At 29.5% G+C, this 57,671-nt stretch carries 60 protein-coding genes (1 of these 60 running past the window's edge); 24 read left to right on the forward strand and 36 right to left on the reverse strand.

Annotated features, from left to right (window positions below):
* The coding region (locus ELQ05_RS05450; RefSeq protein WP_134239985.1) for a DUF2972 domain-containing protein at positions 1 to 1,189 on the forward strand (1,189 nt) is incomplete at its 5' end.
* Here ELQ05_RS05450 and ELQ05_RS05455 read toward each other — a convergent pair.
* The 8 genes from ELQ05_RS05455 to ELQ05_RS05490 all read right to left on the reverse strand — a co-directional run bounded on the left by ELQ05_RS05455 (position 1,178) and on the right by ELQ05_RS05490 (position 10,982).
* The gene (locus tag ELQ05_RS05455; protein ID WP_134239986.1) at positions 1,178 to 3,694 is read right to left on the reverse strand and encodes a CDP-glycerol glycerophosphotransferase family protein; all 2,517 of its coding nucleotides are present in this window, start codon (positions 3,692 to 3,694) and stop codon (positions 1,178 to 1,180) included. The two genes, ELQ05_RS05450 and ELQ05_RS05455, sit on opposite strands and share 12 nt — an antisense overlap.
* Before the next feature lies 1 nt (position 3,695).
* Positions 3,696 to 5,327, reverse strand: coding sequence for a glycosyltransferase (locus ELQ05_RS05460; RefSeq protein WP_134239987.1), 1,632 nt, complete (start codon positions 5,325 to 5,327; stop codon positions 3,696 to 3,698).
* Complete coding sequence (locus ELQ05_RS05465; protein ID WP_134239988.1) at positions 5,327 to 6,274, reverse strand: SIS domain-containing protein; 948 nt, start codon at positions 6,272 to 6,274, stop codon at positions 5,327 to 5,329. The genes ELQ05_RS05460 and ELQ05_RS05465 overlap by 1 nt, the downstream gene beginning before the upstream one ends.
* A 9-nt stretch (positions 6,275 to 6,283) precedes the next feature.
* On the reverse strand, positions 6,284 to 7,942 hold the full coding sequence (locus ELQ05_RS05470; protein WP_134239989.1) for a polysaccharide biosynthesis/export family protein: 1,659 nt from the start codon (positions 7,940 to 7,942) through the stop codon (positions 6,284 to 6,286).
* Position 7,943: 1 nt separating this feature from the next.
* Entirely contained in the window at positions 7,944 to 9,062 is a 1,119-nt protein-coding gene (locus ELQ05_RS05475; protein WP_134239990.1) for a capsule biosynthesis protein, read from the reverse strand.
* The gene (locus tag ELQ05_RS05480) at positions 9,062 to 9,724 is read right to left on the reverse strand and encodes an ABC transporter ATP-binding protein (protein ID WP_134239991.1); all 663 of its coding nucleotides are present in this window, start codon (positions 9,722 to 9,724) and stop codon (positions 9,062 to 9,064) included. Before ELQ05_RS05480 ends, ELQ05_RS05475 begins: the two co-directional genes overlap by 1 nt.
* On the reverse strand, positions 9,721 to 10,503 hold the full coding sequence (gene kpsM / locus ELQ05_RS05485) for a capsule polysaccharide transporter KpsM (RefSeq protein WP_134239992.1): 783 nt from the start codon (positions 10,501 to 10,503) through the stop codon (positions 9,721 to 9,723). The genes ELQ05_RS05480 and kpsM overlap by 4 nt, the downstream gene beginning before the upstream one ends.
* Positions 10,504 to 10,574: 71 nt before the next feature.
* On the reverse strand, positions 10,575 to 10,982 hold the full coding sequence (locus ELQ05_RS05490; protein WP_088303586.1) for a hypothetical protein: 408 nt from the start codon (positions 10,980 to 10,982) through the stop codon (positions 10,575 to 10,577).
* Positions 10,983 to 11,057: 75 nt separating this feature from the next.
* On the opposite strand from ELQ05_RS05490, the gene ciaI reads away from it, so the two are divergent.
* The 3 genes from ciaI to ELQ05_RS05505 are packed head-to-tail and all read left to right on the forward strand — an operon-like array spanning position 11,058 to position 13,061.
* Positions 11,058 to 11,621 carry an intracellular survival protein CiaI gene (gene ciaI / locus ELQ05_RS05495; RefSeq protein ID WP_002923685.1) on the forward strand — a complete coding sequence of 188 codons (564 nt, stop codon included), beginning with the start codon at positions 11,058 to 11,060 and terminating at the stop codon, positions 11,619 to 11,621.
* Between the two features lie 35 nt (positions 11,622 to 11,656).
* Positions 11,657 to 12,346, forward strand: a complete 690-nt coding sequence (gene dut, locus ELQ05_RS05500; RefSeq protein WP_088303587.1) for a dUTPase — start codon at positions 11,657 to 11,659, stop codon at positions 12,344 to 12,346.
* Position 12,347: 1 nt separating this feature from the next.
* A complete protein-coding gene (locus tag ELQ05_RS05505; RefSeq protein ID WP_074471027.1) occupies positions 12,348 to 13,061 on the forward strand; it encodes an EI24 domain-containing protein in 714 nt (237 codons plus the stop codon).
* Here the strand turns inward: ELQ05_RS05505 and tilS are convergent.
* Together tilS and rimO are read right to left on the reverse strand one after the other, a co-directional pair.
* The gene (tilS, locus tag ELQ05_RS05510; protein WP_088303589.1) at positions 13,038 to 14,009 is read right to left on the reverse strand and encodes a tRNA lysidine(34) synthetase TilS; all 972 of its coding nucleotides are present in this window, start codon (positions 14,007 to 14,009) and stop codon (positions 13,038 to 13,040) included. The two genes, ELQ05_RS05505 and tilS, sit on opposite strands and share 24 nt — an antisense overlap.
* Entirely contained in the window at positions 13,999 to 15,318 is a 1,320-nt protein-coding gene (rimO, locus tag ELQ05_RS05515; protein ID WP_134239993.1) for a 30S ribosomal protein S12 methylthiotransferase RimO, read from the reverse strand. Before rimO ends, tilS begins: the two co-directional genes overlap by 11 nt.
* A gap of 73 nt (positions 15,319 to 15,391) precedes the next feature.
* Here rimO and prfB point away from each other — a divergent pair, with 73 nt between their 5' ends.
* From prfB to ELQ05_RS05550, 9 genes are all read left to right on the forward strand, one after another.
* A complete protein-coding gene (gene prfB / locus ELQ05_RS05520) occupies positions 15,392 to 16,489 on the forward strand; it encodes a peptide chain release factor 2 (RefSeq protein WP_134239994.1) in 1,098 nt (365 codons plus the stop codon).
* Positions 16,490 to 16,502: 13 nt separating this feature from the next.
* Entirely contained in the window at positions 16,503 to 17,408 is a 906-nt protein-coding gene (gene cysD, locus ELQ05_RS05525) for a sulfate adenylyltransferase subunit CysD (RefSeq protein WP_134239995.1), read from the forward strand.
* Entirely contained in the window at positions 17,408 to 18,823 is a 1,416-nt protein-coding gene (gene cysN / locus ELQ05_RS05530) for a sulfate adenylyltransferase subunit CysN (protein WP_134239996.1), read from the forward strand. Before cysD ends, cysN begins: the two co-directional genes overlap by 1 nt.
* Positions 18,820 to 20,532: an SLC13 family permease gene (locus ELQ05_RS05535; protein WP_134239997.1), complete on the forward strand. Its 1,713-nt coding sequence runs from the start codon at positions 18,820 to 18,822 to the stop codon at positions 20,530 to 20,532. The genes cysN and ELQ05_RS05535 overlap by 4 nt, the downstream gene beginning before the upstream one ends.
* A 7-nt stretch (positions 20,533 to 20,539) precedes the next feature.
* Positions 20,540 to 21,139, forward strand: coding sequence for an adenylyl-sulfate kinase (gene cysC, locus ELQ05_RS05540; protein ID WP_052804804.1), 600 nt, complete (start codon positions 20,540 to 20,542; stop codon positions 21,137 to 21,139).
* A gap of 92 nt (positions 21,140 to 21,231) precedes the next feature.
* Complete coding sequence (locus tag ELQ05_RS08400) at positions 21,232 to 21,615, forward strand: sulfotransferase family 2 domain-containing protein (protein ID WP_243832734.1); 384 nt, start codon at positions 21,232 to 21,234, stop codon at positions 21,613 to 21,615.
* A 409-nt stretch (positions 21,616 to 22,024) separates the two neighbouring features.
* Positions 22,025 to 22,438, forward strand: coding sequence for a hypothetical protein (locus tag ELQ05_RS08405; RefSeq protein ID WP_243832735.1), 414 nt, complete (start codon positions 22,025 to 22,027; stop codon positions 22,436 to 22,438).
* On the forward strand, positions 22,438 to 22,602 hold the full coding sequence (locus ELQ05_RS08270; RefSeq protein ID WP_166738668.1) for a hypothetical protein: 165 nt from the start codon (positions 22,438 to 22,440) through the stop codon (positions 22,600 to 22,602). The genes ELQ05_RS08405 and ELQ05_RS08270 overlap by 1 nt, the downstream gene beginning before the upstream one ends.
* 94 nt (positions 22,603 to 22,696) lie before the next feature.
* Positions 22,697 to 23,398 (forward strand): radical SAM protein, encoded by a 702-nt coding sequence (locus ELQ05_RS05550; protein WP_243832737.1) that lies wholly within the window; start codon positions 22,697 to 22,699, stop codon positions 23,396 to 23,398.
* Here ELQ05_RS05550 and truD read toward each other — a convergent pair.
* Positions 23,391 to 24,509 (reverse strand): tRNA pseudouridine(13) synthase TruD, encoded by a 1,119-nt coding sequence (gene truD / locus ELQ05_RS05555; protein WP_134239999.1) that lies wholly within the window; start codon positions 24,507 to 24,509, stop codon positions 23,391 to 23,393. The two genes, ELQ05_RS05550 and truD, sit on opposite strands and share 8 nt — an antisense overlap.
* Positions 24,478 to 25,299: a thiamine-phosphate kinase gene (locus ELQ05_RS05560; RefSeq protein WP_134240000.1), complete on the reverse strand. Its 822-nt coding sequence runs from the start codon at positions 25,297 to 25,299 to the stop codon at positions 24,478 to 24,480. Before ELQ05_RS05560 ends, truD begins: the two co-directional genes overlap by 32 nt.
* Before the next feature lie 86 nt (positions 25,300 to 25,385).
* On the opposite strand from ELQ05_RS05560, the gene ELQ05_RS05565 reads away from it, so the two are divergent.
* The 10 genes from ELQ05_RS05565 to ELQ05_RS05610 all read left to right on the forward strand — a co-directional run bounded on the left by ELQ05_RS05565 (position 25,386) and on the right by ELQ05_RS05610 (position 33,082).
* Entirely contained in the window at positions 25,386 to 26,459 is a 1,074-nt protein-coding gene (locus tag ELQ05_RS05565; RefSeq protein ID WP_134240001.1) for a DUF5644 domain-containing protein, read from the forward strand.
* Positions 26,456 to 26,839 carry a hypothetical protein gene (locus tag ELQ05_RS05570; RefSeq protein ID WP_002870895.1) on the forward strand — a complete coding sequence of 128 codons (384 nt, stop codon included), beginning with the start codon at positions 26,456 to 26,458 and terminating at the stop codon, positions 26,837 to 26,839. Before ELQ05_RS05565 ends, ELQ05_RS05570 begins: the two co-directional genes overlap by 4 nt.
* Complete coding sequence (gene rsmD, locus ELQ05_RS05575; RefSeq protein WP_134240017.1) at positions 26,832 to 27,515, forward strand: 16S rRNA (guanine(966)-N(2))-methyltransferase RsmD; 684 nt, start codon at positions 26,832 to 26,834, stop codon at positions 27,513 to 27,515. The genes ELQ05_RS05570 and rsmD overlap by 8 nt, the downstream gene beginning before the upstream one ends.
* Before the next feature lie 58 nt (positions 27,516 to 27,573).
* The gene (locus ELQ05_RS05580) at positions 27,574 to 28,620 is read left to right on the forward strand and encodes a flagellar basal body P-ring protein FlgI (protein ID WP_070316804.1); all 1,047 of its coding nucleotides are present in this window, start codon (positions 27,574 to 27,576) and stop codon (positions 28,618 to 28,620) included.
* Positions 28,620 to 28,961: a hypothetical protein gene (locus ELQ05_RS05585; RefSeq protein WP_002869194.1), complete on the forward strand. Its 342-nt coding sequence runs from the start codon at positions 28,620 to 28,622 to the stop codon at positions 28,959 to 28,961. Before ELQ05_RS05580 ends, ELQ05_RS05585 begins: the two co-directional genes overlap by 1 nt.
* Positions 28,962 to 29,023: 62 nt before the next feature.
* Entirely contained in the window at positions 29,024 to 29,221 is a 198-nt protein-coding gene (gene flgM / locus ELQ05_RS05590) for a flagellar biosynthesis anti-sigma factor FlgM (RefSeq protein WP_002792053.1), read from the forward strand.
* 41 nt (positions 29,222 to 29,262) lie between these two features.
* Positions 29,263 to 29,697, forward strand: a complete 435-nt coding sequence (locus ELQ05_RS05595; protein WP_070300822.1) for a flagellar protein FlgN — start codon at positions 29,263 to 29,265, stop codon at positions 29,695 to 29,697.
* A gap of 9 nt (positions 29,698 to 29,706) precedes the next feature.
* Complete coding sequence (flgK, locus tag ELQ05_RS05600) at positions 29,707 to 31,533, forward strand: flagellar hook-associated protein FlgK (RefSeq protein WP_134240002.1); 1,827 nt, start codon at positions 29,707 to 29,709, stop codon at positions 31,531 to 31,533.
* Positions 31,534 to 31,549: 16 nt separating this feature from the next.
* Entirely contained in the window at positions 31,550 to 32,314 is a 765-nt protein-coding gene (locus ELQ05_RS05605) for a TIGR02757 family protein (protein WP_134240003.1), read from the forward strand.
* A gap of 3 nt (positions 32,315 to 32,317) precedes the next feature.
* Complete coding sequence (locus ELQ05_RS05610; protein ID WP_070297962.1) at positions 32,318 to 33,082, forward strand: TSUP family transporter; 765 nt, start codon at positions 32,318 to 32,320, stop codon at positions 33,080 to 33,082.
* Positions 33,083 to 33,229: 147 nt separating this feature from the next.
* Here the strand turns inward: ELQ05_RS05610 and ELQ05_RS05615 are convergent, their stop codons facing one another.
* Positions 33,230 to 34,234: a hypothetical protein gene (locus tag ELQ05_RS05615; protein ID WP_134240004.1), complete on the reverse strand. Its 1,005-nt coding sequence runs from the start codon at positions 34,232 to 34,234 to the stop codon at positions 33,230 to 33,232.
* A gap of 132 nt (positions 34,235 to 34,366) precedes the next feature.
* On the opposite strand from ELQ05_RS05615, the gene ELQ05_RS08490 reads away from it, so the two are divergent.
* Positions 34,367 to 34,501 (forward strand): hypothetical protein, encoded by a 135-nt coding sequence (locus ELQ05_RS08490; protein ID WP_257841183.1) that lies wholly within the window; start codon positions 34,367 to 34,369, stop codon positions 34,499 to 34,501.
* 37 nt (positions 34,502 to 34,538) lie between these two features.
* Here ELQ05_RS08490 and ELQ05_RS05620 read toward each other — a convergent pair whose 3' ends face one another.
* The 23 genes from ELQ05_RS05620 to bumS all read right to left on the reverse strand — a co-directional run.
* Positions 34,539 to 35,720: a type II secretion system F family protein gene (locus tag ELQ05_RS05620; protein WP_070316801.1), complete on the reverse strand. Its 1,182-nt coding sequence runs from the start codon at positions 35,718 to 35,720 to the stop codon at positions 34,539 to 34,541.
* A complete protein-coding gene (locus tag ELQ05_RS05625) occupies positions 35,717 to 37,276 on the reverse strand; it encodes a GspE/PulE family protein (protein WP_134240005.1) in 1,560 nt (519 codons plus the stop codon). The genes ELQ05_RS05620 and ELQ05_RS05625 overlap by 4 nt, the downstream gene beginning before the upstream one ends.
* Positions 37,266 to 37,853, reverse strand: a complete 588-nt coding sequence (locus ELQ05_RS05630; protein WP_002936491.1) for a hypothetical protein — start codon at positions 37,851 to 37,853, stop codon at positions 37,266 to 37,268. The genes ELQ05_RS05625 and ELQ05_RS05630 overlap by 11 nt, the downstream gene beginning before the upstream one ends.
* A gap of 3 nt (positions 37,854 to 37,856) precedes the next feature.
* Positions 37,857 to 38,465, reverse strand: coding sequence for an ATP-binding protein (locus tag ELQ05_RS05635; RefSeq protein WP_134240006.1), 609 nt, complete (start codon positions 38,463 to 38,465; stop codon positions 37,857 to 37,859).
* The gene (mshL, locus tag ELQ05_RS05640) at positions 38,458 to 39,870 is read right to left on the reverse strand and encodes a pilus (MSHA type) biogenesis protein MshL (RefSeq protein WP_002862130.1); all 1,413 of its coding nucleotides are present in this window, start codon (positions 39,868 to 39,870) and stop codon (positions 38,458 to 38,460) included. Before mshL ends, ELQ05_RS05635 begins: the two co-directional genes overlap by 8 nt.
* Entirely contained in the window at positions 39,848 to 40,159 is a 312-nt protein-coding gene (locus tag ELQ05_RS05645) for a hypothetical protein (RefSeq protein WP_002862131.1), read from the reverse strand. The genes mshL and ELQ05_RS05645 overlap by 23 nt, the downstream gene beginning before the upstream one ends.
* Before the next feature lie 23 nt (positions 40,160 to 40,182).
* Complete coding sequence (gene nifJ, locus ELQ05_RS05650) at positions 40,183 to 43,743, reverse strand: pyruvate:ferredoxin (flavodoxin) oxidoreductase (protein WP_134240007.1); 3,561 nt, start codon at positions 43,741 to 43,743, stop codon at positions 40,183 to 40,185.
* A gap of 92 nt (positions 43,744 to 43,835) precedes the next feature.
* A complete protein-coding gene (locus ELQ05_RS05655; protein ID WP_088303596.1) occupies positions 43,836 to 44,477 on the reverse strand; it encodes an HAD family hydrolase in 642 nt (213 codons plus the stop codon).
* Complete coding sequence (gene cadF / locus ELQ05_RS05660) at positions 44,477 to 45,436, reverse strand: fibronectin-binding outer membrane protein CadF (protein WP_088303597.1); 960 nt, start codon at positions 45,434 to 45,436, stop codon at positions 44,477 to 44,479. Before cadF ends, ELQ05_RS05655 begins: the two co-directional genes overlap by 1 nt.
* A gap of 125 nt (positions 45,437 to 45,561) precedes the next feature.
* Positions 45,562 to 45,951 (reverse strand): 30S ribosomal protein S9, encoded by a 390-nt coding sequence (gene rpsI / locus ELQ05_RS05665; protein ID WP_002851459.1) that lies wholly within the window; start codon positions 45,949 to 45,951, stop codon positions 45,562 to 45,564.
* A gap of 2 nt (positions 45,952 to 45,953) precedes the next feature.
* Positions 45,954 to 46,379: a 50S ribosomal protein L13 gene (rplM, locus tag ELQ05_RS05670; RefSeq protein WP_002779321.1), complete on the reverse strand. Its 426-nt coding sequence runs from the start codon at positions 46,377 to 46,379 to the stop codon at positions 45,954 to 45,956.
* Between the two features lie 83 nt (positions 46,380 to 46,462).
* Positions 46,463 to 49,228 carry a RecB-like helicase gene (locus tag ELQ05_RS05675; RefSeq protein WP_070300834.1) on the reverse strand — a complete coding sequence of 922 codons (2,766 nt, stop codon included), beginning with the start codon at positions 49,226 to 49,228 and terminating at the stop codon, positions 46,463 to 46,465.
* The gene (locus tag ELQ05_RS05680; RefSeq protein ID WP_070316797.1) at positions 49,225 to 51,591 is read right to left on the reverse strand and encodes a PD-(D/E)XK nuclease family protein; all 2,367 of its coding nucleotides are present in this window, start codon (positions 51,589 to 51,591) and stop codon (positions 49,225 to 49,227) included. Before ELQ05_RS05680 ends, ELQ05_RS05675 begins: the two co-directional genes overlap by 4 nt.
* On the reverse strand, positions 51,588 to 52,109 hold the full coding sequence (locus ELQ05_RS05685; RefSeq protein WP_002877447.1) for a FixH family protein: 522 nt from the start codon (positions 52,107 to 52,109) through the stop codon (positions 51,588 to 51,590). Before ELQ05_RS05685 ends, ELQ05_RS05680 begins: the two co-directional genes overlap by 4 nt.
* The gene (locus tag ELQ05_RS05690) at positions 52,096 to 52,698 is read right to left on the reverse strand and encodes a hypothetical protein (RefSeq protein WP_070300839.1); all 603 of its coding nucleotides are present in this window, start codon (positions 52,696 to 52,698) and stop codon (positions 52,096 to 52,098) included. The genes ELQ05_RS05685 and ELQ05_RS05690 overlap by 14 nt, the downstream gene beginning before the upstream one ends.
* Positions 52,695 to 52,796, reverse strand: a complete 102-nt coding sequence (locus tag ELQ05_RS05695; RefSeq protein WP_002868225.1) for a hypothetical protein — start codon at positions 52,794 to 52,796, stop codon at positions 52,695 to 52,697. The genes ELQ05_RS05690 and ELQ05_RS05695 overlap by 4 nt, the downstream gene beginning before the upstream one ends.
* Positions 52,793 to 53,014: a DUF4006 family protein gene (locus ELQ05_RS05700; protein WP_079861516.1), complete on the reverse strand. Its 222-nt coding sequence runs from the start codon at positions 53,012 to 53,014 to the stop codon at positions 52,793 to 52,795. The genes ELQ05_RS05695 and ELQ05_RS05700 overlap by 4 nt, the downstream gene beginning before the upstream one ends.
* The gene (locus tag ELQ05_RS05705) at positions 53,011 to 53,874 is read right to left on the reverse strand and encodes a cbb3-type cytochrome c oxidase N-terminal domain-containing protein (protein WP_002851306.1); all 864 of its coding nucleotides are present in this window, start codon (positions 53,872 to 53,874) and stop codon (positions 53,011 to 53,013) included. Before ELQ05_RS05705 ends, ELQ05_RS05700 begins: the two co-directional genes overlap by 4 nt.
* Positions 53,874 to 54,137 (reverse strand): cytochrome c oxidase, cbb3-type, CcoQ subunit, encoded by a 264-nt coding sequence (locus tag ELQ05_RS05710; protein ID WP_002851307.1) that lies wholly within the window; start codon positions 54,135 to 54,137, stop codon positions 53,874 to 53,876. The genes ELQ05_RS05705 and ELQ05_RS05710 overlap by 1 nt, the downstream gene beginning before the upstream one ends.
* Positions 54,138 to 54,141: 4 nt before the next feature.
* Positions 54,142 to 54,807, reverse strand: a complete 666-nt coding sequence (ccoO, locus tag ELQ05_RS05715; RefSeq protein WP_002855439.1) for a cytochrome-c oxidase, cbb3-type subunit II — start codon at positions 54,805 to 54,807, stop codon at positions 54,142 to 54,144.
* Between the two features lie 12 nt (positions 54,808 to 54,819).
* Positions 54,820 to 56,286: a cytochrome-c oxidase, cbb3-type subunit I gene (gene ccoN, locus ELQ05_RS05720; RefSeq protein ID WP_002851405.1), complete on the reverse strand. Its 1,467-nt coding sequence runs from the start codon at positions 56,284 to 56,286 to the stop codon at positions 54,820 to 54,822.
* Between the two features lie 125 nt (positions 56,287 to 56,411).
* On the reverse strand, positions 56,412 to 57,092 hold the full coding sequence (gene bumR / locus ELQ05_RS05725; protein ID WP_070300843.1) for a butyrate response regulator transcription factor BumR: 681 nt from the start codon (positions 57,090 to 57,092) through the stop codon (positions 56,412 to 56,414).
* Positions 57,068 to 57,671: the 3' end of a butyrate sensor histidiine kinase-like phosphatase BumS gene (bumS, locus tag ELQ05_RS05730; RefSeq protein ID WP_070300845.1), read on the reverse strand. Its footprint extends 635 nt past the window's final position; the window shows 604 of its 1,239 coding nt (coding positions 636–1,239); its start codon lies beyond the right edge, outside the window; the stop codon is at positions 57,068 to 57,070. Before bumS ends, bumR begins: the two co-directional genes overlap by 25 nt.

Raw genomic sequence — 57,671 nt, forward strand, 5'->3', positions numbered from 1 at the left:
AATCAATTATCATAATATACCAGCTGAACTTGCTTGGGAGATGAATTTACCTTTACCTGATGGGTATAAGTTTGTGTATTGGTGTTCGCATGGTACAGGCGGTACCGCATTTGCTAATTTTTTAAGATTTTTAAATGGTGGTGGTGTTGGGACTCCTATTGATGATTCAAATATTGTTCAAATTTTTAAAAATATGTATGATTTTTCATTTGTTACGAATTTCGATTTTAAATATATTTCTTTAAGAAATTATCACCATCATAAGAAATTTTATTTTTTATTGCCAAAAATACCAGGTGTTCATATAACAAGAGATCCCATAAGTATATTGAAATCTTGTTTAAATTTATTACGTCCTTATCATAAAGCAGTAAGATATTTTGATGTAAATGCTAATTTTAAATATATATGTTCAAAACTTGTCACAATGGGTGATTGGAATTTTACCGTCGATTTAAATTCAATAGAATATTTTTTAAATCATAGATTAACTTTATTTCATGATTCTCAGCTCAAAAAGGCCTTGGTAAATACTCAAAAACATTTTATTGTCAATATGGATGATATAGTCGGACCAAAAACATTTATAACAATTGAAAAAATGTGTAATTTTTTATCTATTAACATACCAAATATGATAGATAAAACAAAATTTGAGAAAAAAGCAGTTAACGATAATGTAAGTTTGTTGCCACTTACTTTGAATATATATAAAAATATTGATTTGTTTGTTATAGATGAAAGTTGGATTTCTATAGTTGATTCTGGAGTGATACTATGGAATAATTGGTTAACTCCTTGGGAAAAAGCTCCAGAAGGTCATTGTATCAATGTAACTCATTATTTTTTTTCAGAATGTGAGAAAAAAATATTAAAAGGTATTGCATTTTATATAAAAAAAGACTTTTATGACATTTTTGTTAATGAATTAACATTCAAAAAAGAAATTAAAAGTAGGGTTATAGCATTAGTTGATAGTATTAATCAACAAAAACAAATTTTAGAAAATAAAAAAATAAAAGAAATAAACATAATTAATTTTATGAAAGGAGATAAAAAAATAAAACTAAAATGTAAAAAAGTATTTGATGAGCATCTTTTATTTATCAAACAACATCGCCCAGATATAGTAGCATCATGGAAATACTATCAAGAATTTGAAAAGATGTGCAAGGAGTTAGATGGATAAAATTGCTTGTGTAACTTTTTCTAAAGAATTTGCCTTAGGGGTTAAAAAATTATTTTTAAAACTATGGTTTTGTAGCTTCATTTTTAATTCATATAAGAGATTATCTATATCTAAAACTACAATTCCAAATCCATCTTTGTTATAGTCAAAATAACCTTGAGTATAAGTATGTTTTGCAAATAACTCATCTTTATCAAATTGATAATAAATCACGGGCTTTTTTAAAACAGCCATCTCAAAAGCCACACTTGAATAATCTGTTATCATTAAAGATGATTCACAAAAAAGCTTTTGCATACTCATTTTAGCAGAAGGTATTATAATATAATTTGGTAAATTAAAACCTTCCAAATAAGGTCTAATTTGTGGATGAGGACTAAAAACTATTTTGTAATTATATTTTTCATGTAGTTCTTGTAATTTTTTACTGTGTAAAAAAGAACCCCATCTATAAAAATACTCACTTTCATAAAATTTTGGATTAAATCTTCTTTTCATTAATTTTTTACTATAAGAACCTACTATATATTCTCTCCAAGTAGGCATAATAATAATTTGTTTAGTGTTTATTTGATTATTTTTAAGCAAAGCATCCCATCTAGGAAATCCTGTTAATTTTACCTCTTTGGGGGTAAATTTATAACGATTAAAATCTCCTGCTATAGAGTCATACTCATCTTGCATTCCAGTAATAAATAAATCAATTTTTCTTTGATTCAACCAAGAAGATAAATCATCTTTTGTGATCCCATGTTGTAAAAATATGAAATCTTTAGTCTTTAAAGTATTTTCCCCCAAAGCTTCAAAAAAATACCTATCAATATGTGATGAAATGAGTTTATCAGCCTTAAAAACCAAATATTTAAATTTAAAACTTTTCGGATCAATCAGTTTAAAACCTTCTTTTTTTAGCCTTTTGTAATCATGAGAATTTTTTCTAAGGACAAAGGTGATATTTTTCTCAGGATGATTTTTCATAACATAACGATATAAATGTTCAGCATTATCATCAGCCCTAAAAGGCATATCAGCAAAAAGCCACAATGATTTATTTTTAGCTCTTCTTTTTTTTAATTTTTTAATCTCATAAAAAATATCATAAAAAGTACACTTTTTTTCTTGATAGATTATGTCAATCTTTTTATCATTAATAAAACAAATCATATTTTTAGCATTTATAAAAAATTTAAGCCAAATTCTTCTTTCATAAATAAAAACTCGGTTTAAAAAATCATATTGTCTAATTTTTGAACAAATAATTTTAGCTGACTTATCATCAAAAAGCATTTTAACTTCATCATTAATATCTGCAGTATAAAATTTAATCAAAATTTCATCATTTTTATTATCTATTTGTTCAATAAAAACTTTATCTATAGGTACTTTTTCTTTTTTAAAACAATGTAAAAATCCCATTTTGTATAAAAACAAAAAAGGATTAAAATTAAATTTTATTAAACTCTGCTTATCAATAAAATAAAAAATTTGATCAAGTAAATCAAGATATTTATGAATTTTAGCTTGATTCATAAAAGATAATTTTTCAGGATGATTAACCAGTTCTTGCACCTGCCAAAATAGTTCATACAAAATAACATTTTGTATGAAAATAGGAATTTTATCTTGCTTTGCTACGAAATTTAAAAGCTCCAAATATCCTTTTTCTAAAATTTCCAAATAGTAAAATTTATTTTCATTTTTTTTATCTAAAGTGGAACTTTTATCAAATCTTTTTCTATAAAAATATCTTGCATTTTTTAAAAATACAGATTTTAGATTTAAATTTTTAAATAAATAAATATTAATAAATTTTCCATCTTCAAAATTTAAGATCAAATTTTCATCAAAAAAAGTATCTTTAAGATAATCACATCTTAGAAAACATGATGCAACCGAAAGTTGAATATTTTCATTTAATTTTATATTATCATAAACACTTTTTTGTCTTTTGAATTTAAAATTTAAAGCATGAGTATCTTTATATAAAATCTTTCTTTTTTCTCTATAAAAAATAATATTTGTAGCCACCATAGCTATATCATTTTGTTTTTTTAAAAAACTATCTGCCTCATAAAAATAATCCCTATCTAAAAAATCATCAGGATCAGTAAAGGTTACCCAAAGAATATTTAAATCATTTTCTTTTAAATATTTTAAACCTAAATTCCTCGCACTTGCCTGACCGCCATTTTCTTTGTATAGATAGATAATATTTTTTGGGTATTTTTTTTGATATTTTTTAATGATATTAGCTGAATTATCAGTAGAACCATCATCAATGCAAATTAGATAAATATTATTTTTAAAATCTAATCTTTGATTGATTATAGACTTAAAAAAATCATCTAAATATTTTTCTACATTATAAACTGCTGAAACTATGACATATTTATTATAAGCTTTGTATTTTTTAGGTTTAAATTGTTTTAGAAAATTTTGCAGGGAAATTAACAAACTTTTAAAGAAGAAAGATATATTTTTTTTATACTTTACTTTTAACAACATATCAATTTCTAGCCTTTTTAACTCTTAAATCCTCAAAAAATCCCTTAGGATTAAAAAACAATTTTCTTGCCAAGCGATAAAATTTAGTATGTGAAATCATAGCACCAAGATACTCTAAACCTAAAATTTTCATCAAAAATAAAAAAGGTCTTATACTCTTAAGCTCATGCAAATAAGGTTTATAAACAAAAGATCTTAAAGGATAAAAGCTTTTATCATGTTTTTGTGCCATCAGCATTTTTTCTTTATCAATGATGATTTGATAAAAAATCCCATCATGCTCAAAACTATAAAGCTCGTTAATCAAATAATAAAGCATTTCATACAAATCATACTTATCATCATTATTTTGACTTAAAAAATCCAAGATAACTTTTTTTTCATCCTCCTTTAAAGTTAAGAAATATTCTTTCACTTGATAAAGTTTTTGCTCGCTTAAATTCAAATCTTGTTTATAATCTAAATCTAAATTTTTTGCAAAAAACCAAGAATGAGGCAAAATCCCTTTTTGAAAATAAAAAATATCACAATAATCTATACCATTAAATTGTAGTTTTATACTTACATCCAAAAATATTTTAGTGATTTTTTCTTGTTGTAAAAAATCCAAAAAAAGTTCATATTTTAACTCTTTATCTATGAAAAAATCACTTATATTTTTATAAATGATTTCTCCCACATAAACACTAATATCCTTAAAATCATAATTTTGATCTTTAAAAAGCATTAAAACTTTTTCACCTTTGGCTTTAAAAACTTGCAAAGGTTTTAAATCGTGTTTTTTGATATTTTTTAAATGTTTATAAAAAAGCCGATGATTCTTATCTTTATTTTGCATATAAGCATTTTGATTGGGCTCTATATGATAAAAGTGATACATATAAATTCCATAAAAACAAGCTTCATAACCAAGCAATGAAAACCAAGATCTAAAACCTTTAAAGTTAAAAAAATTCCAATTTCTAGCATCATAGCTTAAATTAGTAGGCATTTTTTCAAAACTCACACAAGCTTTTAAAATTCTAACAAAAAGATCAAAATCTTCATAACCGTGTCCGATAAAATTTTCATCATTTCCGCCCAATCTTAAAAACTGATATTTATTTATCACAATACTTGAAGTAGAACTTGGGGCAAAAAATTTTACCCAAGTATTTTTTGCTGTAAATAAATCCTCTTGTATTAAAATATCCCAAAATTTATCATCGTATTGCTTTAATTTTTCATTAGCTTGTTTATTAAGATACACTACAGGTAAAACTATCAAAGCATTGATATTTTGAGAAATATTTTTAATTTGAATTAGTTTTAAAATTTTTTCAAAACTATCCAAAGAAATATAACAATCCGCATCCAAAAACATTATAACTTTAGAATTTGCATAAACAGCGCCCAAATTTCTACATTTTCCCTGGGAAAAATAATCTTTTTGGTCTTTATCTTTTAAATAAATATGACCACTATTTTCTATGATTTGTTTTAAGTTATTTTCTAAAGATGAATATCCTTCAACGAAAATAAATTCTATATTCTCATCACTTTTAAAATATTTTGCTCTTTCAATAACCCTTTCTTCTATATAAGGACGCTCTTTACTTAAACCAAAAGGGATAATAACAGATAAAAGAGCCATTAAACATTTCCTATAGCATAAAGTTGGATAATCCCTACAACTCTTTCTTCTTTCCCTACTATAATTTCTTTGATTTTATATTTTAACATGATCTCCTCTGCTTCACTTGCCATAGCATCAGCATCAACTACTTTAGGATTTGTACTCATGATTTCTTTAGCCTTAAAATCAAACCTTGGTTTATCGCTTGCTTTTAAAGCACGACGCAAATCCCCATCAGTGATGATACCCACTAATTTTTCATTCTCAAGTACGACACAAAGCCCTAGTTTTCCACTAGTCATCACATCAACAAGATCGTTAAATTCGGTATCAGGATGCACTATAGGAAGGTTACTTGAAACCATAAGATCTTTTACCTTGGTTAAAAGCTTACGCCCCAAACTCCCCCCTGGATGAAAAAGAGCAAAATCATCAGGCTTGAAATTTCTTACCTTCATCAAAGCAGCAGCTAAAGCATCTCCCATAACCAAAGTTGCCGTTGTCGAAGACATAGGAGCAAGCTGCAAAGGACAAGCTTCCTTTTCCACAGCTATATTTAAAAATATATCGCCTTGCTTTACAAGGGTAGAATTTTTTTTACCACACATTACTATTAGTGGAATTTTACGCTTTTTTATAGCAGGAATGATTTTTAAAATTTCTTCAGTTTCTCCTGAATTTGAAATAGCAATTAAAACATCTTCAGGAGTTAACATTCCAAGATCTCCATGCAAAGCCTCTCCTGGATGGATGAAAAAGCTTGGTGTTCCTGTGCTTGCTAAAGTAGCTGCTATCTTAGCACCTATATGACCTGATTTACCCATTCCACTAACTATACAACGCCCTTTGGTATTTAGCATCAAATTCACAGCTTGATTGAAATTTTCATCTAAATTTTTAGCCAAATCCAAAATAGCTTGTACTTCTTTTTCAAAGACTTCTTTGGCTATTTCAAGAGTGTTCATTTTTAAACCTTAAAGATTAAGCACAACATTGGTTGCGATAGCAATCTGATAAAGAATTTGAGTCAACATTGAAAAAATTTGCAAATTCTCACTATCCACTTTTGGCAATACCAACACAGAATCGCCTGGTTTCATATCTATACCACTATGATATTTTTCAGCTTTTCCATTGCTTCGTATCACCAAAACTTTTGAAGTGTCTGCTCTTTCTCCATAACCTCCTGCAAGATTGATATAATATCTTAAATCTTTTCCTTTATCATACACAAAAGCCCCAGGTAAAGAAACTTCGCCTTGAACTATAACAAGGTTATTCTTGCTTGGCACATTAATAGTATCACCATCTTCTAAAATAACCGAATTATAAGACTTTGGATTATCGATGACAATTTGACCCTTAGGCTCTACCTGCTTAGCTCTTTGGATAAATTCTAAAATCGTTTTTGCTTGTTGGGCTCTTATAGCTGCGCCTTGAGCTGTAACAGAACTGCTAGTTAAAGCTAGAGTTTCAAGCTCTTTAAGCTGAGCATTGATAAGTTCTTTTTGAGTTCTAGCTACACTTTTTCTAAATACTTGCAAAGCTTGCATGTTTGATTGTGGATTAACCTTGATTAGTTTAGAAATATCTTCTAAAGTCGCTCCTTTACCCACAACTAAAGTTTTTAAACCATTATGCTCACCATTTACACTTATAGTTATATTTTCAGAAACATACTCAGGATGAAATTCTACCTCATCTCCCGTTCTAAGCAAAACTTTTGAAAATTGCATTTTATTATAAGCACTGACATCAAGTTTATGATCTTCACCATAACTTTTTACGATAGCATTAGTCACGATAGGTTTAGCACCTGATATTCTAGCTAAGTCAGCTAAAGTTTTAATATCATTTGAAAGTTCAAAACGAAAAGGTCTTTGCACATCGCCATCAACAAAAGCGTAATTTTGAACATTTCCTACCAAGATAACATCTCCACTTCTAAAAGGAAAAAGATCCATTTGCCCTTTTAGCAAAAAATCATACAAATCGATATTTTTTATCACGCTATTATTGCGCAAAATTTGAATATCTCTAAAACTTCCATATTCTAAATTTATACCCCCTGCTTTATCAAGATACTGTATCACTGAATCCGAACTAAGTCCTTGATAAAGTCCTGGAACATTAACACTTCCTGTTACAAAAACACTGACATTTTGATAAGCATTCATATCTGCATAAACAAAAACATTGCTTTTATAGATTTTATTAACACGTGCTTTTATAACACTTACAAGGGCGCTATTTTTCACACCTAGTAAATTTACAGCTCCTACTTTAGGGATAAAAATATTTCCTTGAGAATCCACCACTAAAACTTGCTCAAACTCCACAGCTCCCCAAATTTTAAGACTGATTTGATCACCGACTGCGATCTTATAATCTGGGTTATAAACTCTTTGATTATAATTTTTAAAATTTCCATTAAAAAGATGAGCACCAAATACTAAAATTTGATGAATTTTTGTAAGATTATTTTCTTTATTTGCTATATCATAGTTTGAGCTTAAATTTTGATCTATGCTAGTTGTAGTAGAACCTTGATCCTCTGCTGAAATGATTTGTGAAACATCCACAGCTCCAAAACATAAAATACAACTAAAAAATAAAATTAATATTTTTTTCATTTTAATACTTATGCTCCTCTATTATCATTTTAATAAATTTAATAATCCCAAAAATCAAAGATAATACAATAAATGCTGTTAAAATATCATAAATTCTTTCAGGATATTTTGCGCTTTCTGGAATATCTGGACTTTGGATGATGACAAGTTGTTTTATTTTTCTTAATGCTTCTATTCTAGCACTTTCATAAGCTTTTAAAGCTGCTTCATAAGCTTTTTGCGCAAAAGTAGCTTCTATAGTTAAATCCTGAAATTTAGCAGCCAAATCATTAAGCTTTTGAGAAGAATTGTTAGCTGAAATTTTAGATTTTTCCCTTAAAAGCTGTTTTTTAATCGCTTCAATTTCTGCTTTAAGCGCTACTACTTCAGGTGCTGCGTCATTCATATAGCTTTGTAAAGTTAAAAGTTTAGCTTCTTTTTGAGCTAAATTAGCCTCAATTTGTGCAACCAAACTTGCTTTAGTTTCAGCTTGCTTTAAAGGATCGAAAACTCCATATTTATTTTGAAAAGCAATCAAATCATTTTGTGCTTTTTGATATCGTTCTTTGTATTTTTGTACTTCATTTTCAGCAAAAGCCATTTGCTCTCTAGCTGCTTTATGAGAGATTTCATTAATAAACTTTTCGCTTTCTTGCATAATAGTTTGAGCAATCAAATGAGCTGATTTAGGTGTAAAACCCTCTACTTCAACTTTTAAAAGTTTAGTGGTTTCATCCGTATGAACCTTAACTCTTGCTTGGTAGTATTTAAGATAAGATTCTATCGAGCTTGAATCCCAAATTTTAAAAGGTAAATCTATATGTTGTTCTTGATAAAGATTTTTAAGTTTGATTTTTTCATCCAAAATCTTTAACATATCACTTGATTCTATATAACCTTTTAGATAATTTAAATCTTCACTTGCCGTAGAAGTGTTACTAAGCAAAGACAAGATTCCACTTGTTTGAACACTTTCTCCACTTGTTGATCTAACATCTAAAATCATCGTGCTTACATATCTTGGTGCTGCAATCAATGTATAATAAATCACAACAAAAATCATTATAAACCAAACAATTTTAAAAGAATCAAATATGCTTAAATCTTTGATTTTTTCTAATAAAGTTTTATTTTCTTCCATTAAGCTTTTCCTTGATATACAGCTATTCCTTCATCTACATCATCATAAACTGTAATTTGTCCATTTTTCATATAAATTATTTTATCACACCATTCTTTAATTTCAGATACATTATGAGATACCATAATCACTTTTGATTTGCTTAATCTTTCTCTATATAATTTCACACTTTTTTCCCTAAAAGCAGGATCTCCAACAGCTCCAGCTTCATCGATCAAATAATAATCAAAATCAAAAGCCATACTAAGTCCAAAAGCTATTCTAGCACTCATTCCCGAAGAATAAGTCTTCATAGGCTCATCAAAAAATTTTCCTATTTCAGCAAAATCTTCCACAAATTTTACTTTTTCTTGAAGTTCTTTACCCTTGTATCCATACACCCTAGCTACAAATTTAGCATTATCTCTGGCAGTTAAAGAACCTTGAAAAGCTCCATTTAAACCCAAAGGCCAGGATAATTTTTTATTAGTAATTATCTTGCCACTATCAGGAAGCTCTGCTCCGCTTAAAAGTCTCATGAGAGTGGACTTGCCTGCGCCATTATATCCCATTAAACCTATGCTACAATTTTCAGGAAATTCAAAAGTAAAATTTTTAAAAACATAATGCCTTCCACCACTAAATAAAGGATAAGATTTAGTTAGATTAATTAGCTTTATCATTCTTTTTTTGCCGCCGTTAGAGCTTGTCTATTATAGTAGTAAATAAAAAGCCCTATAAATAAAACAAGTAAAATCCAAAATATAGCATAAAAATAACTATATTCATCTTGCAAAGGATAATTTTCAAAAAAATTAAATCTTAAAAGTTCAAAAATATGAAGTAAAGGATTATAATATAATATATCAAGTAAAGGACGAGGAGTTAACCAGGTGGGAAATATAATCCCAGAACTCCAATAAAATACTATACTAAAATAAGCTAATAAAGTTCTTAAAGGCTCTACAAAATGCCAAACAATAGCAAAACAAATCCCCAAAGCAAAAGCTGAGCATATAAGTAAAAAAATACAAAATAAAACTCCGAGTAAATGGATAGGAAATACATCGAGTCTAAAGAACCACCCTGCAAAAAAAAGTACAGTGATAAAAATCACAAAATAAATACAAAATTCAAGCAAAGTTCTAGCAATAAATACATGTATAGGCTTTACAGGTTTATAGGCAAATAAAGATAAATTTGCTCCTATTCCATTCATAAGTTGAGTAACTATACTTCTAAACATAAAAAAAGGCATAATGCCTGAAATTAAAAACATAAAAATAGAAATTCCTTCAGGCATAACTTGATGATGATATTCTCTAATAACAGTTCCTATAATAGTCACCAAAAGCACAACACTCATAGGCTCTCCAACTACCCATATATACCCAAGATACCTATTTTTGCCAAATCTAGTTTTTAACTCTCTAAAAAATAAAGCGTGAATTACATTTAACATTTATTTTCTATACCTAACAATTTACATAAACTATAATCATAACTCATTTTTTTAAACAAAATCATAAAAATTTATTTTTTACAAAACTCAAGTTTTTTACTAAGTCCTAAAGCATTGTTAGTAAATTTAAGCCAAAAAAGCTCTAAGGCATAAATTTTTGCACTTTTATCAAGTTTAGCAAAGGGGAATTTAGAAAAATAAATTTTCATTTGCTCCTTGCTTGCCATTTTAAACTCGGCCTTAGCTTGCACACCTTTTAAAAAAGCTATTTTGCTTTCTTTGGCTATATTAAGTGCTATACTTGAATTTTCACTAGCTAATCTTATATGCTTAGTATCTTCATAAGAAGCGATAATAAAAGCTAAATTCTTCTCATCAAAAACATAAAAAGCACTAGCTGTATAAACACCTTTTTTATCAATCATAGCCCAAGATAAAAGCTGCTCATTTTTTATAAATTCTAAAATTCTTTCATCCATATTGTAAAATTATACTAAAATATTTTTAAAAATAACCGATTATAATTTTATAAACTATAAATATAAGGGGAAGAAATGCAAATTGATGCTAGCAAAAACCAAAGTTTTTCGATGGATTATACAACAAAAAGTGGCAAACATTTAGCCTTATCTATGTATGACAATCAAAGCGTAAGTTATGCAAATAATGAAGAAGGTAAAACTCTTAATCTTAAGCGTCAGTATGGCTTTAGCTTTACTTTTGAAGGCTCTAAGCTCACACAAAATGATCTTGATGAGATTAAAAATGCTATGAAAGAAGTTGAACCTATGATCAAAGACTTTTTAGCAAATTCTAAAGTCGGAGAGTTAAAACCAAAAGAAATTATAGAATCAGCTATGCAAATGGCAAATGTTCTACCAACACCAAATGATGAAAACCATCAAAATGCTATTATGAATAATTTTACAAATAAACTCAGTGATTTGCTAAAACAAAATCAAACAAATGATAAAGATATCAATACTTCTATGCTTGAAGATAGCAAAAAACTTCTTGATGAAGTTTTAGAACAAATGAAAAAACAACTTGAAAAACAACAAGAAAAAGCCAAGGAAAATCAAGATAAGACAGATGATAGTTTAAATCTTTACGCTTAAATCATATAATATTAAAAATTATCAAGGAGTTTTAAATGACAAATATCGAAATTTTAGAAAATATGCTCAAACTCCAACAAAAACTTAACGACGAAACAAACGGCTTAAATTGGGAAAATGGCTACACCAAAGAAGGGAAACTGATCAGTTGGAGACGCTGTATTTATATGGAATGTGCAGAACTTATAGACTCTTTTGCATGGAAACATTGGAAAAACATTTCAAGTCCGACAAATTGGGAAAATGTACGTATAGAGATTGTTGATATTTGGCATTTTATCTTAAGTCTTTTGCTTGAAGAGTATCGCGATAAAAATGGAAAAGATTTGAAAGCTATAGCCACAGAAGTTAATGCTGTAAGTGTGTTTCAAGATTTTTGTAAAGAAGAAGAGCATCCTAATGAGAGTGATATTTATGGCATTTTAAATGATATAGAGCTTATTATCCATAAATGCAGTGGTTTTGGATTTAATCTTGAAGAATTACTTTCAACCTATTTTACCCTAGCTATTAAATGTGGGCTTAATCTTGAAATTCTTTATAAAACCTACATAGGTAAAAATGTTTTAAATATCTTTAGACAAAACAATGGTTACAAAGATGGTAGCTATAAAAAAACTTGGAATGGCAAAGAAGACAATGAAGTTTTAGCTCAAATTTTAGAACAAGAGCTTGATTTTGATACTATTTATAAAAAACTAGAAGAATGCTACAAAAAGGCATAATTTGGATATTTTAAAACTTGCAATCAAAGATTTTTTAAGTCTTAAATTTTTAAAATTTGCCTTAATTCCTTTAATTTTTAGCCTTGTGCTGATGCTTTTTTTAGGAGTACTTGGCTTTTCGGCCTTGCTTAATTATTTCAATTCTTTATTTAGCGTTGGAGAGGATTCGTTTTGGGCGTGGTTTTATGCCCTTCATTTTGTACAAATTTTAATCACTATCATAAGTTTTTTATTTTCAGGTTTTATTGTTGTTTTTGCTTCGGTTTTTTTAGCCCTTTTTATCACTTCTTTTCTTACTCCTTTTATCGCTAAAGAAATCAACCAAAAATATTACCATTATGATAATACAAACGAAGTTTCAACCCTAAAAACTATCTTTGAAATTTTTAAAATATTTATAAAATTTATAGGGATTTTATTGCTTTGCACCTTGGCTTTATTTTTACCTTTTATCAATATTTTTGTATATTATCTTGCTTTTTATTATCTCTTTCACAAACTTTTAATGATTGATGTTACAAGCACGATTTTAGACAAAGAAAGTTTTAAAAATTTTCATTCTGATTTTTCGCCTTTAGAGTTTAAATTTAGCACTCTTTGTTTTTATCTACTCTCATCAGTGCCACTTTTAGGACTTTTTTTGCAAGTATTTTTTGTGATTTTTCTCACACATTTAGGCTATCAAAGAATTTTAAAACTGAAAGCTAAGGCTTGAAATATCGATTTTGTGATTATATAAATAAGCTCTTAAAAGTCTTGGAATTTTAGCTATTCTACACTCTTCTTTAAAATTTTTAGGTAATTTTTGACAAGTTTCATATTCAAAAACAATAGCTTGTTCGTTTTTATATACAAGTGCTATTTTACCACCTAAAACACAATCACCCTTTAAAAACTCTTTTCTTTGCGCTGTGCTTAAAAGTAAACCTTTCATTTTCACCGCTCTAGCAATCAAACTTTCATTTTTAGGGCAAATAAGAAGTCCTTGAACTTCTTTGATATTTTCAAAGTCATAAAGTTTTTTCCTATCTTCATCAAGATAAGAAAAGCTTCTTTTTAAACCCTGATGAAATTCGCTCACAAAGGCATTAGAGAAATTTTTTCTTATATAATTTCTAAAATATTTTTCATTTTCATTGCTTTCATCATGGAAATAAAAAATATCTTTTTCTTTTAAAAAAGATGAAATTTCATCTTTACTTATAAAGAGTAAAGGGCGTAACAGTGTATAATTTGAGCGTTTTTCACACTCTTGCATACCTAAAATTTCAGCCAAACCTGCGCCACGAGAAAGTTGCATCAAAAACCATTCAAATTGATCATTTAAATGATGAGCTAAGATAAGATGATCATAATCTTGCTCAAGACAAATTTTTTCAAAAAAATCATAGCGAAAATCTCTGGCTTTTTTTTCAAAATTACTTTGAAATTTAGGAGCCTGTTTTATGAAAATTTTTTTATGAAATTTCAAAGCAAGTTCTTTGGCTTTTAACTCTTCTAAATCACTATTTTTTCTAGCTTTATAATTTATCATCACAAGATCAAAGTCGATCTTTTCTTGCATTAAAAGATAAAAAAGCGCACTAGAATCACTTCCATAAGAAAAAGCGAGTAAATTTTTACCCCTTTTTAAAAGGGCTAAAATTTCATCTTTAATTTGCATCTACTTTTCTTAAAGCCTTAGCAAGGAGCTTTTTATCAAGGTTTTGTAAAATTTCACATTCATAAATTTGCCCCATTTCTAAATTTCCACATTCACTTTCATTGATAAGAATTTCCCCATCAATCTCTCTATCCCATCTTAAATCTTTAGCTGCGATAAAAAACTCTCCCTCGCTACTTTCTCCTGTGCAAACTACTAAACGCTTTTGCCCTACTTCTTTTTCAAAACTTTTTTCTATCACTTCATCAACAATTTTTTCTATGATTTTAAGTCTTTTATTGATCACTTTAAAAGGCACTTGCTCCATATCAAAAGCAGCTGTATCTTCTTCCTTAGAATACGCAAAAACACTCACCCTATCAAAACCAAAGTCTTTAACAAACTCACAAAGCTCTTCAAAATCCGCCTCACTTTCACCTGGATGCCCTACGATAAAACCCGTGCGTAAAAAGCTATTTGGCGCACTTTTCATTAAATTTAGCATTTCTTTAAGTCTTGTGCTATTTGCCCCACGCTTCATGATTTTAAGCATATTATCACTTATGTGCTGCAAAGGCATATCAAAATAATTTACAAAAATTTCAGAAGCTATAATGCGTTTGATCAAAGCTTCACTCGCACTCGTAGGATAAAGATATAAAATTCTAGCCGCTCTTATACCTTTGATTTTTTCGACCTCATCGATTAAGCGTATAAGCCCATCTTTTTCACCCTTATCAAACAAATAAGAACTCGTATCTTGTGCAATAAAAGAAAAGTCCTTATAACCTCTAGCTACCAAATCTTTAAGCTCAGCTATAATGCTACTTATTTCGCGAGATTTTAACTTGCCTTTAAAACTTGGGATAGCACAAAAAGAGCATTTTTGATTACAACCTTCGGCGATTTTTATAAAAGCATGGAAATTTGAACCTGTAATAATGCGTTTGGAATTTTCACTTTGCAAATAAGTCGAATTTGAAAATAAATTTGTTTTTTTAAGTATCATTTTGTCGATTCTTTCATAATCACCCACACCTGTGAAAAGATCAACCTCAGGAAGTTCTTTCATAAGTTCTTCGCGGTAACGCTGCATCAAACAACCCGTAACCACCAAAAGAGAATCTTTTTTTCTTTGTTCGTGCAAATCCAAAATCGCATTAATGCTTTCTTTTTTTGCACTGTCGATAAAACCACAGGTATTTACGATTAAAACATCGGCTTTGCTTGGTTCATCGCAAAGTTCATAAGCACTAAGGCGTCCTAGCATGATCTCACTATCGACTAAATTTTTATTACAACCTAAAGACATAAGATAAAGTTTTGACATTTTTTTCCTATATTAAAGTTTTCTTTTGATATAATTTTTGATTTTAAAAATATAATTATAGCAAAGAAATTTTATGGATAATTACGAATTTAGCGAACTTTTAAAAACTTTAAAAAACAAAGTCGGCAACATAGCCTCCATCATCAAGCCTGAAAATATCAAAACAAGGCTTAAAGAAATCGAAGAGCTTGAAAATTCCCCTTCTTTTTGGAGCGATGTCAAACAAGCAGGAATCATAGGCAAAGAAAAAACCAAAATCACCAATCTACTTAAAAACTATGAAAATGCTTTTAATGCCCTAAATGACGCAAGCGAACTTTTCGATCTAGCCAATAGCGAAAACGATACAGAAACGCTTGAAGCTTTATTTAACGACGCACCAAAACTTGAAGATACCATCACAAGTCTTGAAATTTCCATGCTTTTAAGTGGGGAAAATGATGGTAAAAATGCCATTGTTTCTATTCACCCAGGTGCGGGCGGAACGGAAAGTAATGACTGGGCAAGCATACTTTATAGAATGTATTTAAGATTTTGCGAAAGAGAAGGTTTTAAAGTCGAAACTCTAGACTTTCAAGAAGGCGAAGAAGCAGGGCTTAAAGATGTGAGCTTTTTGGTTAAAGGCGAAAATGCTTATGGTTATTTAAAGGCTGAAAATGGTATCCATCGTTTGGTAAGAACTTCTCCTTTTGATAGTGCAGGACGCCGTCATACAAGCTTTTCAAGTGTTATGGTAAGCCCTGAACTTGATGATGATATAGAAATTGAAATCGAAGAAAAAGACATAAGAATAGATTATTACAGAGCAAGTGGTGCAGGCGGACAACATGTTAATAAAACAGAATCAGCTGTAAGAATCACACATTTTCCAACTGGTATAGTTGTACAATGCCAAAATGACAGAAGTCAGCACAAAAACAAAGCTACCGCTTTTAAAATGCTAAAATCTCGCCTTTATGAACTTGAACTCATGAAACAACAAGATAGTGCTAATGCTGGAGAAAAAAGCGAGATAGGCTGGGGGCATCAAATCCGCTCTTATGTGCTTTTTCCTTATCAGCAAATCAAAGATAATCGCAGTGGAGAAGCTTTTTCTCAAGTGGATAATATCCTTGATGGAGATATCAAAAAAATGATAGAAGGCGTTTTGATTGCTTTAAAAGCGGAATGATAAAAGGATTAAAATGACTTTCAATCTTACCCATCTAAGACAACTTGAAAGTGAGTCTATTTTCATCATGCGTGAAGTAATATCTGAATTTGAAAAGCCAGCTATGCTTTATAGCATAGGCAAAGATAGTTCAGTGATGCTTCATCTTTTACAAAAAGCTTTTTATCCAGCCACTCCTCCTTTACCTTTAGTGCATATAGATACGACTTGGAAATTTAAAGAAATGATAGAATTTCGTGATAAAAGAGCTAAAGAACTCGGTATGGAACTTATCGTTTATACTAATCCAAAAGGCAAAGAAATAAATATATCCCCTTTCATACATGGCTCAAATATGCATACAGATATCATGAAAACTCAAGCTTTAAAGCAAATGCTTGATTTATACCAATTTGATGCTGTTTTTGGAGGAGCTAGACGCGATGAGGAAAAATCGCGAGCAAAAGAGAGAATTTATTCCTTCCGTGATGAAAATCATACTTGGGATCCTAAAAATCAGCGCCCAGAACTTTGGAATTTATATAATGGACGCCATAAAAAAGGAGAATCCATAAGAGTTTTTCCGCTGAGCAATTGGACTGAACTTGATATTTGGCAGTATATATACCTTGAAAATATTCCTATACCAAGTCTTTATCTTGCCAAAAAAAGACCTATAGTTGAATACATGGGAACAAAAATTTTAGTTGATGATGATAGAATGCCAAAAGATTTAGCAAAAAATGCTAAAGAAGAAATGGTAAGATTTAGAACTTTGGGTTGCTATCCTCTAACTGGAGCCATAAATTCAAATGCCACAAGTGTTTTAGATATCATAGAAGAACTACTTCTAACTACAACCAGTGAAAGACAAGGAAGACTTATAGATAGCGATGAAGAAGCTAGCATGGAAAAGAAAAAACAACAAGGATATTTTTAATGCAAAGTGTAGAAAATTATCTAAAAGAACATGAAAATAAAGAACTTTGTCGTTTTATCACTTGTGGTAGCGTTGATGATGGAAAATCCACTCTTATAGGAAGATTGCTTTATGATACTAAAGCTCTTTTTAGTGATCAATTAAGCACCTTAGAAAAAGATAGTAAAAAAATGGGGAATGCCGGAGATAAACTTGATTTTGCACTTTTAGTAGATGGACTTGCAAGCGAAAGAGAACAAGGCATTACCATAGATGTAGCCTATAGATTTTTTACCAGTAATAAACGCAAATTTATCATAGCTGATACACCAGGGCATGAACAATACACTAGAAACATGGCAACAGGAGCAAGTACAGCAGATATTGCTATTATTTTAATTGATGCAAGAAAAGGGGTTTTAAAGCAAACTAAAAGGCATTCTTATATAGTGAGCTTACTTGGTATTAAAAATTTTATCATTGCCATTAACAAAATGGATCTAGTTTCTTACGAAGAAAAAATCTTCAATAATATTTGTAAAGATTATGAAAAAATCATCCCTTATTTGCAAGAAGGTATCCAAACACATTTTATTCCCATTTGTGCTTTAAATGGTGAAAATATCACTCAAAAAAGTAGAAATTTATCTTGGTATAAAGGCGAAACTCTACTTGCACTTTTAGATGAAATTAAAATAAATAAAATCATTCGGGATGATTTTATCATGCCTGTGCAGTATGTTAATCGCCCACATTTAAATTTTCGTAGTTTTTGCGGAAATATAGCAAGTGGTTATGTAAAATTACAAGATGAAGTTATAGTCTTGCCTTCTATGCAAAAATCTAAAATTAAAAGTATCATTACAAATGATATTAAAGATTTAAGAACTTTAGATGAAAATGAAATCATTCCAAGTCAAAATGAAGCTTGTGTTAATATGGTCGTAAGTTTATGTTTAGAAGATGAAATCGATATTTCTAGAGGCGATATTTTGGCATCTATTAACCATGATCTTAAAATGAGCAATACTTTTAAAGCTATGATTATATGGATGAGTCAAAAACAATTAGATCTTAATGAAAATTATCTTATAAAAAGAGCTCACAATCTTTGCAATGTTAAATTTGATAATATTAACTATAAAAAAGATATCAATACTTTTAAAGAAGAAAATGCCTCAAATTTAATACTTAATGATATTGCAAATTGTACTTTAAAACTAAATAAAAATTTAGCACTTAAAGAGTATAAAGATAATAAAACCTTAGGATCATTTATTATCATCGATAAATATAGCAATGAAACTTTGGCTGCAGGTATGATAATAAAAATTTTAAATTCACAGCAAAGCCAAAGAATTTACACTCAAGCTGAAATAGAACTTAACGCTTTTATAAGAAAAAACTATCCAGAATGGGGGTGTAGAAAAATATGAAAATTATAGTAGGTATCACGCTTTTAATTCTACTTATATTGCTCATACGCAACAAAATAAAGCCTGCTGTTTTATTTGGAAGTTTGGCAGGATTTTACTACGCTTTAGGTTATCTTGATTTTAAAACTTGGATAAGTTCTTATACAAATGATTCTTTAATTTCACTCATGTTGCTACTTTTAGTTTCTATCGCTGTTGAAAAAACTATCATTATAGAATGGGCAAGTAAATTTATCATAGGAAAAAACTATAATCTTTCTCTTTTGAGATTAGGTGTAATTACTTGTGCGGTTTCAGCCTTTTTAAACAATACCGCAGTAGTAGCAAGCTTTATGGGTATAGTAAAAAACAATAAATTTCAAGCTCCTTCAAAGCTTTTAATCCCTCTCTCTTATTTTGCCATAGTAGGTGGTGTTATTACTCTTGTGGGAACTTCTACAAATTTAATCATCAATTCCTTTGTGGTGCAAAATGGACTACCAAGTCTTAAAATGTTTGATTTTTTTTATATAGGTATAGCTTTAAGCATAGGAATGATTTTGGTTTTGATGATTTTTAGTAAATTATTGCCTCATTATGAAAATAAAGATAAAAATATAAAAGAACATTTAATCGCTTTAAAAGTCTTGGAAAATAGCTCTTTAATAGGTAAAAGCATAGAAGAGAACAAACTTAGAAATTTAGAGTTTTTATTTTTGGTAGAAATTCAAAGAAACAACCAAAGCATCACCCCAGTTTCACATAATGAAATCATAAATGCAAAAGATACACTTATATTTAGTGGAGATATTTCACAACTTGAAACTCTAAATAAATTTGATGGATTAAAACTTGCAGATGGTTATGAGTTAAAAGAAAGTAAATTTATCGATGCAATCATTTCTCCAACTTCTAATTTAATTGGAAAAAGTGTAAAAGAAGCTAATTTTAGATCTAAATTTGACGCAGCTATTATTTCTTTACAAAGAGGAGATGTACATATCAAAAAAATTGGCGAAAGTGTTTTGCAAGCTGGAGATAGAATGATTTTAGCTGCGGGTAAAGATTTTATCCTAAGGGATAATTTGGCTAAAAATTTTTATTTACTTTCAAATATCAAACAAAACGAAAAACTTGATGCTAAAAAAAGCTTAATAACCATAATGGCTTTTTTAAGTGTTATTGTTTTTTCGGCTTTAAATTTTATCTCTTTTACCAAAGCTTTGCTTATTTGTTTAGGCTTTTTACTACTTTGCAAATTTATCAAGCTTGATGAAATAAAAAGGCGTTTTCCTTTTGATATTTTTATCATAGTAGGCTCTTCTTTAGCAATTACTAAAGTACTTGTAGATAGCGGACTTGCCAAAGATTTAGCTCAACTTATCACAGGTTTTTTTGGACATTATGGAGTTTATGGAAGTTTTATAGGAGTTTATCTTTTAACCCTACTTTTAACCGAATTTATTACCAATAACGCTGCTGCGGCCTTAACTTTCCCTATAGGTTTTGCCACAGCCCAAGCCTTGGGAGTAAATCCTTTGCCTTTCATCTTTGCTGTAGCTTATGGGGCTAGTGCTGGGTTTATGATACCACATGGATACCAAACTCATTTAATGGTTAGCTCGCTTTGTGATTACAAAATGACAGATTTTATAAAAATAGGTGCTATTGTTTCTATCATGTATAGTGCTATAGTTCTCATAGGCGTACCTTTAATCTTTAATTTTTAGGATATTTATGGATAAAAATCTTACTTGGCATAATACAAATATCACCAAAGAACAAAGATCAAAACTTAAAAATCAAAAACCTTGCGTACTTTGGCTAACAGGACTTAGCGCAAGTGGAAAATCAACCATTGCCAATGCTTTAGAACAGAAACTACACGAGCTTGGTTTTCATACGTATTTGCTTGATGGAGATAATATTCGCATAGGTTTAAATAAAGACTTAGGCTTTGATGAAAACTCAAGAGTGGAAAACATAAGACGCATAGCAGAACTTTGCAAACTTTTTGTTGATAGTGGTTTGATTATACTAAGCGCTTTTATCTCACCCTTTAAAAGCGATAGAGCTTTAGCAAGATCTTTGGTAAAAAAAGATGAATTTATAGAAATTTTTGTAGATACACCTTTAGAACTCTGTGAAAAAAGAGATCCTAAAGGACTTTACAAAAAGGCAAGAAATGGAGAAATAAAAAATTTCACAGGTATAGACAGCCCTTATGAAAAACCTCAAAATCCTGAAATTCATTTGCAAAATTTCAAAGCTAAGCTTAATGAAAATGTAGATATAATCTTAAACTATCTTAAAGAAAATGGATATATTGATACTTGAAAAAATTTATGTAGAAAATAAAAATATTTGAGTAAAAAAGTTTTTTGCATAATAAAATTTTAAAAAAATTCTTATTTGATGGAGTTAAAATATTGTTTAAAGATTATCACGATAAATATGGTTGTATCTTTATCCATGTACCAAAAGTTGCTGGAACAAGTATAGAAAGAGTCGTTTTTGAAACAGACAAATGGCTTGTTGGACATGTAAGAGCATTAGACTATATCAATCAAGATAAAAACAAATTTGAAAGTTATTTTTCTTTTGCTTTTGTAAGAAATCCTTTTGACAGGATGGTTTCTGCATTTCATTATCTTAAAAAAGGTGGTGGAAATAATGGAGATAAAATATGGGCAGATGAAAATTTAAAAGACTTTGATACTTTTGAACAATTTTTTTTAGCTTTAAAAAATAAAAATATAAAAGATAAAATTCTATCTTGGCAACATTTTACTCCACAATATAAATTTATCTGAGATGAAAATAAAAATATTTTAGTTAATTTTATAGGTAAATTAGAAAATATAAATAATGATTTTAAAATAGTTAAAAATGAATTAAATTTTGATAGAAATTTAATTCATTCAAATTCCAGCAAACATGAAATTTTCTCAAATTATTACAATAAAAAAACATACAATATAATAGCAGAGATTTATAAGGAAGATTTTGCATTATTTGATTATGATTTAGAATATAAAGAATCTATCTATAAGAATTCAGATGCACAATTCTTATTAAATATATACAAAGAAAAATTATTTTCAAAAAATAAAGAAATAGAAAAACTTAGATTATCACAATTTAAAAAAAAATAAAGAAATAAATTCCCAAAATAATATAATCTTACAACAAGCTAATCAAATTCATAATTTAAATACAACCTTGGAAAATAAAAATCAATTATTAATTGCGAAAGAAAACTTACTAAATTTCCAAAATCACTACGGAAAAGCCAAAACAAGAATTCAAAACCAACTTTCATATAAACTAGGACAAGCTTTGATTTTAAATTCTAAAAGTGTATTGGGTTTTATATCTTTACCTTTTATAATATTAAGTATTGTTATTTCACATAAACAAGAACAAAAGGCTTATAAATTTAAAATAAAGAAAAATCCAAATTTAGCTTTACCTCCTTTAAGTTCATATGATGATTATAATGAAGCTTTAAAAATAAAAAATCATTTTTCTTATCAATTAGGAGAAGAATTTATTAAGGCTAGTAAGAATTGGTATAAGGGTGGATATATTAAATTTTGGTTAATTGACATACAAAATTTAAAAAGGAAAAATTAATGAAACTAAAACAATGGCTATTATCACTAGTAAAAAAACTACAAATTAAAAAGAAATATAAGCATATTTTAGAATTGCAATCTAGAATTACAGAACTAGAAAAAATAAATAATATTTTATTAAACAATATGACGACTGGGGGGGGGTATAACAGAAAAAATTAAAAAAATTACTCCTAGACCTTTTTTACACGGTATTAGTTTTCATTTAGCAGAACACTGTAATTTAAATTGTTTTAGTTGCGATAATTTCTCTCAGATAGCTAAAAAAGGCTATTATGAATTAAATCAATTTGAAAAAGATGTGCAAAAAATATTTCACATTACCGAAGGAATGGTAGAACAGTTTTATTTAGCAGGAGGGGAGCCTTTGATGAATAAAGATTGTAAAGAATATTTTTATATTTTAAGGAAATATTTTAATAATAACTCGATTTGGTTAATTACTAATGGAATTTTACTCCCAAAACAAGATAATTCTTTCTGGAAAGCTTTAAAAGAAAATAATATCATCCTAAGACCTACAAAATATCCCTTGAAAATTGACTGGGAAAATATTAAACAAAAATGCAAAGAATACAACATAACACTATCTTTTTTCAATGATGAAAACATAGAAAAAACCAGTTTTAAAACAGCTTTAAATTTAAAAGGCGATAGCGATCCATTTGATAATTTTACAATTTGTCACAGAGCTAATATAAGAATACAAATAAAGGATGGTATAGTATATCCATGTCCTATAGTAGCAAATATCAAATATTTTAATAGCTACTTTAAGCAAAATTTGCAAATTTCTAATAGGGATTATCTTGAACTTAAAAAAATTACAAGTTATGATGAAATATTAAACTTTATATCCAAACCTTTACCATTCTGCAGATATTGTGCCATTTCAAAAATGGATTGTAGACCTTGGTGTCATAGTACAAAAAACATAACAGAATATGCAGTTAACTAAAGATTGTATTATGCAAAATTTCTTCTAAAACCACAGTGGCATAAGAGCCTTTTTGTAAGAAAAACTCCATGCAAAAATGAGCTTTTTCTTCATCATAACGCCATTTTAACTCTTCTAAATATCCCCACATAAAGCGTCTTGAACCTTGCATTTTAGCCTTAAACTCCAAAGTATCTTTAAAAATTTCATTTTCTAAATTTAAGGCCAAACCTTCTCCTGCTTCATAAGCCTTAGCACCGATTAAAAGTCCCATAGCACTAATGTCTCTTGCTCTAAAACGCTCAAGCTCAGCACTCAAATCCTCGCATAAAAAACACTTTCCAAAAGGATAATGCCCTAAAACCTCGCCTTTTAAAAGCTTAAAAAATTGCTCTTGTTTTTTAAGCTCTTTAGCTTCTTCTTTAGAAATTTTATAAATTTGAATCAATTCTTTTTCGCTAAAATCATTTGCAAAATGTGATAACTCCACTCTTTTACTCAAATAGCGATTAAAAAGCTCACTTTGAAAAGCTGAGATTAAAAACTCTTTCATTTTTACATTTTTCATTTTTTTGCCACGCAAAATTTCAAGCCCTTCTTTATAATTATCCCCAAATTTTCCAAAACGCTGATAGCCAAAATAATTTGCAAAACCTTGTTTATCCAAATTCATCAAAGCTTGTTCTAGTTTTAAAGCATCGCTTGGTAAAACTTTTTTTAAGCGTATGAAAAAAGAATTTCCTTTTAAATGGCCTATTCTTAGCTTGTTTTCGTGGGTAAAAATTTCTAAAATTTTAAGTTTAGGATGAGAAAAATTTGATAAAAAACTCTCAAATTTTTTAGGCATAGAAAGGTATTGAAAGGTTGATCCTTGCTTGTCTTTAAGCCCTGCATAACCAAAATCTCTTATTTTAACCCCGCTTACTTCGCTTAAAATTTTTAAAGCTTCATTTGTGGTTAAATCTTTTTTATTGATATGCAAAATAAGATGCTCACCCTTACCGCTAAATTCATACAAAGGTCTTTCACGTACTACAAAATCATCGCTATTTTTACTAAAATACGCATTAATAGGACTGTGTTTTAAACTATACAAAGGTTTAAAAATGGTGTTCTCTTCCGCTAAATTCATATTTTCCTTTCACTGCTTTTCCAAAGATATTTAATTTCACGCCGTGTTTTTTGGCTATTGTTTCTATATTTTGCCGTTCTTTTTCATCAAAAGCAAACAAAATTTCATATTCTTCTCCACTATAAAGCGTATAATCATCAAGTTTTTTAAACCAAGAAATACCGCATTTATTTAAAGCTAAAAGTCTTGATAAATCTTTGCTTAAACCATCTGAAATATCCATAGCACAAGAAATTAAAGGTGCGATTTCATAAAAAAAACTAGCTCTTAATTTTGGCTTTATAAATACATGGTTTGGTTTTAAAGTACCCCCATTTTGCAAAATTTCAAGTCCTTTTAAACTCTGTCCTAGCTTTCCTGTATAAGCAAGTAAATGTCCTTTTTTTAAACCTTTTCTAAAGACAGCTTTATCGTTAATCTTTGAAATGATAGTAAGGCTAATGTCTATTTTATCGTTACTTATAGTATCGCCGCCTATGATTTTTATATTAAATTTCCTAGCTGTTTTTAAAAAACCTTTTTGCAAGGCTTTGATCTCATTTTCGCTTAAATTTTTTGGTAAAGCAAGTCCTAAAAGTGCGTATTTTGGTACAGCATTCATCACAATGGCATCTGAGATATTAACAAGCATTGCTTTTGTAGCGATTTGCTCTAAGCTAAACCACTCTCTTTTAAAATGCACATTTTCAAAAAACAAATCCTTACCAAAACACCAATCATCGATAATAGCTCCATCATCGCCATTTTTTTCATTTAAAAAAGCTTTGATAATAAAATCTTCTTTGTTCATAATGCGTGATTTTATAAAATTTCCTTTTAAATTCTAGTGAATTTTAGAAAAATTTTATATAATATAGAAATATTTAAGGAAAAACCATGAAAAAATTAGAATTAAGAATTTTTAGATTTGATAAAACCAAGGATTATGAGGCTTATTATAAACCCTATGTTTATGATAATTATGAAAATTTTGCAAGTTTTTATGATTTGCTTTTGCAAGTTCAAGATGATGATATTTATTTTGATTTTGATAAAGATGAAGATACTTACATAGTTGTAAATAAGCAAATCATACCACTTTTTACACCTTTAGAAAAAATAGCAAAAGAATTTGATTTTAATCTTTGTATCGAGCCTTTAAGTACAAAAAGAGCTATTAAAGATCTTATCATTGATAAAAATGATTTTTTAGACAAATACAAATATCTTGAAAAATTTGGCGATGAAGAGGATAAAAAGCTTTATGCAAAATATGATTATTTATATTATGCAAGTGAAATTTTAGATTATCTTCCTGAATATATGGGTGATGGAGTGTTTTATTTGGCCTCAAAAATGATAGAAAAATATCCTGAAAAAAAGATAGAAATTTTAAAAGCTCTAGCAGATAAAGAAAAGGGTATTTTTTATCATCTTGAAAGCAAAAATGAAATTTTAGAAACAACGATCAAAAACCTACAAAATGAAATTTTAAATTTAGGGCTTTTTGATAAAAATATTTTACACTTTGATTTACCTAAAACCAATGCTTTTGATAATGAGATCAAAGAACTTAAAGAAATTAAACATAATTTTAAAGATTTCAATATAGCTTTTTATGGTTTTAATGCTTGCGATACTTTAAAATCCAAACTTGAGGCTAAATTTATTTCCTATGAAAACAGTACAAAAAATAATGGCTTTAGCTTGCTTAATCTAAATCCTACGCTAAGCTATAAAATGGCTGCAGATATTGTTTTAGATGCTTATGATAGCGGGGCTGATTTTATGGTAGTAAAAGAAGAAAAAGATTTTTATCTTTTTGATACTTGTGCTAAAAAACTTATGCAAACAAGCAAAAGAGATTTTGAAGACTTTTATATTTTAAGTCGTTTTGAGTTTTTAGCCCTTATCCAAGGCATACAAGCCCCATCATTAAAAAATCACACTTTAAAGGTTAGTTTGATATGAAAATCTCTTTAGAATGTAAAGATCTCATCATAGAAAAAACTTTAGAACTTTTTTTAAAAGATCATTTAGTGATGAAAAAAGATTGTGATTTTATTATTAGCGATGAAAAAATTCACACCGCAAAACCCTTATTTATCATCTCTAAAAACTCTCCATTTTTAAGCGTACCATTTAGTAAAGAAGCCTTGTTTGAGTCTTTAAATGAATTTGATAATGCCTTAAAAGCAGCAGCTTTGCAACTTGCACTTGAACAAAAAAGACTGCTTGAAGAAAAAATTGACGCTATTGCCTTAGAATTTAAAAAAGATTATGAAAATAAAATCGATCTTGCCATAAAAGATCTTAAAAACAAACTCGTAAAAGCACTTAATGATGAATGATGAATTTATAAGCGTTAAAGACTTTTTTAATCATAATGAAAAAAGAAAAAAATTTCTTCAAAAACAAGAAATTAGCTCCCCTAAAGAAAAAATAAAAAAAGTCAAAGAAATAAAGCTTTATACAAATATAGAAAGTGGTAAATACAAGGGAAAAAAACTACTTTTACCTAGTCTTACAACAACAAGAAGCACTAAAAGCATAGTAAAAAGTTGTGTTTTTAATGTAATAAGAGAAGATTTAAGAGATAAAATTTTCATTGAAGCCTTTGGTGGAAGTGCTTTGATGGCGGCTGAAGCACTAAGTAATCATGCTTTAAAAGCTTATGCTATAGAACTTGATATAAAAGCTTATAAAATTGCTTTAGAAAATGCTAAAAACATAGATCCAAATTTAGAAGCAATCCATGCAAATACTTTTGAAATTTTACCGCGACTCATAGAAAATTCAAAAAATGAAATCATCTTATATCTTGATCCACCTTTTGATATCAGAGAAGGTTTTAGCGATATTTATGAAAAAATTTATCATTTTTTAGAAAATTTAGATTTAAAGACTTTAAATTTAATCATTTTTGAACACCACTCAACCATAAAAACTCCCGAAAAAATCCAAAATTTTCAAAAAATCAAAGAAAAGAAATTTGGATCAACTAGCTTAAGTTTTTACTCTTCTTAACTCACTTGGAACACTTTTTGCTTGATCTATCATCAACAATAGATTAAAGGAAGAATCCATGAGAGTTGTAACGATATTTTTACTCTTTATGACAAGCATTTTTGCAGTGCAAATCAAGGATGTAGCAAACACTGTAGGTGTAAGAGATAACCAACTTATAGGTTATGGACTTGTTGTAGGGCTTAATGGAAGTGGCGATGGAACAAGCTCTAAATTTACACTACAATCCATCTCAAACCTTTTGCAAGGTATGAACATCAAAGTAGATCCTAATGATATCAAATCAAAAAATACCGCAGCTGTTATGGTTACAGCCAAACTTCCAGCCTTTGCAAAAAGCGGAGATAAACTTGATATTACCGTTTCATCTATGGGTGATGCAAAATCTTTACAAGGTGGAACACTTTTACTGACTGCACTTCGTGGGATTGATGGTGAAATTTATGCCATAGCACAAGGCTCTATCTCAACAGGAGGTTTAACACCTAGACCAGGAGGAGCAGGTTCTCACTCAACTACTGCAACTGTAATGGGTGGAGCTAATGTAGAAAGAGAAATTCCACAAAATTTTAGCCAAAACAATGATCTAACCTTAAGTTTAAAAGTAGCGGACTTTAAAACCGCAAACGATATAGAAAGGGTTTTAAATACTGTCTTTGCCGAAGAAGTGGCTAAAGCCATCGACTCTCGCACAGTAAAACTCAAAAAACCTGAAGATCTTTCAAGTGTTGATTTTATGGCAAAAGTTTTAGAACAAGATATAGCTTATAAACCACAAAGCAAAGTTATTATCGATGAAAGAACAGGAACAGTGATTGCTGGAGTTGATGTAGAGGTAGAACCCGTTTTAATCACTCATAAAGATATCACCATAAAAATAGATCCAAACAATAACGCAGTAGCTAATCAAAATGAAATCGATATGAAAGATGGTGGTTTTGTAGATCCAAGTTCAAATACCTTAAGAATCAACAATGCAAAAAGCACAGTTGCAAATATAGCTAGAATGCTTAACAAACTTGGAGCAACCCCAAATGACATTATCGCTATTATGGAAAATTTAAAGCGTGCAGGTGCAATTAACGCGGACTTGGAGATCATCTAATGAAAGTTGATAATTTTTTAAATACTTATAGTATGAATAGTGCTTTACTTGATCGTGCGGCTAAAGCAAGAAGCTTAGAATCAAGCATCAAAATAAATGACAATGATATAGTTACAAAAACCAAAGAAGATGAAGCCTTGAAAGAACAAACAGATGCCTTTGAAGCATTTTTTTTAAAGCAAGTTTTAGATGTATCTTTAAAAAGTCAAAATTCACTCTTTGGAAAAGATGCCAGCGATGAAATATACTCTTCCATGTATAATGATACCATGAGTAAAGCTTTAAGTGGAGGTATGGGTTTTTCAAAATTATTATACGATTTTTTAAAAGAAAGGGGTTAAGTTTTTTAAATTTGGGTCGATATGGTTTGTAGAGGATTATAACTAAGATCAAGGAGGCAGAAATGATCAATCCTATACAACAAAGTTATGTGGCAAATACCACATTAAATACAAATAGAATAGATAAAGAAACTAAAACAAACGATACTCAAAAAACGGAAAATGATAAAGCGAGTAAAATCGCAGAGCAGATTAAAAACGGTACTTATAAAATCGATACAAAAGCTACGGCTGCTGCGATTGCTGACTCTTTAATCTAAAACTTTCATTCTCCTTTTTTTGAGAGAGAAAAGGAGAAAATATGCTTAAACAAAGACTTGATGAAGTAAATGCTATCTTAGCAAAACTTATTGCTTTAACCGAAGAAGATATAGAAAATATCAAAGTGGCTAAACATGAGAGTGTAACGCCAAGTGTAGAAGAAAAAAACAAACTTATCGCCAAATTTATTACAGCTAAAAAACAACTTGATGTTGCCTTGGTTGAGCTAAATAATAGCTCTACAAAAGGGCTTAGCGAACTCTTAGATGATGAAGATAAACAAAAACTAGATCTACTTAAAAAAAATCTTCAAAACCTTCATAGTAAAAACAAAGAGTATGCTAAATTTGTTCTTATTGTCAAAGATTTTCTTGATGGCTTAGTAAATAAAATGTTTGATATCAATGATGGAACAAATAATGCTTATGGAGATAAAAAGACAAATCCAGAGTCAATTTTCAAGATCAATGTATAAGGATTTATAATGGGTATTTTTGGAACATTATACACAGGTGTTACAGGCTTAAAGGCAAGCGAAGTTCAAATCGCAACAACTGGAAACAATATCTCAAATGCTAATGCAACTTTTTATACACGCCAAAGAGTGGTGCAAACTACAAATGGGTATATTACCACAGGTGGAGTTCAAGTAGGTACAGGAACTGCTGTAGAAAGTATAGTACGTTTGCATGATGAGTATTCTTATTATAAATTAAAAGGTGCATCAAACCAACTAGAATACACTAAATATATGGCCTCAACCTTACAAGAAATCGCTCAGCGTTTTCCAGACTTACAAAATACTGGAATTTTGAAAGATTTAGAAAATTATAACAAAGCTTGGAATGATTTTGCATCTAACCCCAATGAAAATGCCACAAAAATAGCCCTTGTAAAAGCTTCTCAAACCTTAACAGAAAGCATTAATAACACTTTTGCAACCTTGGATAAAATCCAAAAAAAAGTAAATGATGATATTAAAAATACGGTTGATGAGATTAATAGAATTGGCGAAGAAATTGCCACTATCAATAAACAAATTTATGGACAAGAAGCCTTACCAACAGAACACGCAAATGAGCTTAGGGATAGAAGAGATGAACTTGAACTTACCCTTTCAAAGCTAGTTAGTGCAGTTGCAAGCAAAAATGAAATCAATCAAGATAATCGCCTTGATACAACCATCACTGATCCAGGACATCAATACAATCTAAGTATAGAAGGTTTTAGTATAGTAGATGGAATAAATTTTCATCCTTTAAAGCTTGATTATGATGATAAAAATAAATCTTATAGCATTTATTATGAAACTCCTGATGAAAAAGTTCGCGATCTTACTGCCAAGATTAGCGGTGGACAGCTTGGTGCTCAACTTGACTTACGCGGTAGAAACTATAGAAAAAGCGAAGGAAAATATGAAGATGGAATTATCCAAGGTTATATGGATTCTTTAGATACTTTTGCTAAGACCATGATCAATGAAACTAACAATCTTTATGCGAGTTCTGCGAAAAGTTCTGTTACTTCTGATTATCTATCTGGACTTAAGGGAGATATTCCTTTAGTTAATTACGACAGAACCATACAACCAGGAAGTTTTGATATAGTCATTTATGATGATAAAGGCGATAAAAAACTCACCAAAACCATCACCATAGATGTAAATACAACCATGAATGATATCATGCGTCAAATCAATGCTAATACAGATGATAATAACGATCACAATGCAAATAATGATGTTGATGATCATATCAATGCAAGTTTTAGCTACGATGCAAAAACTGGAGATGGTTTATTTCAAATCAATGCAAAATCAGGCTTTAAGGTAGCCATTGAAGATAAGGGCACAAATTTCGCAGGTGCGTTTAGCATAGGTGGTTTTTTCAGCGGAACTGATGCAAGTGACATAAAAGTAAAAGATTCCATCTTAAATGATCCAAGCACAGTAAGAGCAAGCTTAAATGGGGTTGATAGTGGTAATGACATGGCAAATAAAATCATCCAACTTCAATATGAAAAAGTTAATTTTTATAATGAAGATGGCACTATCGATAATCTTACTATGGAAGAATATTACCGCAAACTTACAGGTAAAATAGCCTCAGATGGTGAAAGTAACAATGTCGTAAATTCAAGCAATGAAACTCTTTATAATTCTGTTTATAGCGAATACCAATCTAAAAGTGGTGTAAATACAAATGAAGAATTAGCCGCTCTTATACAATACCAATCAAGTTACGGTGCTGCAGCAAAAATCGTCTCAACCGTAGATCAAATGCTTGATACCTTACTAGGGCTTAAATCTTAAGCTCTAGTAATATCAAGTGAAAAATTTTATCCATCTTAAAGCTAAGCTTGATTTTTTAGCCAATCAAAAAAATACCAATCATTCTCTTTTTGAAACTCCAGATCCTTTGCAAATTGCTAAAATTCACAGTGATGAATTTATTGCCTTAATTTGTGCTTTATTTGCCTATGGAAATGCTAAAAATATAATAAATTTTCTAAAAAAACTTGATTTTTCTTTATTAAACCTTCAAGAAAAACAAATAAAAAAAGAACTTAAAAATTTAAAATACCGCTTCCAAAATGAGAAAGATATACAAGAAATTTTTATCACTCTTTCAAGACTGAAAAATGAAATTTCACTCTACGAACTTTTTTATCAAGCCTATCAAAAAAGAGAAAATACCACAGATGCCATCTTAGCTTTTATGCAAAAAATCAAAACCTTAAATTCATATTCAAGTTATGGGTATGATTTTTTCTTTGGAAAAATTTGGCAAAACAGCCCTACTTCACCTCTTAAACGCTACAATATGTATCTAAGATGGATGGTTAGAAAAGATGAACTTGATCTTGGACTTTTTACCAAAATTCACACCAAAGATCTTTTAATTCCACTTGATACACATACACATAAAATTTCCTTGACTTTAGGACTTCTAAAGCGTAAAATATATGATTATAAAAGTGTTTTAGAACTCACGCAAAATTTAAAAAAATTAGATGCAAATGATCCCATAAAATATGACTTTGCGCTCTATCGTTTAGGGCAAAGTAAGAAAATTGACAAATTTAAGGAGTGAAAAATGGGCTTTGAGCACTTAGATATGATTTATTATTTCATACTTTTTTTTGTAGCTCTTTTTGCTGGTTTTATAGATTCTATTGTAGGTGGAGGAGGGCTTATTACTCTACCAGCACTCATAGCCTGTGGAATTCCTGCGCATTTATCCTTAGCAACAAACAAACTCCAAAGCGTCTTTGGTTCTTTTACGGCTACTTTAACTTATTTTAAATCCACCACTCTACCTCATCTTGCTTGGGGTGTTTTTTTTACAGCCTTAGGAGCAGCTATAGGAAGTTATAGTGTTCTTTTTGTAAAAGATGAGCAATTAAAGCTTATTATCTTAATCTTTTTAACTCTTACTTTCTTATATACAGCCTTACGTCCTAACTTAGGCAAACACGAAAGCGAACCTAAAATAAAAAATATCAAAATTTTTCATTTAATTTGTGGCTTAACTTTAGGATTTTATGATGGATTTTTAGGGCCTGGAACGGGTTCATTTTGGATTTTTGCTTGTGTGATGCTACTAGGTTTTAATATGAGAAAAGCAAGCATTAATACTAAAATTTTAAATTTCACTAGTAATATTATTGCCCTTGCTATATTTTTATGGCAGTATGAACTTTTATGGGCTGTAGGCTTGCTTATGGGTGTAGGACAAGTTTTAGGAGCTTATTTAGGCTCAAAACTTGTATTAAAAACTAATGGAAAGTTTATTAAAACTTTATTTTTAATTGTTGTAGGAGCTACTATCATTAAAGTAGCTTGGGATTATTTTTCTTAAAATCTTTTTTAATTTTTAACACTTCAAAATAAAAATTAATATATCCGCCTTTATACCAATTTTTATGTGCTTGTATCAAAGCATTTCCTAGTTTATATGAAAAATAATTTTTATATCTTAAGGCCTCTTCATAATCGCTAAAATTTTCTAAATCCACCCTATTTTGGCTAATTTTTTATGAGCTTTAGAAATTTTTATAAGCACAAAGGGCATTTTTAAATATCCTTTGAAGCTTTTTGAATTTTCTATCATTGCTATACCTAACTTATAAGAAAGATGATTTTTCACTAAGCATACTGCTCCTAAGGGCTTTGATATAAAATTTTCTTGTTTTGTAAGATTTTCAAATTGTAATTTTGAAAAAGGCGTTTTACTTTCATCTTTATAAAGCTTGCACTCACTTGTATCACTATCTTTAAACAAAGCAAAACGATTTTTATGGGTATTATTGTAAATATAATCATATAAAAATTCTAATTTTTGCGCTGCAGTTTCGAACTTTTCAAGCTCTGCTTCAATCAAACTTGGATCTAGAAATTTATCTTTTTCAAAATTAAAAATAAAATCATTTTTTGACATATTTTGATACTCCCCAACTTGTTTTTTTGTTAAATGAGGTGTATGATCTCTAGTCCAAAAATTATCGTTTTTTATAAACTTTGAAGGATTTCCCGCATAAATGGAATTTGAAAATTTCACTCCACTATTTACACTTCTTGCCCCTAAAATGCATCCACTCGCTGCAAAACTTCCTTTTAAGATAGCAAGTTCTCTCGCACACCAAATATGATCGCCCATATAGATACTTTTACCAACATTTATACGTTCATAACTTTCACTAAAAATCATATGATGATCAGTTGTATCTAGCCAAATTCCCCATGAAAACATACAATCGCTGCCTATAATAATATTTTTACTCTCAAAAACACCCATATGTACGCCGTTAAAAGAAGTATTATTTCCAATATAACAAACACTATCATTAGATATTTTAATATTTCCACTTCCTGCCTTGTCGCCTATAAAAACTAAAGAATTATTTTGGCAAAAAATAATATTAATAGAAGAAGAAGCGCCTGCAAAAAAGACTATGTTGTTGTATCCTTTAAATTCTAGCTTTAAATTTTTTTTGTAAAGATAAATCTCCATAAATTATATTGCCTTTTTCATCGACAGTTTTTAACATCGATAAGTCCTATTTTTTAAAATTTTAGTCCTAAATTTACCTTGTTGTCTTTTAAAGCATTTAAAGATAAATTTAATAAAAATTTTGGATTTTAAATGACACAAAGAGATATAGCTGGAAAACTTGATATAAATGTCAAAACCTTACGCAAGTGGAAAAAAGATCGCCCCAAGGTTTATAAACTTTTAATGATAGGTTTACCAAGCAGAAACTTTGCTTCAAAAACTTAAAAATGAATGTAAAGAATTAGAAGATCTCCTAAAATAATTAGATAAAATTTATACCCGAACTAAGCTCCCACATAGGTAAAAATATACCTAAAGCCAAAAACAAAACTAAAAGCGCCACAAATAAAGTCATCATAGGCTCTAAAAAAACCAAAAATCTATCCATTAAATTTTCACTTTTTTGTTGATAATATTTGGCAATTTCTTCACTTAACACTTCAAGTCTTCCACTTTTCATCGCAACGCTAAGCATAGAAAACACCAAAGAATCAAAAATATCAATCTTTTTAAAAGCCTGACTTAACTCAAGACCAGAATCTATAAAACTAAAAAGTTTTTTATACTGAAAAATTAAAAATTTATTTTCAAGCCCTATAATAGCTAAATCAAAAGCTTTAGATATTGAAATTCCATTTTTTAAAAGCAAAGAAAAAACCATAAAAAAATAATAATTTTGATTATAAATAATCAAACGAGAAATCAAAGGTATTTTTAAAAATAAAAAATCGCAAGAAAAAGCAAAAGAATGAAAATTTTTATAAGCTAAAATAAGCATAACAATAAAAATAACAAACAAAAATATGCAAAAAATTCCATAGTCATCTAAAAAATTATAAATTTCTAACATTACATGCGTGATAAAAGGCAAACTCGTGCCTAAATTTTCAAATAAATCTTTAAAATTAGGCACTACAAAAAGCATTAAAAACAAAAATGCTCCGATAATACTTAAAAAAACCAAAGTAGGATATCTAAAAGCCTTTTTTAATTGTTTTTGAGTCTCTAAGCTTTTTTCTCGAAGTTTAGAAATTTGACTAAACACTTCGCTGATTTTTCCTGTCTTTTCAGCCGTTTTAATCAAGGCTAACTCCGCACGATTTAATCCAAAATTAGCATTTTCAAAAGCTTGATTTAGATTTTGAGCTAAAATTAAATTGTCTAATATTTTTTTCATAATCTTGCAAGAATGCATAAGATATAATTCTCTAATCGCTTCTTGAACACTTAATCCAACTTCACACAACAAAGCCAGCTCTTTAAAAAAGAGTATAAAATTTTCATCTTTTAATCTCTGAAAATTAGATTTTTGAATTTCTTTTATATTAATGATTTTCCAATTCTTTGATAAGGCTTTTGCTTGTGCTGTATTTAAATTTTCAGCTTTTATAGTTTTTGTATAATTTTGATTGTTTTTAAGAAATTCTACTTCATAAAATTTCATCTTACAACCCTTAAAAGCTCATCTATACTTGTAAGACCTTCTTTGGCTTTTTTTAAACCTTGTTCAAACATAGTTTGAAAACCATATTTTTTTGCAAGCTCCATTAAAATCGTTTTATCTTGATTTTCCCTAATTGCACAAGCTAAATCTTCATTGATCTCTAAGCACTCAGCGATTAATTCTCTGCCAAAAAATCCACTATGATGACAACGCTCACATCCTTTTGGTTCAAAAAATTCACCTTCAAATTCAATATAATATTTTTTGCTTTTTTGCTTACACCAAGGACAAAGTTTTCTAACCAAACGCTGTGCTATAACAAGACTCAAAGCCGATGCTATCAAGTAACTTTTTGCTTGCATATCCAAAAGCCTATCAATGGTACTAAGAGCATCATTAGTATGTAAGGTGCTTAAAAGCAAATGACCTGTTAAAGAAGCTTTAAGTGCAATATCTAAACTTTCTTCATCGCGAATTTCTCCTATCATGATAATATCAGGATCTTGCCTTAAAATTGCTCTTAAAACACTATTAAACTCGACTCCAACTTTTGAATTGAGCAAAATTTGCTGCACTAAAGGAATTTTATACTCTATAGGATCTTCTGCGGAGATAATCTTTTTTTCAATACTTTTCAACTCATTTAAACACGCGTATAAAGTTGTGCTTTTACCACTACCTGTAGGGCCGGTTAATAAAATCATTCCATTGGGACGATGTAAAATCTTTTTTAAAATTTCTAAATTTTTATTTCCAAGATTTAGTTTATACAAATCCAAAATTTCTTTATCATGTTTTAAAATTCTTATAACAACACTTTCGCCATAAATCAAAGGCAAACATGAAACACGAAAATCATATCTTTCATTTTCAAAATCTAATTCAAAACTTCCATCTTGCGTTTTTCTTGATTCAGCTAAATTCAAACAAGCTAAAAATTTGACATGAAAAACCAAAGCTTCATAAATATCCTTCTCAAAAATAGCAAATTCACGCAAAATTCCATCAACCCTAAATCTAATCAAAGCGTCATCATTCCTTGCTTCTATATGAATATCACTCGCATGAAAAGATAAAATTTCATGTAATAAAAAATCAAAAATTTGACTGATGCAACTTTGATCATCTCTTTTTTGATTTTCTTGCCATTCAAGTCTAAGCTTAATGCTTAATCTTTTAATCTCCTCTTGAATGCGAATTTGATTTAAAATTTTAGCTATCTTTAATTCATCGGCAATTGCAGTGTCGATTTTTTCACAAATCATAAAAGTCTTAACTTGCTCCAAAAGCTCTAAAGAACAAGGTTTGGATCTAATAATCATAAAGCCGTCATTGTTTTTAATAAGCAGAAATTTAAATTTTAAAAGTAAAGAAAAAGGTATACCTTCATAAATAAAATCATTATCTTCATCTAAATCAACAAAATGTAAATTACAAAAATTTGCTAATTTTTTAAAAAAATCCCAAGAAGTGATATTAAATTTAGTGCAAATTTCATCAAGACTTATTTCATTATCAATATAAGCTTGAAAAATTTTATCCATTCTACTTTCCATCTAATTCCATTAAACCATAATAATTTATATAAGCATCTAAAGCACTTTGAGCTTCTTTTTCTTCGCCTAAAGCTCTTTTAGCCTGAGCAAAAATCAGCCAAGAATCTTGTTTTTGCTTGTCAAGTTCATTGGCTTTTAAAGCCCAAAATATTGTCTTTTGATAAGCTTTAATATCAAAATACTTCTTAGCTAGATTTAAAGCCTTTTCATAGCTTGGATTTTGATAAAAAGATTTTTTTAAATCAGAAATATTTAAAATTTTAGAATCAATTTCTATCTTACTAATATGTGTATTTTCCTGCACCGCTTTAACTTCTTCTAGTTCTTTATATAACTTTTCCCTAGAAATCTTATTTTTTTCTTGTAAAATTTGCGCTTGAAGAATCTTTTGCTCTAAATGCTTTTTATGTTCAATAGCTTGCAAATAAATATTTTTTTGCTTATTATATTTTTGCATTAGCACAAAAAAACAAAATGCTATAACTGATATTAAAATAACTAACAATAAATATTTTAAATATTTTTTAAGTAAAAAGTATTTATACCTAAGCTCAAGCTCTTTAATTCTTTCTTGCATATCTTACCTTAATAAGCCATTCTCTAAAGCACTAAGCTTTAAAATATACTCTTGACTTTTATTTTTATCAAAAAAACTATTTATCTCATAAAAACTTTTTAAAGTTTTATCAATATATCTTAAATTTCCTTGAGAAATTTTTTGTAAAAACTTAAGACATTTATTTGAAAAATTCATTCCGAATTTCAATTTAATATAATCATCAAGCTCTAAAAGACTAATATTTTCCAATTCAAAACAAGCACTTAAACGACTTTTAAAATGCTCTTTTTTAAGTATATTTAACTTTTTATGAGAACTTAAAACAAAACTTATAGAATCACTATAAATCCTAATGCTTTCTAGCATTGCATAATCATACATTCCTACTTCATCAAGAATGATTAAACTCTGACCTTGTGAAATCAAAAACTCAATTTTTTCTTTTAAGAAACCCTGATCTTTAAAATTTTCATTAATAAAATCAACATTATATTTTTTTGCCAATCTTTGCAACAATACACTTTTACCGCTACCACTTTTTCCCCATAAAAAAATAAAAGCTTTTTGGCTTTCTAAAATTTGATTGATTTGATGAAAAATTTCTTCTCTAAATGGAATAATTTTACTCATAATGCTTAAATCCTAGATCTTTAAGACTTGGAGCGTTTACACTATCTACTATACTTGGAGTGATAATAAAAACAATTTCGGTTGCTTTAGAATTTAAAACTTCTCCTTTAAACAAAGAACCTAGGATTGGAATTTTTGATAGAAAATTGATAGAATTTTTCTCATTAGATTTATCGTGAGAAATCAATCCACCTAAAATTAAAGTTTGATTATTCTCTACTTGCACAACACTAGAAAGCTTTTTTTGTATGGTATCAGGAGCAATAGTTCTTGGTTCTTTTTGTCGTTTATTATCTTCTGGATACTTAAAATCACTTAAGCTTGGATTAATCCTAAGCATTATTTTTCCATCATCAGAAATTTCAGGCAAGATATTGAGTAAAATGCCTACAAAAATAGAATAATTATTATAACTTTCACTAACAGTAGTCCCATTTTCAGTGCCTTTAGAACTTTCTTTAACTTGATAATTTATAGTATCGCCTACAGAAATAATGGCTTGTTGGTTATTTAAAGCCATAAGCTTTGGATTAGAAAGCACGCTAGTTTTTCCATTTTGAGAAAGAAAGTTAATAATAGAATCAAAATTTAAATTCGCCCTTAAACCCAAATTCTTAACAAAACCTTGCCCATTTTGAAACTGAATAAAAGAATTTTCATTATTTACTTGTGAATTTAAACCTATATTAAAATTTTGCCAATTAATCCCACTAGAATGGCTTTCATTTAAACTCACAGCAAGTATACTAACATCGATAATAACTTGTTTTTTAAGACGATTTTCTAGTTTTTGCAAATAATTTTTCACACTTTTTAACTGAGAATTTGTTCCAGTTACTATAATAAGACCTGCATTGGGATTTATAATGGGAGTTTTGGCCTCATAATCTTCATGAGAATTTTTTAATAATACAATAATCTCTTTTTCTATATTTTGCCAAAAATCAAATTTTTCCATACTTTTAATCATATTGTCTTCTGCGTCATCAAAACTACCGCTATATTCACTTTGCCTTGGTTTAGCGTCTACAGACGCTTTAGTTATGCTTTGTCCTTCTCTGATAGAAGTGATATAACTTATCTTAAAAATCTTCGTATTAATGCCTGAAATTCTTAAAATTTTACCATCAAAATCATAGCTAAGATCATGCTCTTTGATAAAAAAATTAAAAATTTCATCTAAACTCATTTGATGAATATTGACAGAGTTTTGCAACGTTTCTAATTTTTCTTTGGCAATTTTATCTTTAACAATAATACTAAAAGAACAATATTTTGCAAGCTCATCAAGACTTTCTTGTATGCTTAATTTTTCATTAATACTGATATCAAAAAGACGCTTTTGACAATCTAAAGCATAAAGATAATGGCAAAAAAGAATGTTAATTAATATTAATCTTATCATTTTTATTTATTTGGATTGCAATTTCTAAATTATCATATTGGAATTTAATCTCTTTAGTATTTATTTCATGTATTATAGCATCATCAATCATATCACCTTTTTTATACCATCGATCATAAATTTTTACTTTATCAAGCATAATTGCAGTAATTTTAATATGTCTTAATTTTTCAAAAGTAGGATTCACAAATGGGTTTTGAAGAGTATTAAAATTTATGCGATTTTCTTTATCTATAAGTTTAAAATACTCTTCAAAATTATCTTGTGCAAACAAAGTGCTAAAACACAATGTAGCACTAAAAATATATTTTATCAGCTTTCAACCTCATTGCTATAATCAGCCATAGCGATACGCTTAAGCTGTCTATAGCGACGTTGAGCGTCTTTTTTATTGCGTTCAAAAAGCTCAGCAGCGTGTTCAGGATTTGCTTTTTTAAGTGAATTATAACGCACTTCATTCATTAAAAATTGCTCATATAAATCCCAATCAGGCTCTTTTCCTGTTAGAGTTAAAGGATTTTTTCCTTGCTCTTCTAAACGAGGATCAAAGGTATAAAGTGGCCAATAACCACATTTTGTAGCAAGCTCACCTTGCTCTCCTGAGTAACCAAGCCCACCTTTAATACCATGAGCTATACAAGGAGAATAACAAATTACCAAAGATGGTCCATCATAGGCCTCAGCTGCAGTGATAGCTTTGATAAGATGAGTATAATTTGCCGTTGAATTTACTTGTGCTACAAAAATATAACCATAAGTCATAGCAATTTGACCTAGATCTTTTTTCTGTATAGGTTTGCCTGCTGCTGCAAACTGTGCTACAGCTCCTGTTCTAGAAGATTTTGAACTTTGACCGCCTGTATTAGAATAAACTTCTGTATCAAGCACTAAAATATTTACATTTTCTCCACTTGCTAAAACATGATCAAGTCCGCCATAGCCTATATCATAAGCCCAACCATCACCACCAAAAATCCAGTGAGATTTTTTACTTAAATACTGTTTAAGCTCTAATATATCTTGCACCGCTTTAATATTTTTATTTTGCTCTAAAATAGGGATCATTTTATCTTTAATTTCCACAGACATAACACCATTGTCTTTATTTGCAATCCAATCTTTAAAAAGAGCTGATAAAGCATTTGGAACTTCTTGCATACTTTCATTCATGATATGTTCAATGCGGTGTCTTGTGTTTTCAGTTGCAATTTTCATACCCAAACCAAACTCGGCATTGTCTTCAAAAAGTGAATTTCCCCAAGCAGGACCATGTCCATTTTTCACACTTTTTCTATAAGGAGTTGATGGAGCTGAACCCCCATAAATAGAACTACATCCTGTCGCATTAGCCACAATCATTCTTTCACCGAACAATCTTGTAATTAAAGTAATATAAGGAGTTTCCCCACATCCAGGACATGCCCCATGGAATTCAAATAAAGGTTGGGCAAATTGCGCTCCTTTTGTGGTTTCTTTATTTAAAATATCATCTTTATAAGTGATTTCTTTAAATAAATAATCCGCATTCTCTTGCTCACCAAAATCCATCTCTTCTTGAAGTGGTACCATAACCAAAGATTTTTCTTTAGTAGGACACTCATGAACACAAAGCTCACAGCCTGTACAATCAAGTGGAGAAACTTGAATTTTAAAGCTTAATTTTTCTCCTTTAGTTCCTTTAGCTTCTAAAGCATGATCTTTTACACCACGAGGTGCATTTGCCATTTCTTTATCATTGATCAAAAATGGCCTGATAACAGCATGTGGACAAACTGAAGCACATTGATTACATTGGATGCAATTTGCCTCTATCCATCTTGGCACCATAACCCCGACACCACGTTTTTCGTATTCGGTTGTGCCGTGTTCAAAACTTCCATCTTCATAACCTAAAAAGGCTGAAACAGGTAAATCATCGCCCTTAGCTGCGTTCATAGGTTTTACGATTTTTTCAACAAATTCAGTACCATTATAGGCATTGGTTTGTTCTTTTTCTTTAAGTTCTAAATTTTTCCAATTTGGATCCACTTCAACTTTTACAAGTCCATCAGCACCCACATCAATAGCCTTGTAATTCATTTCTACAATAGCATCGCCTTTTTTACTATAAGATTTATACGCAAGCTCTTTCATGTATTTTTGTGCGTCTTCATAAGGAATGATTTTTGCAAGTTTGAAAAAAGCTGATTGCATAATGGTATTTGTACGATTTCCCAAACCTATATCACGAGCTAGTTTGGTTGCATTGATGATATAAAAATTTACTTCTTTTTCAGCTAAAGTTTTCTTTACTGCATCTGGAAGTTGTCTTATGGTTTCTTCAGCATTCCAAATACTATTTAAAAGGAAAGTTCCGCCTTTACGAATTCCTGCTAAAACATCATAAATTTCCAAATAAGCCGCTACTGAACAAGCGATAAAATGCGGAGTTGAAACAAGATAAGTTGAACGGATAGGTTTTTTAGAAAATCTTAAATGGCTTCTTGTATAACCCCCTGATTTTTTAGAATCATAAGCAAAATAAGCTTGAGCGTAAAAATCCGTTTTATCTCCGATAATTTTAATCGAGTTTTTATTTGCACCCACAGTTCCATCAGCACCAAGTCCGTAAAATAAACATTCGATCGTACTTTCATCTCCAAGTGAAATTTTCTCTCCGGTACTCAGTGAAGTATGAGTTACATCATCAACTATACCTACAGTAAAGCCATCTTTTGGATTATCAAGTTTAAGATTTTCAAATACTGCTATCATTTGAGCAGGGTCAACATCCTTTGAAGAAAGTCCGTATCTTCCACCCACTATAACAGGAGCATTTTCTCTTCCATAGAAAGCTGATTTTACATCAAGATAAAGTGGCTCCCCAAGACTTCCTGGTTCTTTGGTTCTATCTAAAACTGCGATTTTTTTCACTGATTTTGGCATAACATCAAAGAAATATTTTAAACTAAATGGGCGATAAAGATAAACTTTTAAAATCCCTACTTTTTCACCCTTAGCATTAAGGTAGTCCACTACCTCTTCAAGCGCTTGAGTTACAGAACCCATAGCAACAATCACACGCTCTGGCTCTTTGTGACCATAATAAGTAAATGGTTTGTATTCTCTACCTGTAATTTTTGAAATTTCTTGCATATATTCATTAACAACATCAGGCAAAGCATCATAAAAACGATTGCTTACTTCTCTAGTTTGAAAATAAATATCATCATTTTGTGCCGTTCCGCGTGTTTTTGGATTTTCTGGATTTAAAGCATTATTTCTAAATTCAAGCAAAGCTTCTCTATCTAATAATCTATCAAAATGCGCATAATCCATCACTTCAACTTTTTGAATTTCATGGCTTGTTCTAAAACCATCAAAAAAATGTAAAAATGGCACTCTTCCCTTAATCGCAGCTAAATGTGCTACACCAGCTAAGTCCATGGTTTCTTGCACAGAATGCGAACAAAGCATAGCAAAACCAATTTGTCTTGCTGCATAAATATCTTGATGATCACCAAAGATAGATAAAGCTTGAGCAGCCAAAGAACGCGCTGCTACGTGGATTACACAGGGGAGTAATTGACCTGCTATTTTATACATATTTGGAATTTTAAGGAGTAATCCTTGAGAAGCTGTATAAGTTGTAGTCAAAGCCCCAGCCTGTAAAGATCCATGCACACTACCTGCAGCTCCTGCTTCACTTTGCATTTCTACAATTTTTACAGGAACTCCAAAAAGATTTTTTTTGCCTGCAGCTGCCCACATATCGGTGTAATCAGCCATAGGAGAACTAGGTGTAATAGGATAAATTCCAGCAACTTCAGTAAAAGCATACGCAGCGTATGCAGCAGCCTCATTTCCGTCCATAGTTTTCATAATTTTACCCATTGAGACCTTCCTTTATATTGATAATTTTTATAATTTTTTAGCTATCAATTTACTATAAATTCTCTTAAAAGGCGTTTAACGAAAACTTGAAATTAGTTTAATCTATCTATATAATTAACAGCCTCATATGCATTTAAAAATACCATAGAATAGGCTTTTAATTCATTTTCATTGCCATAGCCACAAGCTAAGGCCAAAGGAGTGATATTAGCAGAAATTGCAGCTTGAATATCTAGTATTGTATCGCCTATCATATAGGCATTTTCTTGAGTTTTATTGAGTCTTTTTAAGGCTAAAATTATAGGCTCGGAACTTGGCTTTGGATTTGTGACATCTTCAAGAGTAATTAAAGTTTTAAAGAATTTTTTAACTCCCAAATAATCAAGTAAAATCGGAGTAAATTTACCTCCTTTTGTTGTAACTATACCAAGATCTGCAATTTCGCTTCCAAGTTCTAATGCTTCTTTTGCTTTAGGCAAAAGAGTGGTTTGTTCTAAATAAATTTGTGCATAAATTTCACGATAAGCTAATACAAATTCTTTACTTAAATTTACTTTATCTGGATAAAGCATTCTAAACATTTGCTCTAAAGGATAACCTATGAGATTTTTGATTTCTTCATTATTTTTAGAAGTTAATCCAAGGGCTTTAAAAGCTCCTTGGAAAGAATTTAAAATAGCATCAGTAGAATCAATTAAAGTGCCATCTAAATCAAATAAAATAGTTTTATTCATTATCTTAAAATAAATTTAGCATCCACTCTTCTATTATCCGCTCTACCTTCTTTAGTGTCATTGCTTGAGCGAGGATTATCTTGTCCATAACCTACTGTTTTGATGCGACTTTTTTCTACACCATATTTTTCAAGTTCATTAGCAACACTTTTAGCACGTCTTTCTGAAAGCTTTTGATTATAAGCTCTTGAACCTATATTATCTGTATGTCCTTCAAGAATAGTATCATATCTTTCATTTTCATCTAAAACTTTTGCAATTTCTTTGATTTTTTCTTGAAAAGTTGGATTTATAGTAGTTTTATCAAAACCAAAATGACCTTCCAAAGAAATAGTTTTTTCGCAACCATTTTCATCTAACAAAGCACCTTCTCTTGGTTCTACAGGACATTTTGCTTGTGGAGCTGGATGAGTATCAGCAACTTCTTCTACAGCTTTTTCCTTTTTGCCACCAAAACCAAAACTAATACCTAAAGTTGAAACCCAATTATGGTTTGCATGATTAAAATTAATTTGATCTCTAGTTTCAAGTCTTAAAGCCAAAGAATCACTAAGGCGGAATTTTACACCCGCGCCATAATGTCCAAATCCACCGCTTTTATTATCATAAGCAGCATTTGAAAAATCCTCATATCCTCCACCTGCTAAACCATAGAAATAAAATTTCTCACCTACATCAATACCTTTAATAGCACTCAAATAAGTTCTTGTAATATCTGTAGTTTTATTTGTATTTGTATATTTAACATCAGAATAATGCTCTAACCCAAATTCTAATTGATCAAGCCAAAAATCGTCAAAATGATAACCAAGTCTAATCCCTGGTGCATAACGATTATCCATATCTAAATTACCTTCAAAGTAATTATAGTTTAAAGTTGGAGTGATTTCAAATTTTACATTGTTATCAGCACCGAATAAAACACTTGCCAAACCTAAACATAAGAATATTTTTTTCATAGAAAAAACCTTTCATTGTGTTATAAAATAAAAATTTAAATTTTGCAATTATAACATAAATGATAGAAAAAAGGATGAGTTTTATAAAAAATTGTAGAAAGGTGGGAAAATCCCACCAAAAAATATTAACGTTTAGAGAATTGTGGGCTTCTTCTTGCTTTGCGGCGTCCATATTTTTTACGCTCAACAGTTCTACTATCTCTAGTAAGAAGTCCTTTAGGTTTTAATAAGGCTCTAAAATCAGCATCCATAGCTGCTAAAGCTCTTGAAATTCCATGTCTTAAAGCTTCAGCTTGAGCACTATAGCCCCCGCCTAAAGTAGTTGCTTTAATATCCATTGAAGTTTCTTGTTTAGTCACAAGTAAAGGTTGAACCACTTTAAGCTTAATCGCCTCGTGTCCACCAAGCCAAGTGTTTAAATCAACACCATTAACACTAATTTTACCACTACCTGGTTTTACCCATACCTTTGCGATAGCAGTTTTTCTCTTACCTGTTGCGTATGTTGTTGCCATGATTATTTTCCTTCTTTAGCAATTTGCGCAGTGTGTGGGTGCTCACTACCCGCATAGATTTTTAATTTTTTAAGCATAGCTCTGCCCAAATTTGTTTTAGGAAGCATACCTCTAACTGCTAATTTATATAATTTTGCAGGATTTTTTTCAAGTAAATCACCAAATTTTTCGCTTTTTACACTTCCAAAATATCCTGAATGTCTATGATAAAGCTTATCTTCTGCTTTATTAGCACCTGTAAATACAGCTTTTGAAGCATTGATGATAATTACATAATCACCACAATCAACATTTGGAGTAAAGCAAGGCTTGTTTTTACCTCTCAAAATTGTTGCTACTTCAGTTAAAAGACGACCAAAGCGTTTGCCTTCTGCGTCTAAAACAATCCATTCTCGTTTTACTTCGTTTGGCTTTGTTATCTTTGTCATAATTTTTACCTTTGCCAAAAATTTAAAATGTGATTGTATAAAAAATAATATTAATTTTTACTTAATTTAAGTAAAAATAAAGTTTATATTTCCAAAATTTGAATTTCATTTTCCAAACAATAAACTATAAAAGCACGTACTTTATCTTTCTTCAAAATTTCACTAATGGCGATCTTATAAGTTCTTACCTGCTCTTTATGTTTATCTTGCATAGCAAGACCTGTTTTATAATCAATTATAAAAGCTTCTTCATCTTTTAAAGCAAGCAAGTCTAATTGTTTAATTTCTCCATTAAAACTCAAAGCTTGTTCTTTTAAAAGCTTTCCATCACCAATCAAATTTTGAAATTGAATATTTTTAAGCAAAATTTCAATTCTTTTAAAAAGCTTTTCAAAATCACTCTCATCCAAAAAATGTCTAAATTTGCTCTTGCATCTTTGAGTAAGTATTTGAAAATTTTCACCCTTAGGGAGTTTTAAATTTTGCATAAAAAAGTGAAAAGCATTTCCAAAATATAGCTCTTTACTATCAAGCTTTTCTTCACTTTGAACTTCTTGTGGGCTAATTTTTTCAAATTTTTGTAAAGCTTGAATACTTTCTTTTTTAACACTTAAAATTTGCTCTTTGCTTTCTAAAAAACCTCTCTCTTGAGAATATATATTTAAAAATCCCCCCTTAAAATAACTTGGATAATTTCCATTTACACTTTCTTCGTTTCTTTTTACGATGATCAAACTTTCCTTAGCTCTTGTAAAAGCCACATAAAGTTTATTAATATCATCTTCATAATTTGCTCTTGTAATATTTTCTTTAAAAAGAGTATAAATAGGCTCTTTAGTAAGCTCTCGAATTTTATCTTTAATATGGAGTTGCCAACCTTGATTGATATCATATTCAAGCATAATGTCTTCATTGTTTGAATTGTTTTTAGATAAACTATCAAGCAAAATCACATGATCAAATTCCAAACCCTTAGATTTATGCACACTCATAATACTAATACCCATATTTTGTTCGCTTACTATTTTCAAAGTACAAGGCTCAAATAAAAGTTTTAAAAAATTTTCCTTAGTTTTAGCATATTCGATGAATTGCATTAAAGCGATATCATTTAAATCAAGTTTTAATTCTTTTATTAAAAAAAGTACATTTTCCATAGCATTTTTTGAAAAATCAAGGGCGATTTTTCTGGGCTCAAAACCTAAAAGTTCTTTTAAAAATACCAAGTAAAACTCATCGCCAAAAATACAATATTTAGCATATTCTAAAACAAGTCTTACGCTTGCTTTATTTTCAAGCAAAACATTACTTTGAGTAAATGCGGGAATTTTTTGCTCTCTTAAAAAATCCAAAACCATATCTGCATCGCTATTTTTCCAACACAAAATACAAATATCATCATAAGAAATATTTTTAGATCTTAAAAAATTAATTTGCTCAAATAAAGTTTCTAAAGTCTTTTCCTTGATTTCTTGGGCTTGGTTTTTAACCTTTTGTTCTTTAGATTCCACAATACGCACAAAACCGCCTTTTTTACTTTCTAAGGCAAATTGCTCTTTATAATCTTTGATTTTTTCTTTAAAAGTTTCATTAACAAAATCAACCAAAAGCTCTTTAGAACGATAATTAGTATTTAAACTATCACTTTTAATTTGACTAAATTCTTGTTTTAACAAATCAAATAATTCTTTTTTTCCTTTACGAAAGCGATAAATACTTTGTTTTTTATCTCCTACATAAAAAAAAGTGCGATTTTTCTTAGCCCCTTCTCCTGAAACAAGCTCAGCGATCAAAGGGCGTAAAATTTGATATTGGATCACGCTTGTATCTTGAAATTCATCAATAAGTAAATGCGAAATAAAGCCATCTAAACGAAAATAAATCATATCCTTAAATTCACTGGTTATTAACTCATAAACTTTTTTACTCACATCTTGGAAATTTAAGGTATTTTTATCTTTATGAAATATATTTTTAGCTTCACTATAATGATTTAAAAGATTCATTAAATTAGCAATTTTATAATTTTCAAGCTCTATAGCATAAGTATTTAAAGCATTTATAAGCTCCATTCTTTTTGCGCTAAAATACAAGTTAGTGCTTTCTAAATCTTGCAAATATTTTGTACTTTCAAATTTTGTCATAAAGCTTGATTGCATAAACACGGATAAATCTAAAACTTCGCTTTTAAAATTGTCACACAAATTTTTATAATTTTTTACATGAGTAAGACCCAAACAATAACTTCTTAACTCACTATAAGCTTTATTGATATAAGCTTTAGATGGATTTGGAATTTTAGGATGATTTTGAAAATAAGCATTCTCATAAAATTTTTCAAGCTCGTTAAAAAAATTTTCTTTCTCATCAACTAAATTAATATAATAAGCCAAATCTTTTAATTCATCTTTTTTAAGAAGTTTTAAAAAAATCTCTCTTACATCAAGCTTCTTTTCACTCATTGTAAAATCACTACTTAAGCCCAAATTTAAAGCAAAAACACGCAAAATTTTTCCGAAAAAAGCATCAAAAGTACTGATTTTTAACTCTGTTCTTAAAAATTCTTCTTTTTTAGCATCTCTTAAAGAAATAAGCTCTTCTTTATCTTTACCTAAAAGCTTGCAAAGTTCATTGCATTCACTGGTTTTATTTTCTTTTTCTAAATTTAAAAAAGTCTCAATAATTCTTTTTTGCATTTCATTAGCAGCTTTTTTGGTAAAAGTTAAAGCTAAAATTTCATTAATCCTAGCCCCTTTTAAAATAAGCGCTACAAAACGCACACTCAAAGCAAAGGTTTTTCCACTTCCCGCGCTCGCTTCTAATGCCAAAAAAGGCTCAAATTGACTCATTTTAATTCCTTTTTATAAATGAGTTTATAAGGACAGTACTCATCTTGTTCATTTTCAAACTCTATTTCTTCCTTGCTCATAAGAACTAAGTCTTTAAGTCTTTCTCTTAGTTCATCTAAACCTTTAGCTTTTTGGTGTAATATTTGCATACTATTTAAATCATAAAAACCCACGTTTGCATTTTCATCATATAAGGCTTGGTAAAAAGCAAGTTGATAAGAATTGCTTGGTACTTTTCCACTTTTATAATCAATGATCAAATTACCTTCTTTTGAACTATCGATACGATCTATAGTGCCCTTAAGTTTTATACTATCTGTTCCGAGCTTTAAAATATTATTTAACTCAAGCTCTGTATGTGCGACATAAAAGCCTTTTGAAAAATGCTCTTTTTCATTTTTAGCAAATTGTATAAATTTTAATTTAAATACTTCAAGATCAAGTTCGCTAATATTGTATTTTTGATATTCTTTATCCAATAAATTTGCAAAAACTTTTATATCAAAATCATTATTTGCATAATTTTTATAATAAATTTCAAGCATTTTATGGATGAAATTTCCTTGATTTTTCGCTTTGCTTTCCTCGCTTAAAACCCTAGGTTCTGCTAAATTTAAAATATAACGATAATAATAAGTTCTTTTTTGATTTTCCAATAAATTAAAACGACTAAAAGAAAGTGCAAACTCGAAAGGATTATGCTTTAAAATAGGAGCTTTTATAGGAGTTAGATTAGGTTTTATGCCCTCATAGTCTAATTTTAAAGCATTAAGATAAGCTTTTTGATGGATATGAGTTTCATAAAAAAAGTCAAAATCAAGTTCATCTAAAAAACGTGATTTGCTCTTTTCTTCATTTTCCACAAAGCAAATACTTACTTCTAAAGCATTTTTCATCAAGCTTTCATAATAAAATCTTTGTAAATTTTCTCTTCTATCATAGCTAATCAATCCTGCTTTTTTACGCACTTCATTGTTTAAAAAAAGTTCATTAACACTTCTTTTAGGAATAAATTCTTCATTAAAATCAACCAAAATTACCCCATCAAAACAAAGCCCACGACTTTCTAAAAGTCCCATTACCGTAACCTTACCTCCGCCTACATCACTAAGGGAAAGTTGTGAAATTTGCATGAAAAAAAGATGGATCAACTCTTTAAGAGTTAAAGACTGATTTTTCAATAAATCTTTAATAAAATAAAGTTCTTTTCGTATCAAATAAACAAGCTCTTGCTTTTCATTTTCTAAAAACAAAGCAAGTAATTTTTCAAAATATTCAAAATCACATTTCTCATCAAAATACTTTTTAAACTCTATAAAATCAAGCTTTAAAGAATGTAAAAGCGTATTGTGATAATCAAAAATCATCTGCGTGTCTTCAAAATAATCCTCTTGATTTTTATAAACAAAAGAAGCACTACTAGCACTTTCATAAAGTGCTTGAAATTTTTGATAAAACAAACTTTCTTTAATACTAATCCCACTTGCAAAATTAAGCATATTGTCTTTATCAAAAAGTCTTAAAAACTCACAAAAACTTTCATCTGGAGTTATAACTACAATATTTTCAGGCTTTAAACCTTTGCGTACAAAATGTGAAATTTCATCCATAACAAAGGCGCATTGTAAAGCCCTTAATTCAAAAGATTTGAGTTTAATTTTTGAATTTTTTGTTTTAAAAATTTCTTCTTTTAAAATCTCTTGTTTTGAAAGATTGATTTCATAATGAGTGTTTATTTTTAAATCAAATGTTTTTAAAAAATCAAGTTTTAAAAGATATTCAAGATTAAATTTACTTGTTTTAAAACTTAAAACCACTTCTTTAATCTGAGAAATTTCACTTAATAAATTTTCTTCAAATTTACTCAAAAAACCTTGCAAATCATAAACTATAGCTTCATGCTCATCTAAAAAATCTTTATTAAGAGTGTAATTTTTAGGCAAAGAAAGATTATCATAAAAAGAATTCTTTTCAAGCAAAGCAAGATAATTCTTATATACCTCATCTAAAATTTCCAAATGTTCATTATAGGTAGCATAATAATCATTGTTTTTAAGATCTTCTATGCTTTTTTTTTCTAAACTAAGTTCTTTAAAAAAAGAAAAAAGATATTCGTTATTTTTCAAAAAAGCAAAAAATTCTACCGAAATTCCTAGTTTTTTTTCTAAATCCTTACTTTTTAGACAAGCTTCTTGCATTAAAAGCAAGCTTTCATAAAAACTTGCCTTATGAAAATTGCTCAAACAAACTTTATCTAAAAATTCACCTATATGAATAGCACTATCTAATAAGGCATTTTGCTGTTTTTTTTGGTTATAATACTCTCTAATTTGTCTTGAAGAACTAAAAATTCTTAATTTCATTGAGCATTTAATTCGTAGCTAAAAAAACCCACTGTTTCTTGATTTGCATAAAACTTTAGCTTAAGCTCCCATCTACCTTTATCTAGTTTAGGTAAAGCGATACTTAAAATTCCATTTTTAACTTGTCCTTCTAACTTTTGATCAAAATTTTTAGTGAATGGTCTTGTAAGAAGAGCTTGAACTTTTAAATCATCAGAATTTATATTTTGCAATGCAGAAATTTTAAAATTTGCAACATAGGAATTTTGATCCACCTCATAACTAGGAATTTTTCTTTTACCAATAAAAGTGATTTTATCATTTTGAAAATTTACTTTAAAAAATTTATCAAAATTTACTTGTTGTTTTTGTATTTGATTGTAATTATTTTCAACATTTTGATAAGAGTCAAAATAAAAATCATCCTCATACACAGGATGGTGACTTGCTATAAAAATCGTTACAATACAAGCAATAATTATAGCCAAAAGTGAAAGCAAAATACCATAAGGCCAAAAACTTTTTTTAGTTTCTAACATTTTTTTTCCTCTTTATTCTTCTTTGTGCATAGTATAACAATGCAAAGCAAATAAATCCATAGATAAGTATTCTTAAGATATTGATAGTATCACGATTTGCATTACCTATAGAATGTTCTAATTGTAATCCCAAGGATTTTGCCATACGATCTACAATATCTGCATAACCATTAAGTATAGCAGCATTATAAATATCACCTTTATTTGTAGCTAATATCGGCAAAATAGATCCTGTTCCAGGATAAGGACTAAGCACAGCTTCTTTATCAATCAAAGCTAAAGCACCTTTTGAGCCCACTATATCAACTTTGTGAGAATTTTTCGACAAAAGAAGCAATATATAAGATTGGGGAAGTTCTTTTTGTTTATTTAATAAAGTTTCAATTTCAGTTTTATCACCAACCATAACACCGATAAAAATATTACTTTTTTGGTAAAGCTCTTTTCCTATAAGATTAATCTCATTACTTACTTTTTGACTTAAAATATTTTCATTAAAAAGTACAGCATCAAGAGCAAAAACCCTAGAAGGCAATAAAACAAAGAAGAAGATGGCTAAAAAAAAGCCATCTTGTAATATTTTTTTCATCCTATATGAAGATGATTTACGGTCAAAACCGACCAAGCGGTGATTGCAGCAGCAGCAACTAAACCAATAACAATTAAATATTCCAAAGCCTTACTCATTGTGCTTCCTTTATACTTCTATGATCTTGTTCTTTTGAACCAAACATCTTTACACTTTGTACATCTTTAAGACTATATGGCTTTTGCATCACTTCTTGCTGAGCTTTAAGACCCCAAATAGTTAAAACTACTAAGATAGCAAGTAACAAAACCGTAGCAATTAACATACCTGTAACACCTGAAAGAGAAAGCACGCATCTGTTATTATTTTCCATCATTCACCCCTTGAAAGAGAAATTACATACTCGCCAACAGCTTCTTTTTGAATATCATTAAGTGTTGGAAAACTCGGCATTGTTCCTATAAAACCAGCCTTACCACTATGTAAAACATCTACTACAAAAGCTGCAGAACCGTATTTTGTAAGATCTGGGAACATTCCATCTTGACCTTTTCCATCTTCTCCATGGCATGCTGCACAAGTTGCATAAGCTTCTTTACCTTTTGCTACTAAATTTTCATTTGCAGTTTTCTTAATAGCTGAAAGATCTTTTGCTACATAAGCAGCAATAGCAGGGATATCTTCTTCTGCCACACCTAAATCAGCAGCACCAAGCATTTCTCCACCTGGAAAATTCATACCTTTTGAACCATGTTTAATTACATTGATTATACCTTCTTCGCTACCCCAAATATTTAAATTTTGAGCTTTACCATTGATACCATCGCCTGTAATTCCATGACAAGCTGAACACTGAACTAAAAAGATATTTTGACCCATTGCTATTTTATCTTCAGGAGATAAATTTTTAAATTTTTCTTCGAATTTTGTATTATGAGTTGCTACTTCTTCATTGTATTGACCTATACTTGAAAAAGAATTTAAAGGATATCCCCATAGAAAATACCAAATAGCCCAAACAATAGTCAGGAAAAATACCACAGCCCAACCAGTAGGAACAGCATTTTTATACTCTCCTATTCCATCCCAACTATGTTCACTAAGCTCTGACTCGCCTTTTTTTTCTTTCATTTGCTTAAACATTCTACCCACAATAACTAGTGTGATTAAAATGATAAGAATAGCTCCAATTAAAGATAAGAGATTAACATTATCTTCTAAATTTAACCATTGCATTAAGCACTCCTTTTACTTTCTAATACACTATCATCAATATCATCTTTTAAGGCAAGGTTTGCATAATTTTCATAATTTCTCTCACCTTTTTTTTCTGTTCTATATAAATGATACCAATACGCATATAATACTATTGACAAAAACATCACGAGTGCAAAAAAACCATAACCTTGGAAAATCTCCCACTCATGTTTTTGAACTGTTGCTAAATCAAATGTGATTAAATTTTTAATCACATCAAAAACTATTGATAAATGTTCCATCATCTTACTTTAAACTATTTAAATAAGCGATCAAAGCAACTATTTCTTTGATTTCACCTTTAGCAAAAGCATCTTTTACTTCTTGATTTTTCATTTGATCAACTATAGCCTGAGCTTCAGCTTTTACTTCAGCTTGTGCATCCTCCCAAGAACCAAGTTTTGTTCCATTTTCTGTATCATAAGGAACATTGAAAACTTTTTTCACAGTTAAAGCCTCAGCATAAGCAGTTTCAATATCTGCATTATTTTTAAACATATGCTTATATGAAGGCATAATAGAATCTGGAACAACAGAAGTAGGATCCCACATATGATTTTCATGCCAATCAGCTGTTCTATAATTTCCTACACGAGCAAGATCAGGTCCTGTTCTTTTTGAGCCCCAAAGAAAAGGTCTATCATAAGCAAATTCACCACTTACAGAATACATACCATAACGATCTGTTTCTGATTTAAATGGACGAATAAGCTGTGAATGACAAGCATTACAACTATCTTTAATATATACTGCACGCCCTGCAAGTTGTAAAACCGTATAAGGTTTTTTACCTTCAATTGGTCTTGCATTTTCTGCAAAATTTGGTAAAACTTCAACTATGCCTGCATAAGCAATCACTACAAAAACAGCTACAGCAAAAAAGAATGGATTTTTTTCTAACCAACTAAACATATTTTCTCCTTTTTATGCTGCCATAGGCGAAGCGCTTTTTGGTTCTTTATCAAGCACTCTTCCACAAGCAATTGTTTTGTAAATATTATAAGTAAACATAAAGAAACCGATAAGATACAACAATCCACCAATCGCTCTAATCCAATAATAAGGAACAATAGCCACAACAGTATCAATAAAGCTATAAAGCAAGTTACCATACTCATCTGTCGCTCTCCACATCATACCTTGAGTAATACCCGCAATCCACATTGAAGCAAAATAAAGAACTATGCCTGTGGTTTGGATCCAAAATTGAGCTTCCATTAAAGATTTGCTATAAAGCTCTCTTTTGAAAACTCTAGGAGTCATATGATAAAGCGCAGCCATAGTCATAAATCCTACCCAACCTAATGTTCCATCATGAACATGTCCTGGAATCCAATCTGTAAAGTGTGCTAAAGCATTAACAGATTTAATTGAAAGAATTGGCCCTTCAAGTGTTGAGAACATATAGAAAGTTGATGCCAAAATCATAAATTTAATCAACGGACTCTCGCGAAGCTGACTCCACTCACCTTTCATAGTAAGCAAGATATTAATCGCTGAACCCCAAGAAGGTAAAATCAATACTACAGAGAAAACCGAACCCATAGTTTGCATCCAATCAGGTACAGTTGAATAAATCAAATGGTGACCACCTGCCCAAAGATAAACAAACATTAAGCCCCAAAATGCAAATAAAGAGAGTTTATAAGAGAAAATCGGCTGACCACTTTCTTTTGGCAAGAAGTAATAAATTTGAGCAATAATACCCACAGTAAATACAAATGCCACAGCATTATGTCCATACCACCATTGTACTAAAGCATCATTTGTTCCTGCATACATTGATACACTATGCCACCATTTACCCATTCCAGTAACAAAATAAGTTGGTACTTCCATGTTGTTAAAAAGATAAAGCATAGCTATACCTAAAAATGTAGCTATATAATACCATAGAGAAATATAAAGGGTTTTTTCACGGCGAATTCCAATAAGTCCAAAAATACTTACACCCCATAAAACCCAAACAAGAACAACAAGAATATCTAAAGGCCACTCAAGCTCTGCATATTCTTTAGATGTAGTCACACCCATAAACAAAGATATAACAGCTAAAACCATAGTAAGCATATAAAGCCAAAAATGAAGCTTACCAACAGCCATTAAAAATCTTGACTCAGCCATACTCACTTTAAGAACACGCTGACCTATATAATACCAAGTTGCCCAAATCCCTGAAAGCATAAAACCAAAAATCACACCTGAAGTATGAAGTGGTCTAAGTCTTGAAAAAGTGGCATATTCTCCTGCTAAATAATTTAAATTAGGATATGCCATTTGAAAAGCTATAAGAGTTCCTATAGCCATACCAACAATGCCGAACAATATGGTCGCAAACATAAAATATCTTGCAACCGTATAGTCGTAATTTAATACATTACCTGGATGCATCGACTTTCTCCTTAAAATTTTTGATAACAAGAGAATATTATAGAATATTAATTATACATTTTTTCTTAAAAATGATAATTTTGTTAATCATTTGTTATGCTTTATATTTTAAGGCAAAATCAGTCTTATTTATTGATATTTATCTTATAACCTAAACTTGGCACATTTTTTATAAAATCTTCACCCACTTTATCTCTTACTCTTTTTATAAATGTTCGAACAGCAGTATCACTCACATGTTCACCTATCCAAACATTTTTCTTAATATCTTCATGCAAAACCAAAGCCCCAGGTTGCTTTAAAAGCAAAGAAATAAAAGCCAATTCTTTTTTAGTTAAAACAATTTCTTCACCATTGTAAATCAAAGTTCGTTTAGTTTTGTTAAATTGATATTCTTCAGAAATTTTTACAAGCATATTTGCTTCAATTTTTTCGCCTATCAGATAATCTAAAACTTTAAACAACTCTTCTATATCAACAGGTTTGATCAAATATTTATCTATACCAATATCAATAGAACGCAAAAGTCTCTCTTTTTCTGAATACGCACTAAGAACAACAATTGGAACATCATCTGAAATTTCTTTAATCTCTCTTGCCATATCAAGCCCATCCATAATAGGCATAGCAATATCTGTGATAACTAAATCCGGCTTAAATTTTTTAAATTTTTTAAGCCCCTCATCTCCATTTTGAGCTCCGATTACTTTACTAAAACGTTCGCTTAATATATTAATCATTGATTCTCTAGTCTTAATTTCATCTTCAACTACTAATATTATCAATTCTTTACATTCTTGTGACATTTCTGCTCTACCCTCTCTTTTAGTTTTAAAAATATCTCAAAACAAGCCCCATCTTTTCCATTCTTAACTTTTATTTTTCCTTGGAAACTTTCAATAATTTGTCTACTTATATAAAGTCCTACTCCTATACCCTGACTGGGATGTTTTGTTGTAAAATAAGGTTGAAAAATTTTATCTAAATTTTCTTTATCAATCCCACCAGCATTATCTTTTATTGTAATTTTCAGATAATTTTTTCCAAATTTTGAAAAATTTATTGTTATAATTTTCCTTTTTTTGTTTTTAAATGCCTCTATTGAATTTAAAATTAAATTAAGAAAAACTCTTATTAAACCATTCTCATACGCCAAAACTTCATAATCACTTTTCGAAACAATATTAATATTTACATGATTTTTTTCTATAGTTTCAAAAGCAATTTCTAAGGCTTTATTTAAAGTCTCTTTTATAAATACACACTGCTCTACTCCTTTGTTAAACAAAGTTCTAAACACATCAATTGTTTCTGACATATTTTTAATCATATCTTTTGATTGTGAATAAATTTCAGCAAATCCTTTTTCATCTTTAAGATTTTGT

Source organism: Campylobacter sp. US53, assembly GCF_004378995.1.
Taxonomy (GTDB): domain Bacteria; phylum Campylobacterota; class Campylobacteria; order Campylobacterales; family Campylobacteraceae; genus Campylobacter_D; species Campylobacter_D jejuni.

What these genes read in the sequence shown, in the direction of transcription:
- ELQ05_RS05470 (WP_134239989.1), bottom strand. Translation starts at nt 7,942, where the DNA reads ATGAAAAAAATATTAATTTTATTTTTTAGTTGTATTTTATGTTTTGGA.
- ELQ05_RS05635 (WP_134240006.1), bottom strand. Translation starts at nt 38,465, where the DNA reads ATGAGTAAAATTATTCCATTTAGAGAAGAAATTTTTCATCAAATCAAT.
- tilS (WP_088303589.1), bottom strand. Translation starts at nt 14,009, where the DNA reads ATGCAAATTAAAGATGAAATTTTAGCCCTTTTAAAAAGGGGTAAAAAT.
- flgM (WP_002792053.1), top strand. Translation starts at nt 29,024, where the DNA reads ATGATCAATCCTATACAACAAAGTTATGTGGCAAATACCACATTAAAT.
- rsmD (WP_134240017.1), top strand. Translation starts at nt 26,832, where the DNA reads ATGAATGATGAATTTATAAGCGTTAAAGACTTTTTTAATCATAATGAA.
- ccoN (WP_002851405.1), bottom strand. Translation starts at nt 56,286, where the DNA reads ATGCATCCAGGTAATGTATTAAATTACGACTATACGGTTGCAAGATAT.
- ELQ05_RS05460 (WP_134239987.1), bottom strand. Translation starts at nt 5,327, where the DNA reads ATGGCTCTTTTATCTGTTATTATCCCTTTTGGTTTAAGTAAAGAGCGT.
- ccoO (WP_002855439.1), bottom strand. Translation starts at nt 54,807, where the DNA reads ATGTTTAGTTGGTTAGAAAAAAATCCATTCTTTTTTGCTGTAGCTGTT.
- ELQ05_RS05560 (WP_134240000.1), bottom strand. Translation starts at nt 25,299, where the DNA reads ATGAACAAAGAAGATTTTATTATCAAAGCTTTTTTAAATGAAAAAAAT.
- ELQ05_RS05620 (WP_070316801.1), bottom strand. Translation starts at nt 35,720, where the DNA reads ATGAAATTTTATGAAGTAGAATTTCTTAAAAACAATCAAAATTATACA.
- kpsM (WP_134239992.1), bottom strand. Translation starts at nt 10,503, where the DNA reads ATGTTAAATGTAATTCACGCTTTATTTTTTAGAGAGTTAAAAACTAGA.
- bumR (WP_070300843.1), bottom strand. Translation starts at nt 57,092, where the DNA reads ATGTCACAAGAATGTAAAGAATTGATAATATTAGTAGTTGAAGATGAA.
- ELQ05_RS05455 (WP_134239986.1), bottom strand. Translation starts at nt 3,694, where the DNA reads ATGTTGTTAAAAGTAAAGTATAAAAAAAATATATCTTTCTTCTTTAAA.
- ELQ05_RS05680 (WP_070316797.1), bottom strand. Translation starts at nt 51,591, where the DNA reads ATGAAATTAAGAATTTTTAGTTCTTCAAGACAAATTAGAGAGTATTAT.
- truD (WP_134239999.1), bottom strand. Translation starts at nt 24,509, where the DNA reads ATGAATTTAGCGGAAGAGAACACCATTTTTAAACCTTTGTATAGTTTA.
- cysD (WP_134239995.1), top strand. Translation starts at nt 16,503, where the DNA reads ATGACTTTCAATCTTACCCATCTAAGACAACTTGAAAGTGAGTCTATT.
- ELQ05_RS05610 (WP_070297962.1), top strand. Translation starts at nt 32,318, where the DNA reads ATGGGCTTTGAGCACTTAGATATGATTTATTATTTCATACTTTTTTTT.
- ELQ05_RS05465 (WP_134239988.1), bottom strand. Translation starts at nt 6,274, where the DNA reads ATGAACACTCTTGAAATAGCCAAAGAAGTCTTTGAAAAAGAAGTACAA.
- dut (WP_088303587.1), top strand. Translation starts at nt 11,657, where the DNA reads ATGACAAATATCGAAATTTTAGAAAATATGCTCAAACTCCAACAAAAA.
- ELQ05_RS05700 (WP_079861516.1), bottom strand. Translation starts at nt 53,014, where the DNA reads ATGATGGAAAATAATAACAGATGCGTGCTTTCTCTTTCAGGTGTTACA.
- ELQ05_RS05655 (WP_088303596.1), bottom strand. Translation starts at nt 44,477, where the DNA reads ATGAATAAAACTATTTTATTTGATTTAGATGGCACTTTAATTGATTCT.
- prfB (WP_134239994.1), top strand. Translation starts at nt 15,392, where the DNA reads ATGGATAATTACGAATTTAGCGAACTTTTAAAAACTTTAAAAAACAAA.
- rplM (WP_002779321.1), bottom strand. Translation starts at nt 46,379, where the DNA reads ATGACAAAGATAACAAAGCCAAACGAAGTAAAACGAGAATGGATTGTT.
- ELQ05_RS05595 (WP_070300822.1), top strand. Translation starts at nt 29,263, where the DNA reads ATGCTTAAACAAAGACTTGATGAAGTAAATGCTATCTTAGCAAAACTT.
- ELQ05_RS05630 (WP_002936491.1), bottom strand. Translation starts at nt 37,853, where the DNA reads ATGCAAGAAAGAATTAAAGAGCTTGAGCTTAGGTATAAATACTTTTTA.
- ELQ05_RS05615 (WP_134240004.1), bottom strand. Translation starts at nt 34,234, where the DNA reads ATGGAGATTTATCTTTACAAAAAAAATTTAAAGCTAGAATTTAAAGGA.
- ELQ05_RS05585 (WP_002869194.1), top strand. Translation starts at nt 28,620, where the DNA reads ATGAAAGTTGATAATTTTTTAAATACTTATAGTATGAATAGTGCTTTA.
- ELQ05_RS05710 (WP_002851307.1), bottom strand. Translation starts at nt 54,137, where the DNA reads ATGGAACATTTATCAATAGTTTTTGATGTGATTAAAAATTTAATCACA.
- ELQ05_RS05535 (WP_134239997.1), top strand. Translation starts at nt 18,820, where the DNA reads ATGAAAATTATAGTAGGTATCACGCTTTTAATTCTACTTATATTGCTC.
- ELQ05_RS05695 (WP_002868225.1), bottom strand. Translation starts at nt 52,796, where the DNA reads ATGAGTAAGGCTTTGGAATATTTAATTGTTATTGGTTTAGTTGCTGCT.
- ELQ05_RS05675 (WP_070300834.1), bottom strand. Translation starts at nt 49,228, where the DNA reads ATGAGTCAATTTGAGCCTTTTTTGGCATTAGAAGCGAGCGCGGGAAGT.
- ELQ05_RS08270 (WP_166738668.1), top strand. Translation starts at nt 22,438, where the DNA reads ATGAAACTAAAACAATGGCTATTATCACTAGTAAAAAAACTACAAATT.
- cysC (WP_052804804.1), top strand. Translation starts at nt 20,540, where the DNA reads ATGGATAAAAATCTTACTTGGCATAATACAAATATCACCAAAGAACAA.
- ELQ05_RS05705 (WP_002851306.1), bottom strand. Translation starts at nt 53,874, where the DNA reads ATGCAATGGTTAAATTTAGAAGATAATGTTAATCTCTTATCTTTAATT.
- ELQ05_RS05475 (WP_134239990.1), bottom strand. Translation starts at nt 9,062, where the DNA reads ATGGAAGAAAATAAAACTTTATTAGAAAAAATCAAAGATTTAAGCATA.
- ELQ05_RS08490 (WP_257841183.1), top strand. Translation starts at nt 34,367, where the DNA reads ATGACACAAAGAGATATAGCTGGAAAACTTGATATAAATGTCAAAACC.
- cadF (WP_088303597.1), bottom strand. Translation starts at nt 45,436, where the DNA reads ATGAAAAAAATATTCTTATGTTTAGGTTTGGCAAGTGTTTTATTCGGT.
- cysN (WP_134239996.1), top strand. Translation starts at nt 17,408, where the DNA reads ATGCAAAGTGTAGAAAATTATCTAAAAGAACATGAAAATAAAGAACTT.
- ELQ05_RS05570 (WP_002870895.1), top strand. Translation starts at nt 26,456, where the DNA reads ATGAAAATCTCTTTAGAATGTAAAGATCTCATCATAGAAAAAACTTTA.
- ELQ05_RS05580 (WP_070316804.1), top strand. Translation starts at nt 27,574, where the DNA reads ATGAGAGTTGTAACGATATTTTTACTCTTTATGACAAGCATTTTTGCA.
- mshL (WP_002862130.1), bottom strand. Translation starts at nt 39,870, where the DNA reads ATGATAAGATTAATATTAATTAACATTCTTTTTTGCCATTATCTTTAT.
- ELQ05_RS05480 (WP_134239991.1), bottom strand. Translation starts at nt 9,724, where the DNA reads ATGATAAAGCTAATTAATCTAACTAAATCTTATCCTTTATTTAGTGGT.
- ciaI (WP_002923685.1), top strand. Translation starts at nt 11,058, where the DNA reads ATGCAAATTGATGCTAGCAAAAACCAAAGTTTTTCGATGGATTATACA.
- ELQ05_RS05690 (WP_070300839.1), bottom strand. Translation starts at nt 52,698, where the DNA reads ATGAAAAAAATATTACAAGATGGCTTTTTTTTAGCCATCTTCTTCTTT.
- rimO (WP_134239993.1), bottom strand. Translation starts at nt 15,318, where the DNA reads ATGTCAAAACTTTATCTTATGTCTTTAGGTTGTAATAAAAATTTAGTC.
- nifJ (WP_134240007.1), bottom strand. Translation starts at nt 43,743, where the DNA reads ATGGGTAAAATTATGAAAACTATGGACGGAAATGAGGCTGCTGCATAC.
- flgK (WP_134240002.1), top strand. Translation starts at nt 29,707, where the DNA reads ATGGGTATTTTTGGAACATTATACACAGGTGTTACAGGCTTAAAGGCA.
- ELQ05_RS05490 (WP_088303586.1), bottom strand. Translation starts at nt 10,982, where the DNA reads ATGGATGAAAGAATTTTAGAATTTATAAAAAATGAGCAGCTTTTATCT.
- ELQ05_RS05625 (WP_134240005.1), bottom strand. Translation starts at nt 37,276, where the DNA reads ATGGAAAGTAGAATGGATAAAATTTTTCAAGCTTATATTGATAATGAA.
- ELQ05_RS05685 (WP_002877447.1), bottom strand. Translation starts at nt 52,109, where the DNA reads ATGTTAGAAACTAAAAAAAGTTTTTGGCCTTATGGTATTTTGCTTTCA.
- ELQ05_RS05565 (WP_134240001.1), top strand. Translation starts at nt 25,386, where the DNA reads ATGAAAAAATTAGAATTAAGAATTTTTAGATTTGATAAAACCAAGGAT.
- rpsI (WP_002851459.1), bottom strand. Translation starts at nt 45,951, where the DNA reads ATGGCAACAACATACGCAACAGGTAAGAGAAAAACTGCTATCGCAAAG.